The sequence below is a fragment of the Streptomyces sp. NPDC002680 genome (assembly GCF_042889145.1).
Taxonomy (GTDB): domain Bacteria; phylum Actinomycetota; class Actinomycetes; order Streptomycetales; family Streptomycetaceae; genus Streptomyces; species Streptomyces adonidis.
Window position 1 is genome coordinate 57,672 of record NZ_JBIAQP010000021.1, and the last position, 55,795, is coordinate 113,466.

Annotated in this window: 51 protein-coding genes, 1 tRNA gene and 1 pseudogene (2 of these 53 only partly in view); 29 read left to right on the forward strand and 24 right to left on the reverse strand. The window is 70.8% G+C overall.

Annotation, left to right across the window (positions count from 1 at the left end; translation table 11 throughout):
• A protein-coding gene (locus ACFYXF_RS41400) for a S8 family serine peptidase (protein WP_389357541.1) crosses the window boundary here: on the forward strand, positions 1 to 440 show its end. The gene continues 1,213 nt to the left of window position 1, outside the view; the window shows 440 of its 1,653 coding nt (coding positions 1,214–1,653); its start codon lies off the left edge, out of view; the stop codon is at positions 438 to 440.
• A gap of 55 nt (positions 441 to 495) precedes the next feature.
• Here ACFYXF_RS41400 and mshC read toward each other — a convergent pair whose 3' ends face one another.
• The 4 genes from mshC to ACFYXF_RS41420 all read right to left on the reverse strand — a co-directional run bounded on the left by mshC (position 496) and on the right by ACFYXF_RS41420 (position 4,305).
• Positions 496 to 1,725 carry a cysteine--1-D-myo-inosityl 2-amino-2-deoxy-alpha-D-glucopyranoside ligase gene (mshC, locus tag ACFYXF_RS41405; protein WP_389357544.1) on the reverse strand — a complete coding sequence of 410 codons (1,230 nt, stop codon included), beginning with the start codon at positions 1,723 to 1,725 and terminating at the stop codon, positions 496 to 498.
• 393 nt (positions 1,726 to 2,118) lie between these two features.
• Positions 2,119 to 2,955, reverse strand: a complete 837-nt coding sequence (locus ACFYXF_RS41410; protein WP_389357546.1) for an SCO1664 family protein — start codon at positions 2,953 to 2,955, stop codon at positions 2,119 to 2,121.
• On the reverse strand, positions 2,919 to 3,509 hold the full coding sequence (locus ACFYXF_RS41415) for a DUF3090 domain-containing protein (RefSeq protein ID WP_389357548.1): 591 nt from the start codon (positions 3,507 to 3,509) through the stop codon (positions 2,919 to 2,921). The genes ACFYXF_RS41410 and ACFYXF_RS41415 overlap by 37 nt, the downstream gene beginning before the upstream one ends.
• Before the next feature lie 109 nt (positions 3,510 to 3,618).
• The gene (locus tag ACFYXF_RS41420) at positions 3,619 to 4,305 is read right to left on the reverse strand and encodes a histidine phosphatase family protein (protein WP_389357550.1); all 687 of its coding nucleotides are present in this window, start codon (positions 4,303 to 4,305) and stop codon (positions 3,619 to 3,621) included.
• 77 nt (positions 4,306 to 4,382) lie between these two features.
• Here ACFYXF_RS41420 and corA point away from each other — a divergent pair, with 77 nt between their 5' ends.
• The gene (gene corA / locus ACFYXF_RS41425) at positions 4,383 to 5,387 is read left to right on the forward strand and encodes a magnesium/cobalt transporter CorA (RefSeq protein WP_389357552.1); all 1,005 of its coding nucleotides are present in this window, start codon (positions 4,383 to 4,385) and stop codon (positions 5,385 to 5,387) included.
• A 17-nt stretch (positions 5,388 to 5,404) separates the two neighbouring features.
• Here the strand turns inward: corA and ACFYXF_RS41430 are convergent, their stop codons facing one another.
• Positions 5,405 to 6,193 (reverse strand): ferritin-like domain-containing protein, encoded by a 789-nt coding sequence (locus ACFYXF_RS41430; protein WP_389357554.1) that lies wholly within the window; start codon positions 6,191 to 6,193, stop codon positions 5,405 to 5,407.
• A gap of 295 nt (positions 6,194 to 6,488) precedes the next feature.
• Positions 6,489 to 7,544 (reverse strand): LLM class F420-dependent oxidoreductase, encoded by a 1,056-nt coding sequence (locus ACFYXF_RS41435; RefSeq protein WP_389357556.1) that lies wholly within the window; start codon positions 7,542 to 7,544, stop codon positions 6,489 to 6,491.
• Between the two features lie 478 nt (positions 7,545 to 8,022).
• Here ACFYXF_RS41435 and ACFYXF_RS41440 point away from each other — a divergent pair, with 478 nt between their 5' ends.
• Entirely contained in the window at positions 8,023 to 9,006 is a 984-nt protein-coding gene (locus tag ACFYXF_RS41440) for an aldo/keto reductase (protein ID WP_389357558.1), read from the forward strand.
• The gene (locus tag ACFYXF_RS41445) at positions 9,003 to 11,198 is read left to right on the forward strand and encodes a helix-hairpin-helix domain-containing protein (RefSeq protein WP_389357560.1); all 2,196 of its coding nucleotides are present in this window, start codon (positions 9,003 to 9,005) and stop codon (positions 11,196 to 11,198) included. The genes ACFYXF_RS41440 and ACFYXF_RS41445 overlap by 4 nt, the downstream gene beginning before the upstream one ends.
• A gap of 78 nt (positions 11,199 to 11,276) precedes the next feature.
• Here the strand turns inward: ACFYXF_RS41445 and ACFYXF_RS41450 are convergent, their stop codons facing one another.
• Complete coding sequence (locus ACFYXF_RS41450) at positions 11,277 to 11,993, reverse strand: hypothetical protein (protein WP_389357562.1); 717 nt, start codon at positions 11,991 to 11,993, stop codon at positions 11,277 to 11,279.
• Between the two features lie 47 nt (positions 11,994 to 12,040).
• Between ACFYXF_RS41450 and ACFYXF_RS41455 the strand changes: the two genes are divergently transcribed.
• A complete protein-coding gene (locus ACFYXF_RS41455; protein WP_018549191.1) occupies positions 12,041 to 12,229 on the forward strand; it encodes a DUF5703 family protein in 189 nt (62 codons plus the stop codon).
• A gap of 115 nt (positions 12,230 to 12,344) precedes the next feature.
• Here the strand turns inward: ACFYXF_RS41455 and ACFYXF_RS41460 are convergent, their stop codons facing one another.
• From ACFYXF_RS41460 to ACFYXF_RS41470, 3 genes are all read right to left on the reverse strand, one after another.
• The gene (locus ACFYXF_RS41460) at positions 12,345 to 13,625 is read right to left on the reverse strand and encodes a chaplin family protein (protein ID WP_389357564.1); all 1,281 of its coding nucleotides are present in this window, start codon (positions 13,623 to 13,625) and stop codon (positions 12,345 to 12,347) included.
• 136 nt (positions 13,626 to 13,761) lie between these two features.
• Positions 13,762 to 13,995 (reverse strand): chaplin ChpH, encoded by a 234-nt coding sequence (chpH, locus tag ACFYXF_RS41465; RefSeq protein WP_053742306.1) that lies wholly within the window; start codon positions 13,993 to 13,995, stop codon positions 13,762 to 13,764.
• A 139-nt stretch (positions 13,996 to 14,134) separates the two neighbouring features.
• On the reverse strand, positions 14,135 to 15,460 hold the full coding sequence (locus ACFYXF_RS41470; RefSeq protein ID WP_389357567.1) for a M20/M25/M40 family metallo-hydrolase: 1,326 nt from the start codon (positions 15,458 to 15,460) through the stop codon (positions 14,135 to 14,137).
• 187 nt (positions 15,461 to 15,647) lie between these two features.
• On the opposite strand from ACFYXF_RS41470, the gene ACFYXF_RS41475 reads away from it, so the two are divergent.
• From ACFYXF_RS41475 to ACFYXF_RS41495, 5 genes are all read left to right on the forward strand, one after another.
• A tRNA-Leu gene (locus tag ACFYXF_RS41475) sits at positions 15,648 to 15,732 on the forward strand.
• A gap of 232 nt (positions 15,733 to 15,964) precedes the next feature.
• Positions 15,965 to 17,152, forward strand: a complete 1,188-nt coding sequence (locus ACFYXF_RS41480; RefSeq protein WP_389357569.1) for a ricin-type beta-trefoil lectin domain protein — start codon at positions 15,965 to 15,967, stop codon at positions 17,150 to 17,152.
• Positions 17,153 to 17,426: 274 nt separating this feature from the next.
• Positions 17,427 to 21,302, forward strand: coding sequence for a Pls/PosA family non-ribosomal peptide synthetase (locus ACFYXF_RS41485; protein ID WP_389357571.1), 3,876 nt, complete (start codon positions 17,427 to 17,429; stop codon positions 21,300 to 21,302).
• Between the two features lie 92 nt (positions 21,303 to 21,394).
• Entirely contained in the window at positions 21,395 to 22,795 is a 1,401-nt protein-coding gene (locus ACFYXF_RS41490; protein ID WP_389357573.1) for a M1 family metallopeptidase, read from the forward strand.
• Between the two features lie 101 nt (positions 22,796 to 22,896).
• Positions 22,897 to 23,325, forward strand: coding sequence for a YchJ family protein (locus ACFYXF_RS41495; protein WP_389357575.1), 429 nt, complete (start codon positions 22,897 to 22,899; stop codon positions 23,323 to 23,325).
• Positions 23,326 to 23,331: 6 nt separating this feature from the next.
• On the opposite strand, the gene ACFYXF_RS41500 is transcribed toward ACFYXF_RS41495, so the two are convergent.
• Positions 23,332 to 24,033: a FadR/GntR family transcriptional regulator gene (locus ACFYXF_RS41500; protein WP_389357577.1), complete on the reverse strand. Its 702-nt coding sequence runs from the start codon at positions 24,031 to 24,033 to the stop codon at positions 23,332 to 23,334.
• A 96-nt stretch (positions 24,034 to 24,129) separates the two neighbouring features.
• Here ACFYXF_RS41500 and ACFYXF_RS41505 point away from each other — a divergent pair, with 96 nt between their 5' ends.
• The 5 genes from ACFYXF_RS41505 to ACFYXF_RS41525 all read left to right on the forward strand — a co-directional run bounded on the left by ACFYXF_RS41505 (position 24,130) and on the right by ACFYXF_RS41525 (position 29,697).
• Entirely contained in the window at positions 24,130 to 24,651 is a 522-nt protein-coding gene (locus ACFYXF_RS41505; RefSeq protein WP_389357579.1) for a gluconokinase, read from the forward strand.
• A gap of 78 nt (positions 24,652 to 24,729) precedes the next feature.
• Complete coding sequence (locus tag ACFYXF_RS41510; RefSeq protein WP_389357581.1) at positions 24,730 to 26,127, forward strand: gluconate:H+ symporter; 1,398 nt, start codon at positions 24,730 to 24,732, stop codon at positions 26,125 to 26,127.
• Between the two features lie 28 nt (positions 26,128 to 26,155).
• Positions 26,156 to 26,914 carry an SDR family oxidoreductase gene (locus tag ACFYXF_RS41515; RefSeq protein WP_389357583.1) on the forward strand — a complete coding sequence of 253 codons (759 nt, stop codon included), beginning with the start codon at positions 26,156 to 26,158 and terminating at the stop codon, positions 26,912 to 26,914.
• Between the two features lie 27 nt (positions 26,915 to 26,941).
• Positions 26,942 to 27,970, forward strand: a complete 1,029-nt coding sequence (locus tag ACFYXF_RS41520) for an L-idonate 5-dehydrogenase (RefSeq protein ID WP_389357585.1) — start codon at positions 26,942 to 26,944, stop codon at positions 27,968 to 27,970.
• 575 nt (positions 27,971 to 28,545) lie between these two features.
• Complete coding sequence (locus tag ACFYXF_RS41525; protein WP_389357587.1) at positions 28,546 to 29,697, forward strand: hypothetical protein; 1,152 nt, start codon at positions 28,546 to 28,548, stop codon at positions 29,695 to 29,697.
• Position 29,698: 1 nt separating this feature from the next.
• Here the strand turns inward: ACFYXF_RS41525 and ACFYXF_RS41530 are convergent, their stop codons facing one another.
• The 4 genes from ACFYXF_RS41530 to ACFYXF_RS41545 form a co-directional block, all read right to left on the reverse strand.
• A complete protein-coding gene (locus ACFYXF_RS41530) occupies positions 29,699 to 30,343 on the reverse strand; it encodes a cytochrome b/b6 domain-containing protein (protein ID WP_389357589.1) in 645 nt (214 codons plus the stop codon).
• Positions 30,327 to 31,085, reverse strand: coding sequence for a molybdopterin-dependent oxidoreductase (locus ACFYXF_RS41535; RefSeq protein WP_389357591.1), 759 nt, complete (start codon positions 31,083 to 31,085; stop codon positions 30,327 to 30,329). Before ACFYXF_RS41535 ends, ACFYXF_RS41530 begins: the two co-directional genes overlap by 17 nt.
• A gap of 113 nt (positions 31,086 to 31,198) precedes the next feature.
• Positions 31,199 to 32,758, reverse strand: coding sequence for an APC family permease (locus ACFYXF_RS41540; RefSeq protein WP_389357593.1), 1,560 nt, complete (start codon positions 32,756 to 32,758; stop codon positions 31,199 to 31,201).
• 61 nt (positions 32,759 to 32,819) lie between these two features.
• Positions 32,820 to 33,770, reverse strand: coding sequence for a hypothetical protein (locus ACFYXF_RS41545; RefSeq protein WP_389357595.1), 951 nt, complete (start codon positions 33,768 to 33,770; stop codon positions 32,820 to 32,822).
• Positions 33,771 to 34,131: 361 nt separating this feature from the next.
• Between ACFYXF_RS41545 and ACFYXF_RS41550 the strand changes: the two genes are divergently transcribed.
• From ACFYXF_RS41550 to ACFYXF_RS41565, 4 genes are read left to right on the forward strand one after another with little or no spacing between them, the layout of a single operon-like run.
• Entirely contained in the window at positions 34,132 to 35,070 is a 939-nt protein-coding gene (locus ACFYXF_RS41550) for a DMT family transporter (protein ID WP_389357597.1), read from the forward strand.
• Positions 35,009 to 35,620: an NUDIX hydrolase gene (locus ACFYXF_RS41555; RefSeq protein ID WP_389357599.1), complete on the forward strand. Its 612-nt coding sequence runs from the start codon at positions 35,009 to 35,011 to the stop codon at positions 35,618 to 35,620. The genes ACFYXF_RS41550 and ACFYXF_RS41555 overlap by 62 nt, the downstream gene beginning before the upstream one ends.
• A 10-nt stretch (positions 35,621 to 35,630) precedes the next feature.
• Entirely contained in the window at positions 35,631 to 36,023 is a 393-nt protein-coding gene (locus tag ACFYXF_RS41560; RefSeq protein ID WP_389357601.1) for a YidH family protein, read from the forward strand.
• Positions 36,020 to 36,352 (forward strand): DUF202 domain-containing protein, encoded by a 333-nt coding sequence (locus ACFYXF_RS41565; RefSeq protein WP_389357603.1) that lies wholly within the window; start codon positions 36,020 to 36,022, stop codon positions 36,350 to 36,352. Before ACFYXF_RS41560 ends, ACFYXF_RS41565 begins: the two co-directional genes overlap by 4 nt.
• Positions 36,353 to 36,430: 78 nt before the next feature.
• Here ACFYXF_RS41565 and ACFYXF_RS41570 read toward each other — a convergent pair whose 3' ends face one another.
• Positions 36,431 to 37,372, reverse strand: coding sequence for an NADP-dependent oxidoreductase (locus tag ACFYXF_RS41570; protein ID WP_389357605.1), 942 nt, complete (start codon positions 37,370 to 37,372; stop codon positions 36,431 to 36,433).
• A gap of 87 nt (positions 37,373 to 37,459) precedes the next feature.
• Here ACFYXF_RS41570 and ACFYXF_RS41575 point away from each other — a divergent pair, with 87 nt between their 5' ends.
• The 3 genes from ACFYXF_RS41575 to ACFYXF_RS41585 all read left to right on the forward strand — a co-directional run bounded on the left by ACFYXF_RS41575 (position 37,460) and on the right by ACFYXF_RS41585 (position 40,177).
• Complete coding sequence (locus ACFYXF_RS41575; RefSeq protein WP_389357607.1) at positions 37,460 to 37,762, forward strand: hypothetical protein; 303 nt, start codon at positions 37,460 to 37,462, stop codon at positions 37,760 to 37,762.
• Between the two features lie 162 nt (positions 37,763 to 37,924).
• A complete protein-coding gene (locus tag ACFYXF_RS41580; RefSeq protein ID WP_389357609.1) occupies positions 37,925 to 38,956 on the forward strand; it encodes a phosphotransferase family protein in 1,032 nt (343 codons plus the stop codon).
• A 6-nt stretch (positions 38,957 to 38,962) separates the two neighbouring features.
• Positions 38,963 to 40,177, forward strand: a complete 1,215-nt coding sequence (locus ACFYXF_RS41585; protein WP_389357611.1) for an acyl-CoA dehydrogenase family protein — start codon at positions 38,963 to 38,965, stop codon at positions 40,175 to 40,177.
• A gap of 320 nt (positions 40,178 to 40,497) precedes the next feature.
• On the opposite strand, the gene ACFYXF_RS41590 is transcribed toward ACFYXF_RS41585, so the two are convergent.
• Genes ACFYXF_RS41590 through ACFYXF_RS41600 form a run of 3 tightly spaced genes read right to left on the reverse strand, consistent with a single transcriptional unit; the run spans position 40,498 to position 43,588 of the window.
• Positions 40,498 to 41,091, reverse strand: a complete 594-nt coding sequence (locus tag ACFYXF_RS41590; RefSeq protein WP_389357613.1) for a TetR/AcrR family transcriptional regulator — start codon at positions 41,089 to 41,091, stop codon at positions 40,498 to 40,500.
• Positions 41,092 to 41,147: 56 nt separating this feature from the next.
• Positions 41,148 to 42,827: a class I adenylate-forming enzyme family protein gene (locus ACFYXF_RS41595; protein ID WP_389357615.1), complete on the reverse strand. Its 1,680-nt coding sequence runs from the start codon at positions 42,825 to 42,827 to the stop codon at positions 41,148 to 41,150.
• Positions 42,824 to 43,588 (reverse strand): SDR family oxidoreductase, encoded by a 765-nt coding sequence (locus ACFYXF_RS41600; protein ID WP_389357834.1) that lies wholly within the window; start codon positions 43,586 to 43,588, stop codon positions 42,824 to 42,826. The genes ACFYXF_RS41595 and ACFYXF_RS41600 overlap by 4 nt, the downstream gene beginning before the upstream one ends.
• Before the next feature lie 197 nt (positions 43,589 to 43,785).
• On the opposite strand from ACFYXF_RS41600, the gene ACFYXF_RS41605 reads away from it, so the two are divergent.
• Entirely contained in the window at positions 43,786 to 45,021 is a 1,236-nt protein-coding gene (locus ACFYXF_RS41605; RefSeq protein WP_389357617.1) for an exo-beta-N-acetylmuramidase NamZ domain-containing protein, read from the forward strand.
• A gap of 81 nt (positions 45,022 to 45,102) precedes the next feature.
• The gene (locus ACFYXF_RS41610) at positions 45,103 to 46,476 is read left to right on the forward strand and encodes a serine-threonine protein kinase (RefSeq protein WP_389357619.1); all 1,374 of its coding nucleotides are present in this window, start codon (positions 45,103 to 45,105) and stop codon (positions 46,474 to 46,476) included.
• Between the two features lie 31 nt (positions 46,477 to 46,507).
• Here ACFYXF_RS41610 and ACFYXF_RS41615 read toward each other — a convergent pair whose 3' ends face one another.
• On the reverse strand, positions 46,508 to 49,348 hold the full coding sequence (locus tag ACFYXF_RS41615; RefSeq protein ID WP_389357621.1) for a penicillin acylase family protein: 2,841 nt from the start codon (positions 49,346 to 49,348) through the stop codon (positions 46,508 to 46,510).
• A 416-nt stretch (positions 49,349 to 49,764) separates the two neighbouring features.
• Between ACFYXF_RS41615 and ACFYXF_RS41620 the strand changes: the two genes are divergently transcribed.
• Complete coding sequence (locus ACFYXF_RS41620; RefSeq protein WP_369034754.1) at positions 49,765 to 50,370, forward strand: hypothetical protein; 606 nt, start codon at positions 49,765 to 49,767, stop codon at positions 50,368 to 50,370.
• Positions 50,371 to 50,500: 130 nt separating this feature from the next.
• Here the strand turns inward: ACFYXF_RS41620 and soxR are convergent, their stop codons facing one another.
• Positions 50,501 to 50,980 carry a redox-sensitive transcriptional activator SoxR gene (gene soxR, locus ACFYXF_RS41625; protein WP_389357623.1) on the reverse strand — a complete coding sequence of 160 codons (480 nt, stop codon included), beginning with the start codon at positions 50,978 to 50,980 and terminating at the stop codon, positions 50,501 to 50,503.
• Positions 50,981 to 51,083: 103 nt separating this feature from the next.
• On the opposite strand from soxR, the gene ACFYXF_RS41630 reads away from it, so the two are divergent.
• Positions 51,084 to 51,545, forward strand: a complete 462-nt coding sequence (locus ACFYXF_RS41630; protein WP_389357625.1) for a MaoC family dehydratase — start codon at positions 51,084 to 51,086, stop codon at positions 51,543 to 51,545.
• Here ACFYXF_RS41630 and ACFYXF_RS41635 read toward each other — a convergent pair.
• The 3 genes and pseudogenes from ACFYXF_RS41635 to ACFYXF_RS41645 form a co-directional block, all read right to left on the reverse strand.
• Complete coding sequence (locus ACFYXF_RS41635) at positions 51,542 to 52,192, reverse strand: TetR/AcrR family transcriptional regulator (protein WP_389357627.1); 651 nt, start codon at positions 52,190 to 52,192, stop codon at positions 51,542 to 51,544. The two genes, ACFYXF_RS41630 and ACFYXF_RS41635, sit on opposite strands and share 4 nt — an antisense overlap.
• 78 nt (positions 52,193 to 52,270) lie before the next feature.
• Positions 52,271 to 52,486, reverse strand: a pseudogene (locus ACFYXF_RS41640) (YiaA/YiaB family inner membrane protein); the annotation flags it as partial.
• A gap of 66 nt (positions 52,487 to 52,552) precedes the next feature.
• Entirely contained in the window at positions 52,553 to 53,704 is a 1,152-nt protein-coding gene (locus tag ACFYXF_RS41645; protein ID WP_389357836.1) for an acyl-CoA dehydrogenase family protein, read from the reverse strand.
• A gap of 77 nt (positions 53,705 to 53,781) precedes the next feature.
• Here ACFYXF_RS41645 and ACFYXF_RS41650 point away from each other — a divergent pair, with 77 nt between their 5' ends.
• The 3 genes from ACFYXF_RS41650 to ACFYXF_RS41660 all read left to right on the forward strand — a co-directional run.
• Positions 53,782 to 54,423 carry a TetR/AcrR family transcriptional regulator gene (locus ACFYXF_RS41650; RefSeq protein WP_389357629.1) on the forward strand — a complete coding sequence of 214 codons (642 nt, stop codon included), beginning with the start codon at positions 53,782 to 53,784 and terminating at the stop codon, positions 54,421 to 54,423.
• Between the two features lie 276 nt (positions 54,424 to 54,699).
• Positions 54,700 to 55,422, forward strand: coding sequence for an ArsR/SmtB family transcription factor (locus ACFYXF_RS41655; RefSeq protein ID WP_389357631.1), 723 nt, complete (start codon positions 54,700 to 54,702; stop codon positions 55,420 to 55,422).
• Between the two features lie 88 nt (positions 55,423 to 55,510).
• Positions 55,511 to 55,795: the 5' end (the start) of a DMT family transporter gene (locus ACFYXF_RS41660; protein ID WP_389357838.1), read on the forward strand. The gene runs 663 nt beyond the window's last position; the window shows 285 of its 948 coding nt (coding positions 1–285); it begins with the start codon at positions 55,511 to 55,513; its stop codon lies off the right edge, out of view.

Below are 55,795 nucleotides of genomic sequence, written 5' to 3' on the forward strand. Positions count from 1 at the left end.
GGACCTCCGCCGCCGCCGCGACGGTGGCCGGCGCCCTGGCCGCGCTCCAGGGCATGCTCAAAGCTGCGGCCCGGCCCCCGATGACCCCCGAGGCCGCGCGTACGGTGCTGCGGGCCACGGGTTCCCCGCAGCAGGACGCTCCGGGCCGGCCTGTGTCGGAGCGGATCGGCAGCCGGCCGGACATCAGGGCGGCGGTCACGCGTCTGCTGCCGGAGGCGGTCGGCTCGGGCCGCGCCGAGCGCTACTGGGACGAGCTGCTCCCCTACCCGCGCGAACTCCCGCCCAGACTGCGGCTGTTCGTGGCGGGTGCGTGGCGCAGCCTCGACCGTCCGTCCCCCGAGATCCGCCAGGCGGTGCACAGCGCGTTCGCGGGCGGGCGTCCGGACGTACGGGTGTGGTTCTCGGACGAGGAGATCGTCGGCCTGGTGATCACGGGCTGAACCACTGGAGTGAAGGTGGGGCGCCAGGCGCGCCCCACCTTGTACTCGAACTCGGCTACAGCGCGACGCCCAGCAGGGCGTCCACGGCGCGGGAGACGACGCCGGGGGCGCCCTCGTCCGTACCGCCGCGCTCCGCCTGGAGGGCCGCCCAGCGGTCCACGGCGGCCAGGGCGGCCGGGGCGTCCAGGTCGTTCGCGAGAGCCTCGCGCAGCTCCTCGACGAGCGCGTCGCCGGACGGCCCGTCGGGCCGGGACACGGCGGCCCGCCAGCGGCCGAGCCGCGCGACGGCGTCCGCCAGCACCTGGTCGGTCCACTCCCAGTTGTCCCGGTAGTGGTGGGCGAGCAGGGCGAGCCGTATCGCGGCCGGGTCGACGCCGTCGCGGCGCAGCGCGGACACGAAGACGAGGTTGCCCCTGGACTTGGACATCTTCTCGCCGTCGAGCGCGACCATGCCGGCGTGGACGTACGCCTTGGCCATCGGGAACTCGCCGGTCAGCACCTGGGCGTGGGATGCGCCCATCTCGTGGTGCGGGAAGGCGAGATCGGATCCCCCGCCTTGCACATCGAAGCCCATCCCGAGGTGGTCGAGGGCGATGGCGACGCACTCGATGTGCCATCCGGGGCGACCGCGGCCGAGCGAACCGCCGTCCCAGCTCGGCTCGCCCTCGCGGGCGGCGAGCCACAGCATCGGGTCGAGCGGGTTCTTCTTGCCGGGGCGGTCGGGGTCGCCGCCGCGCTCGGCGGACAGCAGCCGCATCGCGGCGGAGTCCAGGTTGGACACCTTGCCGAAGTCGGGGTCGGACTCGACGGAGAAGTAGACGTCCCCTTCGAGTTCGTAGGCGGCGCCCGCGTCCCGGAGCCGCTCGACGAGCGGGACGATGCCGGGTATCGCCTCGACGGCGCCGATGTAGTGCTTCGGGGGCAGCATCCGCAGGGCGGTCATGTCCTCCCGGAAGAGCGCGGTCTCCTTCTCGGCGAGCCCCACCCAGTCGATCCCGTCGCGCACGGCCCGCTCAAGGAGGGGGTCGTCGACGTCGGTGACGTTCTGGACGTAGTGAACCTGCCGCTTGGTGTCGAGCCACACGCGTTGGACGAGGTCGAACGCGTTGTAGGTCGCCGCGTGACCCATGTGGGTCGCGTCGTACGGGGTGATGCCGCAGACGTAGATACGGGCGACGGGACCGGGGGCGAGGGTGACGAGACCGCCGGTCGCGGTGTCGTGGATCCTCAGGTCGCGGCCCTGACCAGTCAGGGCGGGGACCTCGGAAGCGGGCCAGGCATGCATGTCATGAGCCTAACCGGACGGATGTTCCGTATACGAGCCGGACGGGGTCCAGATGGCCGGGAAGGGGGTCTTGCGAGATTCGTCTCATTGCCGTAGGTGCGGGCTGGTGGGGGTTGAGCGCGCAGTTCCCCGCGCCCCTGAAAGACCCGCCCGTCCCGATCCGTTCGGCCGCGGGCCGGTGGGGGTTGAGCGCGCAGTTCCCCGCGCCCCTGAAAGACCCGCCCGTCCCGATCCGTTCGGCCGCGGGCCGGTGGGGGCTGGTCGCGCAGTTCCCCGCGCCCCTAAAGGCGCCCCGCCCAGCCTGCGGGCATGCGTGCCGCTAGGGGCGGCACGGGTGGGCGCAGGCGGCACCCCGTTGACGCCGGGCTGCGTGACCCACCCCAACCCGCACCCTCACACCGGCGGCCATGGGATTGACGGCCAGTCGCCGCTCGGTTCCGGGTGCTTGCCGGACGTCAGCAAGGCCTCCACCCGTCCACGCGTCGCGGTCAGCTCGTCGGCCGTGATCAGTTCCTCCAGGCGGGTGCTCAGTGGGGCGCCCGGTGTCAGGGCGTCCCGTAGGGATGTGAGTACCGACACCGCCTCCGGCGGCAACGGCTCCCCCGCCCAGCCCCACAGCAGCGTCCGCAGCTTGTTCTCGGCGTTGAAGGTGACCCCGTGGTCGATCCCGTACAGCCGCCCTTCCTCGCCCGGCAGCAGATGCCCACCCTTGCGGTCCGCGTTGTTGATCACCGCGTCCAACACCGCCAGCCGCCGCAGACGTTCGTCGTCGGCGTGTACCAGTAGTGCCGTCCTGCCCTCGCCCACCTCGGCGAAGGCGATCGCCTTCCACCCAGGACCGGGCTCCTCGGCGTCGACCAGGGCGAGCAACCCCGCCCCCGCGTCCGCCTCCGCGTCGATCCACAGCTGGCACATGCCCTCGCCGTACGGCCCCTCGCGCAGCACCGTCGGGGGGACCAGACCCCAGCCGGTCGCCTCGGACACCTCGTACGCCGCCAGCTCCCGCTCGGCGAGGGTGCCGTCCGGGAAGTCCCACAGGGGGCGTTCACCGGCCACCGGCTTGTAGATGCAGGCGGCTTCCTGGCCGTCGTACGAGACCGTGCAGTACAGCGCCGCGTTCGACGCCTCGCTGATGCGCCCGCGTACGGTCAGCTCACCCTTGGCGAGCAGTTCCGTGGGCGTACGGGTGGCCGTCACGCTCCGCGGCGGTATCCGTTCTGGCGCGGACATACATGTCCTTCCGGGTCGAGCGGGAGGCTGCACAGGGGGCACGGCGGCCGACCGGCGTTGACGACGTCGAGGGCGCGCTTGGCAAAGGCGCGGGCCTGCGCGCCGGTGAGGCGGACGCGCAGCATCGGGGGGCCGTTCTCCTCGTCCTGGAGGAGTCGCTCCTCGGCCTCGGCGAGGTCCTCCTCGGAGTCGGCGTCCAGCTCCACCAGGGCCTGCGCCTCGACGATCATGCGCTGCTCGTCGCCGTCCCAGGCGAGCGCCATGGTGCCGACCCGGAACTCCTCCTCGACGGGAGTGTCGAGGGGCCGGGTGTCGGACACCTCGGTGGGGGCCACGGCCGGGACGGCGGCGTTGCCCCCGCTACGGCGTACGACCTCGTCGAGCAGTTCGTCCATGCGTTCGGCGAGCGCGGCGACCTGGGTCTTCTCCAGGGCCACGCTGGTCACCCGGGGGCCTGCGGTGGCCTGGAGGAAGAACGTACGGCGCCCGGGCAGTCCGACCGTACCGGCCACGAAGCGGTCCGGGGGGTCGTAGAGGAACACCTGACGGGACACGTCCTGTCTCCATTGAATCGAATGAGTCTGGATCTGATGAATCTGGGTCTGAGTGATTTTCGGCAGCCGCGGCGCTGCCGCGACCGCTTCACCCTACTGCTGCCGACGATCACGGTGCGCCCGCACCACCCCCCACCGCCGCCTCGTCGCCAGGAGGGTCCTCGCGCGGCACCAGGGAGGCGAAATCGCCGGTGTCGCCGAGGCGAACGAGAAATGGCCTGAGACGGGTGTAACGGATCGCGGTGATGGAACACGGGTCTACGGACACCCGCTGGAAGAGGTCGAGATGGAGCCCGAGAGCGTCGGCGACGAGGGACTTGATGATGTCGCCGTGGGAGCACATGAGGTACACGGCGTCGGAGCCGTGATCGGCCTCCACGCGCGCGTTCCACTCGCGTACCGCTTCGGCGGCACGGGTCTGCATGGCCCGCATGGACTCGCCGCCGGGGAACGCGGCGGCGGTCGGGTGGGCCTGGACGACCTGCATCAGGGGCTCGTCCATCAGTTCGGCGAGCTTGCGCCCGGACCAGTCCCCGTAGTCGCACTCGGAGATCCGCTCCTCGGTGTGCGCGCGCAGCTCCGGCCGGGCGTCGAGCAGGGGCCGGACCGTCTCCTGGCAGCGCTGCAGCGGGCTGGTGACGACCTCCGCGATGGGCAGTTCGGCGAGCCTCCCGGGCAGCGCGGCGGCCTGCGCGGCACCCCGTTCGTCGAGGGCGACGCCGGGCGTACGGCCGGCGAGCACCCCGGAGGTGTTGGCGGTGGAACGTCCGTGCCGGACGAGGATCAGCGTGGGCATGCGGACCAGCGTAGGCGTACGACTTCCAGTGGTACGCGGGAGTGCGTTTCCGGCCGGACGGCGGGAGAATTCGCACCGTGATCGTGGACTGCGCCATCTACCGCGACGGGCGCCGGACCGAGGGTCCCGAGGACCTCTCCGACGCCCTCGACACATGCCGCACGCACCGGTCCGGGGACGCGTTCGTGTGGATCGGGCTGTACGAGCCCACGGAGAAGGAGTTCGACCGGGTCACGCAGGAGTTCGGACTGCACCCCCTGGCCGTCGAGGACGCCCTCAACGCGCATCAGCGGCCGAAGCTGGAGGTGTACGACGACTCGCTGTTCGTGGTGCTCAAGCCGGTCGGGTACGAGCCGAAGGCCGACATCGTCTCCTCCGGCGAGATCATGGTCTTCATCGGCGATTCCTTCGTGGTGACCGTGCGGCACGGCCTGGAGGCGCCCCTGGCCGCCGTACGGCACCGGTTGGAGGCGGAGCCCGAGATGCTGCGGCACGGCCCCACGGCGGTGCTGTACTCGATCGCCGACGCCGTCGTCGACCACTACGTGGAGGTCGCGGACGAGCTGGGCACCGACCTGGAGGAGCTGGAGGCGGAGGTGTTCTCGCCGTCCGGCGGGGGCTCACGTCACACGGCGTCCAGGATCTACACCTTCAAGCGGCAGATCCTGGAGTTCCGCCGCGCCACCGGCCCCCTGGCGGCGCCGCTCGGCAGGCTCTCGGGCACGGGCCTGTTCGGCGCACGCGTGCCCTTCGTCCACGAGAAGGCCGAGCCCTTCTTCCGGGACGTGAGCGACCACCTCACGCGCGTGAACGAGTCCGTGGAGGGCCTGGACCGCCTGGTCTCCGACGTGCTGTCGGCCCATCTCGCGCAGATGAGCGTCCGGCAGAACGACGACATGCGGAAGATCTCCGCGTTCGCCGCCATGGCCGCGATCCCCACGATGGTCGCGGGAATCTACGGCATGAACTTCGACCACATGCCGGAGCTGCGCTGGGCGTGGTCGTATCCGGCGCTGATCGTGGCGATGGCGGTGGTGGAGGTCCTGCTGTACCGGATGTTCAAGCGGAGGGGCTGGCTGTAGGTCCGTAACCCTGTTGCTCAGGCGAACTCGGGGGCCGTGGTCGCCGGGCCGCCCAGCGCGTTCCGGCGTTCGGGCATCCGCAGGGAGACCATGCGGCGCCAGCCGACGGCGCGCTCGTAGGCGTACACCGCGCGGATGCCCGCCGCGAGGACGGCCGCCTTGGGACGCGGCCAGCCGAGGACGCGCCCCATGTGGGACATCACCGCGAGACTGACGTCCCGGTAGACGCGGATCTCGGCGAGCGCGCACGCGCGCAGCGTCCGCTGGATGGCGCGGCCGTGCCCGGCGGCGGTGAAGCGCAGGAGTTCCTCGTGGCAGTAGGCGAGGTGGTTGTCCTCGTCGTTCGAGATCATCCGTACCGCGCGGCCGAGGTCGGGGTGGTCTCCGAAGTACTTGCGCAGCAGCTCCATCTCCTCGGAGGCACGCTGCTCGGTGACACGGCTGTGGGCGAGGTAGGTGACGATGTCCTGCACGGTCAGCGGCTCGTCGCCCTTGAGCTTCTCGTGCGCGAGACCGATGCCCCGCCGTTCCAGCAGCATCGTGTAGTCGGTGTCGGCCGGGACGTCGACGGGCTGGAGGCCGCGCTTCTTCATGAGGGCGTTGAAGATCCGCCCGTGCTTGTCCTCGTCCGCGCCATGGCGGGTGATCTTGGGAGCGAGGGCGCGTTCGTCCGCCGGGACGAGCGCGGCGATACGGGCGTTCTCCCAGCCGCCCTGTGACTCACCGCTGGCCGCGATGGAGCAGAAGAGACGGAAGGAATCGTCGTTGTCGAGGATCTCCTGGAACAGACTCCTGGCCGAAAGCATCAGAGGCACCTCTCGCAGTTCCGCGTTCTGCAGGGTTCCGCAAAGAACCAGTCAAAGAAACCAGTCGAAGTACGAGTCAAATGCGGTGCCAGGGACGCTGCAACAGCTGTGTCGGACAACTCCGCCAAAAGGAGGACCAGGAGGGGCGCGTCGGGACGTAAGTACGAGGGCGTGGAGGGCGTGCGGGGCGTAACCGCGGGGGCGCCGACGCGTTGTGCTGCGTGACGGCCGTGGCGGGGAAGACCCCCGAGCCCCCACCACGGCCGCGGAACTTCATTGCTCCTGTTGGTCCTGCCTACGCCAGTCCGGCACGCTCCAGGGCGTCGGTGCCCGCCCGGAGCGAGGCGATCCGCTCGTCGAGCGTGAAGCCGGCCGGGGCGAGGGTGAGCGTGGTGACACCGGCCGCCGCGTAGGCGCGCATCCGGTCGGCGATGCGGTCCACCGAGCCGAGCAGTGTCGTCTGGTCGATCAGGTCGTGCGGAATGGCGGCCGCGGCGCCCGTCTTGTCGCCGGACAGGTACTTGTCCTGGATCTCGGCGGCTTCCTTCTCGTACCCCATGCGCTGGGCGAGCTGGTTGTAGAAGTTCTGCTTACGGCTGCCCATGCCGCCCACGTACAGGGCGGTGTAGGGCCGGAAGGTGTCGGCGAGCGTGGCCACGTCCTTGTCGTCGCCGACGGCGAGCGGGAGGGTGGGACAGATGTCGAACCCCTCCAGAGTCTTCCCGGCCTTCTCGCGCCCCGCGCGCAGGTACTGGATGGCGGTGTCCTCGATGTGCGCGGCGGACGGGAAGATCAGCAGCGCGCCGTCGGCGATCTCGCCGGTCTGTTCGAGGTTCTTGGGGCCGATCGCGGCGATGTAGAGCGGGATGTGCTCGCGCTCGGGGTGCACGGTGAGCTTGATGGGCTTGCCCGGGCCGCCGGGCAGCGGCAGCGTCCAGTGCTCGCCGTCGTGGGAGAGCCGCTCACGGCTCATGGCCTTGCGTACGATCTCCACGTACTCGCGGGTGCGGGAGAGCGGCTTGTCGAACTTGACGCCGTACCAGCCCTCGGAGACCTGCGGGCCGGAGACGCCGAGGCCGAGGCGGAAGCGGCCGCCGGAGAGCGAGTCCAGGGTCGCGGCGGTCATCGCGGTCATCGCGGGCTGGCGGGCCGGGATCTGGAAGATGGCCGAGCCGACGTCGATGCGTTCGGTCTGGGCGGCGACCCAGGTGAGTACGGTGGCGGCGTCCGAGCCGTAGGCCTCGGCGGCCCAGCAGACGGCGTATCCGAGCCGGTCGGCCTCCTGGGCGACGGCCAGATTGTCCGCGTCCATTCCGGCGCCCCAGTAGCCGAGGTTGATCCCGAGCTGCATGGCCGATTCCCCTTACCGATCAGTAACGTCCCTTGTGCGACCGACACTAGCGTGTGGACGCGGGGATGTCGGTGGGGCATGCATCTCGCTGACTGGGAGTTCGGGGGGCCGTGGAGTTTCTTCGCCCCCGCCGCCCCTACCCATACCCATCCCTGGGGGCTGCGCCCCCAGACCCCCCTGTCGCGCTGAACGCGCTCGTCCTCAAACGCCGGACGGGCTGGAGGGTGACGGCCGGTACTGAAGTGCGGCGGGGGCGGGTGGGCGGGAAAAAGCTGGGCGGAGCGCGCTTGTCCTCGAACGCAGACCTCAGGCACCCCCAGCCCGTCCGGCGTTTGAGGACAAGGCCCCTTCAGGGCCGGAGCGGGGGTCTGGGGGCGCAGCCCTCAGGGACGGGAACGGGTAGGGGCGGCGGGGGCGAGGAAAACCGTTGTCCACAGGCAACCCACTCGGCCAGTTCTGGCCAGTAATCTCGGCGTTCATGGAGCAGAGGCATCTCGGCCGTACCGGCCTGCGTGTGTCCCGGATCGGACTCGGCACCCTGACCTGGGGTCGGGACACGGACGAGCACGACGCCGCGGACCTGTTGAAAGCGTTCTGGGAAGCGGGCGGAACCCTCGTCGACACCGCGGACGTGTACGGCGACGGAGAGGCCGAGTACCTGCTCGGACAGCTCATGGAAGGGCTCGTACCGCGTCGCGACCTGGTCATCTCGACCAAGGCCGGCAGCGTGCCCGACCCCGAGCGCCGCGTGGACGGCTCCCGCGGCCACCTCCTCGCCGCCCTGGACGCCTCCCTCACCCGCCTCGGCACGGACTACGTCGACGTCTGGCACATCCACGCCTACGACCCCGACACCCCCCTGGAGGAGACCCTCCAGGCCCTCGACCTCGCCGTCAGCAGCGGCCGCGCCCGATACGCCGGCGTCTCCAACTTCTGCGGCTGGCAGCTCGCCAAGGCAGCCACCTGGCAGCTCGCGGCACCAGGCATACGTACCCGGCTGTCCAGCACGCAACTGGAGTACTCCCTGCTCCAGCGCGGCGTCGAGCGCGAGGTGCTCCCCGCCGCGATCGACCTGGGCATCGGGCTGCTGCCCTCCTCGCCGCTCGGGCGCGGCGTCCTCACCGCCAAGTACCGCAACGCCACCCCCATGGACTCCCGGGGCGCCTCGGAACACCTGGCGCCCTTTGTCGCGCCGTACCTCGACGACACGGCCAGCCGCATCGTGGACGCGGTGCAGACCGCGGCGGACGGGCTCGCGGTGACGCCGTTGCAGGTGGCGCTCGCCTGGATCCGCGACCGGCCCGGCGTGGCCGCCCCCATCGTCGGCGCGCGCAACGCGCAGCAGCTCACGGCGGCATTGTCAGTGGAGACCCTTAGTCTTCCTGACGAGATCTGCCGGGCGCTCGACGATGTGTCAGCGCCCGTGCACCGCTATCCCGATCACGACTGGAGCACGCTGTGACCACGGAGCCCGACACCACGGAGGAAGCCGAGCCGGGGGCCCCGGACGCCGCCGCGGAGGCCGCCCAGGACGCGGCAGCGGACGACTCGTCGGCCGAGCAGGCAGACCAGGCCGACCAGGCCGGGGACACCTCAAAGGGTGCCGACGGCGACTCCGCGCAACCCTCCGAGGCCGAGGCCGAACTGGCCGCGCAGCGGGAGCTTCGGGAGCGGATCGAGCGGCGCAAGGCCGAGAAGCAGGGGCCGATCGCCAGCGGCACCAAGCTGAGCGGTACGGCCGCCGAGCTGATGGCCGCCGTACGGGCAGTGGAGAGCGGGGAGAAGCCCGCGGCCGCCATCGCCTTCCGCGCCCCGGAAGCCATCAGGCCCACCCCTGCTCCTGCCACTCGGCCTCCGGCTTCGCCCACCCCCGTACCGCGCCCCACCAGCCCCGTCGCCGGCGACCCCGCGCCCGCGCCCGAAGCCGTCGAGGCCGTGCTGGGCGTCCTGGCCGAAGGAGGCGCGCCGGACACGCTCGCGCCGCAGGTCGTCTCGGCGCTGGGCGAGGGAGCCGATGGACAACTGCGCGCCGATCCCTGGCAGTTGCTCCGGGTCACCGGGGTGCGGCCCGAGCAGGCCGACGGGTTCGCGCGGGCGCTGCTCGGCGCCGAGTGCGGTCCGGACGACGAGCGGCGGGGCCGGGCGGTCACCGTGTGGCTGCTGGAGCAGGCCGCCCTCGCCGGACACACCGTCCTGGACGCCGCCGCGCTCACCGCCGCCCTCGCCCAGCGCAGCGTGCCCGACCCTGAGACCGCCGTACAGGGCACGGTCGCCGAGGGCGAGGCCCTGGAGTTCCAGGACGCGGTCGAGGAAGTCGCCCAGCGCGCCACGGACGAGGAGAGCGATGAGGACGAGGAGCGGCCCGTCCGCGTCCTCATCGGGCTGGAGCGGTACGCGCTCGCCGAGGAGAGCCTCGCCGACGGGCTGGCCCGGATCGTCAACTCGCTGCCAAAGGAAGCTTCCGAGGACTGGGAGTCGGCGGCCGGGGCTTCGGGGGCCGGTTCGGCGGCCGAGTTGGTCCGGGCCGTCGCCGGGCACGGGCTCGTGCTGCACACCGGCGGTGACGCGGCACGCGCCGAACCGGCCGCCCTCGTCGCCGCGGCCCGTTCCCTGGGCCTGCGGGTCTGCGCGGCAACGCACACGACCGACGGTCGCCGCCGTTTCGCGGCACTGGTCTCGTCCGATGACGACGACTCGGGCTCTGTCGTCACCGTCGCCGGGCTGCTCGGCGGTGGCGAAGGGCCCGGGCGGGACGCCGACGGGGCGTTCCAGCTCGATCTGCTGGTCGTGCTGGACGCGCCGCAGCTCGACGTGGAGAGCGCGGCGATGGTCGTGGAGTCGCTGCCCGACGGGGCCAGGCTGGTGCTGAGCGGTGATCCGACGGTGCTGTGGTCGGCCGGTCCCGGACGGGTCTTCGCCGATCTGCTCGCCGCACGCTCGTGCCCGCACATCGTCTCGCGCACGCCCGATCCCGGCCCGATCGGCGAACTCGTCTCGGGTGTCTCCGTCGGAGAACTCACCCAGGTCGAGGCGCCCGGCAAGGAGGTCGTGATCGTCCCCGTGCGGGACGCGGGCGAGGCGGTGCACCGGACCGTGCAGCTCGTCGCGGACTCGGTGCCCAGGGCGCTGGGCGTACCGGCCGAGCAGACCCAGGTGATCACGCCGGGGCACGGCGGCGCGGCCGGCACGCGCGCGCTGAACGCCGCGCTCAAGGAGCGGCTGAACCCGGGTCCGGGCCGCTTCGGCGGCTTCGACCCCGGTGACCGGATCGCGTACTCGCCCGCGCCGGGGCGGTCGGTGCCCGGGCAGGTCGTCAAGGCCGACGCGGAGGGGCTGCACCTGGAGTGCGGCGGCGCCCCCGTCGTCGTACCGAAGGAGCGGGTCGAGCAGAGTGTGCGGCACGGGTGGGCGCTCACCGCGCATCAGGCGGTCGGGCTGCACTGGCCGGCCGCTGTCGTGGTGCTGCCCGGGGACGCGGCCGCGGCGCTGACCCGGCCCTGGGTCTACACGGCCTTCGGCCGCGCGGAACGGCACCTCTCCGTGGTGCACGGCGTGGACCAGGCACTCCCCCGCGCGGTCGCGGAGGTCCCGGCGAAGGCCCGTACGACACGGCTGCCCGGCCTGCTCAGAGCGCAGGTCCCGCCGGCCGGCTGAGCGGACGAACGACGACGGCGGTCGCCGGAGGCAGTACCTCCCGCGACCGCCGCGCCCTCGGGACGACCGGACCGCCGACTAGCGATCGGCGTCCAGTGGTTCCAGATCCTCGTCCTCGTCGAGGCTCACCGCCACCAGCTCCGGATCGAGTTCGTCCTCCAGGAGGTCGTCCTCGTCGATGATGTCGTCGCCCTCGTCGTCGAAGACCGCGCTGACGTCGAAGCGGCAGACCACCCGCTCCGCGTCGACCTGGTCGAAGGGGGCCTCCAGCCACTCGCCGGGGTCGGTCGCCTCGTCCGCGGCCGTCACCCACAGCGTGGAGTCCGCCTCCTCCAGGCCGAACTCCTTGTGCCGGGAGGCGATCTCGTCCGGCTCGAACTCGCCGAACAGAATGCCCAGCGCCCCGTGCACCGTGCCGGCGGCCTCGGCGCCCGTGCCGTCGTCGTCCACGGCCTCCACCCGCTGTGCCTGCGCCAGCAGCCGCTGCGGCTCCACCACCGCGTAGTCGCGGCGGATGAGCACACTCAGCGCGTTCGGCTCCTCGGGCCCCGCGTACGGCGGCAGCGCGTCGTCCGATCCGGGGATCTCGAAAGGCGTGACCTCGTCATAACGGTCGTAGAGCAGCTCGTCGTACACCTCGGCGGCCGCGGCCAGCTGGTTGAACGCCTCATAGACATCGGGGTCGTCCTCCCCCGACCGGCGTTCGACCGCCGCCAGGTGGCGGTCGAGCGCGGTCTTGACCGCCTCGGCGGCGGCGCGTACCTCGGCAGCGGTGGGCTGCGCAGCATCAGACATAGTGCAGACGCTATCCGTACCGGGCCTCTGCCCGCACAATAGATGCGATGCCGGAATACGAATTTGTCGACGTGTACGTACCGCGCGGGGTCACCCGCAAGGAAGCCACACGCCTGCTGACGGACCATGCCGAGTACGGACACTGGGAGTTGGACCGACTGAGCCTGCTGCGCGACGGCAGCCGCAGGGTGCGGTTGCGTCGTCGGATCATTCGCCAGGTGCGCGCCACATGGTGAGCTGACACAGCCGAAACGGAGCGGGCCCCGCGTCTGCGGGGCCCGCTCCGTTCAGTGCGCCGCCGGGTGCCCGTGCGACGGTTTCCTCCCGTTCGTACGGAGTTTCCGTACGGGTCTACGCCTGGGGGCGTGCCTTGCGGTAGAGGACGGTGCCCGCGAGCAGCATGCCCGCGCCCACCGGCAGGGCGACACCCAGCGGCAGGTCACCGCCGGTGTGCGCGAGCTGCGCGGCCCGGGGCTGCGGAACGGTCCGCGCACCGCTCTGGTCGACGTAGGAGGAGCCGGTCGGAGGTGTCACAGCGCGCGGGGAACCGGGCGGCGTGAGCGGCGACCCGGGCCTGGAGGGTCCGTTCGGCTGCGCCGGGGTTCCCGGGTGCTGCGGAGTGGCCGGGTAGTGCGGGGTGACCGGCTGCTCCGGGGTGGTGGGCTGCTGGGGGTTTCCGGGGGTCTGCGGACCGCCCGGCTGCTCGGGCCCACCCGGCTGCTGAGGGGTTTCCGGCTGGTGCGGCTGCTCGGGGCCGGCCGGGGGCGGGGTCTCCTCGCCGTAGCCCGGGGGCGGGGCCTCCTCACCGTAACCGGGGGGTGTGCCCGGGTGGCCGGTCTCAGGAGGGGGCGACGGGTGGCCGCCGCCCGAGTCGTCCCCGGTGTTCGAGCAGTCGTTGCCCAGCGCCGGGTTCAGCAGACCGACGACGTCGATGGTGTTGCCGCAGAGGTTGACCGGTGCGCTGACCGGCGCCTCCACGTGGTTGCCGGATCCGACGCCCGGCGAGTCGGTGGCGTATCCGCCGGCGTACGAGCCCTCCCAGTTGCTCCACTCCGCCCAGTCGCCGGAGCCACCCGGGTAGCCAGGACCGCCCGGGTACCCGAAGCCACCCGGGGCGCCCGAGTCGCCGTACCCGGCCTGGCCGCCGTAGCCTCCGTGCCCGCCATGGCCGTCGTACCCGCCATGGCCGTCGTACCCGCCGTAGCCGCCGTAGCCGCCCGGCGAGCCGTGGCCGCCGTACCCTCCGCCCTCGCCGTACCCGCCGGACGAGTCGTGGCCTCCCTGGCCGCCATGACCACCGTGGTGGCCCTGGTCACCGTGACCGCCCTGGTTGCCGTGGTTGCCGTGTCCGCCCGGTGAGCCGTTCCCGCCGCCCTTGCCGCCACCGCCGCCGTTGGCACACTTGTTGCCCATCGCCGGGTTGAGCAGACCGACGACGCTCACGGTGTTGCCGCAGGCGTTGACCGGCACGCTCACCGGTGCGCTCACCGTGTTGCCGGACAGCACACCGGGTGAGTTGGAGGTGGCGCCGTGCGCACCCGAGTCGGCATGCGCCTGGGCGCCGCCGGCGGCGGCCATCACGCCTGTCGCGGCCGCCACGGTCATCAGGCCCTTGCGCGTGACCTCTCGCATTCCTGCATCCCTGCCTTCAAATGATGTGTCGTGAACCTTCCGAAACGACCTGTCGGCCCCGGAACGCATGAGGCGTTCCGGGGCCGACAGGCTCAGACTCACTGGGAGTCAGAACCTCACAGTGCGAGGCGCAGCATCAGTTGTTGACGCAGGTGTTGCCGAAGGCGGGGTTCAGCAGCCCGATCACGGAGATCGTGTTGCCGCAGACGTTCACCGGGACGTGAACGGGAACCTGAACAACGTTGCCGGACAGGACACCCGGGGAGTGCACGGCAGCACCCTGGGCACCCGCGTCGGCGACGGCCAGGCCCGCACCCGCGAGAACCAGACCACCAGTGGCAGCCGCAGCGGCGACGACCTTCTTGATCATTATTCCTCCTTGTTGGCAATGCGATCCCGAGTAGCGGACCGCATCACCAGTAACGAGGAGGAGGCATTAGGGCTACGACCGTATGAGCGCCTTCACTCTTCTCAGTCAGTTACGTACATGCGGACGATTATTGGAGCGTTCAGGATGCCTCGATGAAGCGGTCGAGGACCCGCACCCCGAACTTGAGCGCGTCGACCGGCACGCGTTCGTCGACACCGTGGAACATGCCCGCGAAGTCCAGCTCCGGCGGCAGCTTCAGCGGTGCGAAACCGAAGCAGCGGATGCCGAGGTCCGCGAAGGACTTGGCGTCGGTGCCGGCCGAGAGCATGTAGGGCACAGCGCGGGCGATCGGGTCCTCGGCGACCAGCGCGGTCTGCATGGCGTCCACGAGCGCCCCGTCGAAGGAGGTCTCCAGGGCCTTGTCGGCGTGCACGTCCTCGCGCTTCACGTTCGGGCCGAGGATGCGGTCCAGGTCGGCGAGGAACTCCTCCTCGTAGCCCGGCAGATAGCGGGCGTCGACGTGCGCGGTGGCCTGGCCCGGAATGACGTTGACCTTGTAACCGGCGCCCAGCTGGGTCGGGTTGGCGGTGTTCTGCAGCGAGGCGCCGATCAGCTTGGCGATACCGCCGAGCTTGGCGAGCGTCGCGTCCATGTTCTCGGGGTCCAGCTCGGTGCCCAGCGCGTCGCCGAGTTCGTCGAGGAAGTGGCGGAGCGTCTTGGTGACCCGGACCGGGAACTTGTGCCGGCCGAGGCGTCCGACGGCCTCCGACAGTTCGGTGATCGCGTTGTCCTTGTGGATCATCGAGCCGTGTCCGGCGGTGCCGTCGACGGTCAGCTTCATCCAGTGCATGCCCTTCTGGGCCGTCTCGACGAGATACAGCCGCAGCTTCTCGTTGACGGTGAAGGAGAACCCGCCGACCTCGCCGATCGCCTCGGTCACGCCCTCGAAGAGATCCGGGTGCTTGTCGACGAGGTGCCGCGCGCCCCAGGTACCGCCCGCCTCCTCGTCCGCGAGGAAGGCGAGGACGATGTCCCGCGGGGGCTTGCGGCCGGTGCGCAGCCGGTCACGGACGACCGCGAGGGTCATCGCGTCCATGTCCTTCATGTCGACGGCCCCACGGCCCCACACACAGCCGTCCGCGATCTCCCCGGAGAACGGGTGGTGGGTCCAGTCCGCCGCGTTGGCCGGTACGACATCGGTGTGGCCGTGGATGAGCAGCGCCGGCCGGGACCGGTCCTCCCCCTCGATGCGCGCCACGGTGGAGGCACGCCCCTTGTGCGACTCGAAGATCTGCGGCTCCAGCCCGACCTCCGCGAGCTTCTCGGCGACGTACTCGGCGGCCTTGCGTTCGCCGGGTCCCGAGTGGTCGCCGAAGTTGCTGGTGTCGATCTGGATGAGTTCGCGGCAGAGGTCCACGACCTCGTCCTCGCCGGTGACGCCCCTGGTCGTGTCCGTCCCGCTCACGGTGCTACCTCCCACTGTTCCTGCTGGTGGTCCTCCCCCATCCTCTCCTCCCACCCGGCGCGCCCCAAGACCGGCCGAGGTCCGTCACACACCGTTCACGCGGCGACAGGGGGTGATCGGCCACCCCCGAAAGCCTGGTAATGTTTCCCTCGTCGCCACGGGGGGAACCCCGCGCGACAGACACCTTGTCCGGGTGGCGGAATGGCAGACGCGCTAGCTTGAGGTGCTAGTGCCCTTTATCGGGCGTGGGGGTTCAAGTCCCCCCTCGGACACTCATACGGTAAGCCGCTGAAACCCCACTTCACGTGGGGTTTTCTGCTTTTCCCGGACTCGCCGACGGCGCGCGCCGGCGGCCGGGATATCGTGATCGCCGATCCGGCCCAGACCGAACACCGATACGGTTCCGTACCCGTTGATCCACTGCCCCAGTGCTCGGCGCTCCAGTACCCGGTGGGCCCCACACCCCACCTCCACCCCCCACCGCCGCTCCGCCAGGAGGACGTCATGACCGCCGCACAGAACGCCCCCCACGGGCAGTCCGCAGCCGGCGAGCCGGTCTCCGGTGCCGCCGCTCCGGCGCCGGACCCGACCGCAACCGCGCCCGCCCCCACGGCCGTTGCCCCGCTCGCGGCCGAACCGGCCGCGGGACCGGTGTCCGCGCCGGAGCCGGAATCCGAGGCACAGCCGGATCCGGAGTCGCAGCCGGAGTCGCGGCCCGAATCCGCCCCCGAGGCGCAGTCGGAGGGCGAGAGCCCGGACGGCATCGCTGCGGCAAGTGCCGTCGCCGTGCCGCAGATCGCCACCGCCGGTGACGGCTCCGACGGCGGCGCCGCCACCGCGCAGAACAGCCACCCCGGCCGCCCGCCCCGGGCCATGCTGGCCGCCGCGGCCATCGCGGGCGCGCTCCTGCTGTCGGTGCCGTTCCTGGTCAGCAACCGCAGCGACGACGACACCAGGGTCCGTACCGCATCCGGAGGCAGTACGACGGACACCCTGCTGGGCGACACACTGGACGGGGCGACTCCGAGCGCCTTCGGGACGGCCGAGCCGACGCCGGTCACGAAGAAGGCGACACCCTCGAAGAAGGCTGCGCCGAGCCCGACACCCACCGGCGGCAAGGGCACGGCAGGCGGCACGGCCGAGAAGAACAGCAGCACCAGCAAGAGGCAGAGCACTGGCTCCAACTCGTCGAAGAACTCCTCGGGTTCGAAGAGCAGCACGGGATCCGGCTCCAAGAGCAAGACCAGCGGCAGCAGTTCGAGCAACAGCGGCACTACCAGCACCAAGACGACGGCCCCGGCAGTCGTCCCCGGCGCCATCATCTTCAGCCACGCGTCCGGCAAGTGCATCGATGTCGTCGGCGACAAGGGCAAGGACGGTGCCCCGCTGGAGATCTGGTCGTGCAACGGCAAGGCCCAGCAGAAGTGGATATTCCACTCCGACGGCACCGTGCGCGCCTTCGGCCTGTGCATGGACGTCGCCTGGGGCTCCACGGCAGACGGCGCGGTCATCCAACTGGCGAGGTGCAGCGGCAATCCGGCCCAGCAGTTCATCCTCGCCGCGCCCAACGACCTGGTGAATCCACAGGCCAACAAGTGCGTCGACGTCAAGGACCAGAAGACCGGCAACGGCACCAGGCTCCAACTGTGGACGTGCAACGGCCAGGACAACCAGAAATGGACCGCCCGCTGACCGATTTGCCGTGTTTCACTGGGTGTGTGGGCGATATCTCGTCCGTCCGGGTGACCGTTGAAGATCACCAGGTCAGGGCATCGGCCACGGCTCCGGCGCACCCGGCGCGCCCCCCTTGCGGCGCTCCCACGTGGCATGCGGACTGGCGCGAGCCTAGGCTCGTACTAAAATTTCCGGCTTGTTACGGAACGGAGCTGGAGCAGGACAACCCCAGGCAGACCTGCGGGCCCCCGCCAGCGACCCGGATGTCTCCGGGAACGAGACGCGAGGACTGATGGCAGCCATCCACGAGAGCAGTGCTCTCGGTCTGCTCGACGAAGAGATCCGCGAACGGTTCGGCGACACCGCACGTTTCTCCGCGGGACCCGCTGCCTCGCCGCGCACGCTCGTCGACGTTTTCGACGCCACCGTACGTTCGTACCCGAACGAGCCGGCGCTGGACGACGGCACCACCTCGCTCACCTACCGGGCGCTCGCCGCCGAGGTGGAGAGCGTACGACGTCGGCTGAGCGCCGCGGGTGTCGGGCTCGGGGACCGCGTCGGGGTCCGGGTGCCGTCCGGGACCAATGAGCTGTACGTCGCCATCCTGGCCGTCCTGGCCGCCGGTGCCGCCTACGTTCCCGTGGACGCCGAGGACCCGGACGAGCGCGCCGAGCTGGTGTTCGGCGAAGCCGAGGTCCGGGCCGTCGTCGGGGCGGGGTACGAGATCACCGTCCCCGGTGCCCGCAGCGAGCTGCCCGCGCGCCGTCCCGGGGTCGAGCACGACGCCTGGATCATCTTCACCTCCGGCTCCACCGGCAAGCCCAAGGGCGTCGCCGTCAGCCATCGCAGCGCCGCCGCCTTCGTGGACGCCGAGGCCGCCCTGTTCCTCACCGACGATCCCGTGGGGCCCGGCGACCGGGTCATGGCGGGGCTCTCCGTGGCCTTCGACGCCTCCTGCGAGGAGATGTGGCTGGCCTGGCGCTACGGGGCCTGCCTGGTGCCCGTACCGCGCTCCCAGGTCCGCAGCGGGGCCGACCTGGGCCCCTGGCTGGTCGAGCAGGAGATCTCCGTCGTCTCCACGGTGCCCACGCTGGCCGCGCTGTGGGAGCCCGAGACCCTCAACGACGTACGCCTGCTGATCTTCGGCGGGGAGGCCTGCCCGCCCGAGCTGGTGCAGCGGCTGGTCACGGAGGGGCGCGAGGTGTGGAACACCTACGGGCCCACCGAGGCCACCGTCGTCGCCTGTGCCTCCCTGATGACCGGCGAGGAGCCCATTCGGATCGGGCTGCCGCTCAACGGGTGGGAGCTGGCCGTCGTCGACGAGGCCGGGGAGCCCGTCGCCATGGGCGCCAGTGGGCAGCTCGTGATCGGTGGGGTCGGGCTCGCCCGGTACCTCGATGCCGAGAAGGACGCCGAGAAGTACGCGCCGCTCGAATCCCTCGGCTGGGAGCGGGCCTATCGCAGCGGTGACCTCGTCAAGGCCGAGCCCGAGGGGCTGATCTTCCTCGGCCGTGCCGACGAGCAGATCAAGCTCGGCGGACGCCGGATCGAGCTGGGCGAGGTCGACTCGGCGCTCCAGGCGCTGCCCGGTGTCGCCGGTGCCGCAGCCGCCGTACGGACCGCCCGCAGCGGCAACCAGCTGCTGGTCGGCTATGTCGTCACACAGGACGGCTGGGACCAGGCCGCCGCCGTCGAGCGGCTGCGGGCCGAGCTGCCCGCCGCCCTGGTGCCGCTGCTCGCGCCGGTCGACGACCTGCCGACGCGTACGTCCGGCAAGGTCGACCGCAACGCCCTGCCGTGGCCGCTGGAGGGGTTCGAGACCGGGCCCGCCGCCGAGCTGTACGGCACCGAGGCGTGGCTCGCCGAGCAGTGGGGCGAGGTTCTCGGCATCCCGGTCGGCGGCGCGGACGACGACTTCTTCGCGATCGGCGGCAGCAGTCTCGCCGCCGCCCTGCTGACCACGAAACTGCGCACGCGCTACCCGAGCGCGGCCGTCCTCGACATCTACCAGCAGCCCGTGCTGCGCGCGCTCGCCCGGCACCTGGAGGAGTCCGCGCAGGACGACACCAGCGGGCGGATCATCGCACCGGTGCCGCTGCGCGCCAAGGCCCTCCAGCTTCTCCTGCTGGTTCCGCTCTTCTCGCTGCTCGGACTCCGGTGGGCGGTCGCGCTGGCCGCCGCCGCGAACGTACTGCACTGGTTCGGTGCCTATCCGTGGGCGCCGAGCACGTCGTGGTGGGCGGTGGCCGCCGGGGCCGCCGTGTTCTTCTCCCCGCCCGGGCGGCTCGCGCTCGCGGCCGGTGGGGCGCGACTGCTGCTGCGGGGCGTCAAGCCGGGACGCTATCCGCGCGGTGGCAGCGTGCACCTTCGGCTCTGGACGGCCGAGCGGCTCGCCGAGTTCAGCGGGGCGACCTCGCTGACCGGGGCCTGGCTGGAGCGGTACGCCCGTGCGCTGGGCGGCAAGGTCGGGGCGGACGTCGATCTGCACTCGCTGCCGCCGGTCACCGGCATGCTCAAGCTGGGGCGTGGGGCGGCCGTCGAGTCCGAGGTGGACCTCTCCGGTCACTGGCTGGACGGGGACCGCCTGGAGATCGGGCAGGTCAAGGTGGGTGCCGGCGCTGTCGTCGGGACCCGCAGTCTGCTCTTCCCTGGGGCGCGGGTCGGCAAGCGGGCCGAGGTGGCGCCGGGTTCGGCGGTCGCCGGGACCGTGCCGACCGGGCAGCGCTGGGCCGGGGCACCGGCCGTCAAGCTGGGCAAGGCCAAGCGGAACTGGCCGAAGGAGCGTCCGCAGCGCGGGCGCGCCTGGCGGGCCATGTACGGCATCACCGGGTTCACGCTGAGTGCCCTGCCCGTGCTGGCGGGCGCGGTCGCGCTGCTGGTCACGAGCCTGTTCGTCGACCCGAGCGCCGGGCTCGGTGCCGCCCTGCGGGGCGTCGCGCTCGCGCTGGTACCGGCCACACTGGCCTTCGGTCTGGCGTACGCGCTGGTGCTGCTGATCGCCGTACGACTGCTGAGTCTGGGCCTGCGCGAGGGTACGCATCCCACGCACAGCCGGATCGGCTGGCAGGCCTGGACGGTCACGCAGCTGATGGACCGCTCCCGCGAGACGCTCTTCCCGCTGTACGCCGGGCTGATCACTCCGGTGTGGCTGCGGCTGCTCGGGATGCGGATCGGGCGCGGCGCCGAGGTGTCGACCGTGCTGGCGCTGCCGAGCCTGACGACGGTCGGCGAGGGCGCCTTCCTGGCCGACGACACGCTGACCGCGCCGTACGAGCTGGGTGGCGGCTGGCTGCGGATCGGGCGGGCCGAGATCGGGCGGCGGGCCTTCCTGGGCAACTCCGGGATGACCGCGCCGGGTCGGTCGGTACCGGACGGCGGGCTGGTCGGGGTCCTGTCGGCCACGCCGAAGAAGGCGAAGAAGGGCAGCTCGTACCTGGGTCTGCCCCCGATGAAGCTGCCCCGGGCGGCGAGCGGCGGCGATCAGAGCCGTACGTACGACCCGCCCGCGCATCTGCTGTGGGCGCGGGCCCTGGTCGAGCTGTTCCGGATCGTGCCGGTGTTCTGCTCGGCCGGGCTGGCCGTGCTGACGGTCGCCGCGTTCAGTGTGCTGGGCGCGTGGTTCTGGCTGCTGGGCGGCCTGGTGCTGCTCGGGGTCGGCGCGCTCGCCTGTGTCATGTCCATCGTCGCCAAGTGGACGCTCGTGGGGCGCCACCGTGCCGGTGAGCACCCGCTGTGGAGCGGTTTCGTGTGGCGGAACGAGCTGGCGGACACCTTCGTCGAGGTCGTCGCCGTGCCGTGGCTCGCGGGTTCCGTGCCGGGTACGCCGGTGATGTCGGCGTGGCTGCGCGGGCTCGGCGCGCACATCGGCAAGGGGGTCTGGGTGGAGAGCTACTGGCTGCCCGAGACCGACCTGGTGACCATCGAGGACGCGGCCACCGTGAACCGGGGATGCGTGCTCCAGACGCACCTCTTCCACGACCGGATCTTGCGGACGGATACTGTGGTCCTCCGTGAGGGCGCAACGCTGGGTCCTGGCGGGATCGTCCTGCCCGGTTCCACGGTCGGCGCCCGGTCCACTCTGGGTCCCGCGTCGCTGGTCATGGCGGCGGAGTCCGTTCCCGACGACACCCGCTGGCTGGGCAACCCGATCGAGTCATGGCGTTCCTGAAGGCGGTGGGCGCGGCTCGTCCGGGTACCGGGGCAGAGGACGGTGTATCTCCGGCACCACGTACGAGCACAGCGCAGGGAGCAGACTCAGCAGTGAGCGTTCAGCAGACAGTGGGTTCGGACCCGTACTTCCCGGCAAACGGTGACGCCCGTTACCGGGTGCACCGGTACGAGCTCGCGCTGGACTACCGCCCCGGCCCGAACCGGCTGGCGGGCACGGCCCGTATCAACGCCATAGCGGGCCGGTCCCCGCTCGCCGAATTCCAGCTGAACCTGGGCGACTTCAAGATCGGCCGGGTACGGGTGGACGGCAAGGCCGCGCACTACACGCACCGCGGCGGCCGGCTGCGCATCCGTCCCGCGAAGCCTCTGCGCGTCGGTGCTGCGTTCACCGTCGAGGTGCACTGGGCGGGCAATCCCAAGCCGGTGAGCAGCCCGTGGGGCGGGCTCGGCTGGGAGGAGCTGGAGGACGGGGCGCTGGTGGCGAGCCAGCCGATCGGGGCGCCGTCCTGGTACCCGTGCAACGACCGGCCCGCCGACAAGGCGTCCTACCAGATCTCGATCACTACGCCGTCGGCGTACTCGGTCGTCGCCGGTGGGCGGTTGTTGACTCGAACGACCAAGGCTTCCACGACCACGTGGGTGTACGAGCAGTCCGCGCCGACGTCGAGTTACTTGGTGGGTCTGTCGATCGGGAAGTACCAGACCGTGCTGCTCGGTGACCCGGGGCTCGGTGGCGTGCCCCAACACGGGCATATTCCGGCCGAGTTGCTGCCCGAGTTCTCCCGGGACTTCGCTCGCCAGCCCGCCATGATGGAGCTGTTCCAGGAGCTGTTCGGGCCGTATCCGTTCGGTGAGTACGCGGTCGTGGTGACCGAGGAGGAACTCGATGTGCCCGTCGAGGCACAGGGGTTGTCGCTGTTCGGCGCCAACCATGTGGACGGGGCGCGGAGTTCGGAACGGCTCGTCGCGCACGAGCTGGCCCACCAGTGGTTCGGGAACAGTGTGTCCATCGCGGACTGGCGGCACATCTGGCTGAACGAGGGGTTCGCGAAGTACGCGGAGTGGCTGTGGTCGGAGCGGTCGGGTGGGCGTAGTGCGCAGCAACATGCCGCGGTCGCGCATCGGTTGCTGGCCGGGCGGCCGCAGGATCTTCGACTCGCGGATCCTGGGCGGAAGTTGATGTTCGACGACCGGTTGTACCAGCGGGGTGGGCTTACCGTGCACGCGGTGCGGTGTGCTCTGGGGGACGAGGCGTTCTTCCGGATGCTGCGGGGGTGGGCTGGGTTGCATCGGGGTGGGTCGGTGAGTACGGGGACCTTCACTGCTTATGTGGCTCGGTTCGCCTCGGAGCCGTTGGACGAGTTGTTCACCGCGTGGCTGTTCCAGGGGGCGTTGCCGGCGTTGCCGACTCCGCCGGCGCCGGCATCTTCGCCGGTGGTGGAAGGGCCGCGGGTGCCTGCGCGGCCCTCTTATCCGCCGTCTACCGCTTAGTGGTTGCCTGCGGGTGCGTGGGGGCTGGTCGCGCAGTTCCCCGCACCCCTGTGGGGCGCTTCTCCCCGCCGGACAGATCGTGATGCAGGAGAATGGGGGCCATGTCCCGACGCACCTCGCATCCCCGGCGGCAACGCCCTTCCGCCCCTGCCCAGAGCTCCACATGCCCGTGCGGTCCTGCGGAGACGTACGAGCAGTGCTGTGGCCGATTCCACCGGGGTGAGGCGGCGGCACCCACCGCCGAGGCGCTCATGCGTTCGCGTTACAGCGCTTTCGTGAAGCGGGACGAGCCGTACCTGCTGCGCACCTGGCACCCGCGTACCCGCCCCGCCCGCGTCGAGTTCGACGCGGGGATGCGGTGGACGGGCCTGGAGATCCTCGGAACGGGCGACGGTACGGCGTTCCACACCACCGGGACCGTGACGTTCCGGGCCTCCTACCAGGGCGGTTCGCTGCACGAGCGAAGCAGGTTCGAGCGAGTGGACGGAGCCTGGGTGTACGTCGACGGAGACATCGACCAGGACGTCTAGCCGGTACTAGGGCGCGAGAATGTCCAGTTCCTGGAGGGCCCCGACCGCGATCTCCCGGGTGAGCCGCTCCGCGCGTTCACCGTCGCCTTCGCGAACCGCCTCAGCAACCTGGACGTGCAGGGTGACGGCGGCCGGGTCGGGGTCCTCGAACATGACCTCGTGATGCGTACGGCCGGCCAGGACCTCCGCGACGACATCCCCGAGCCGGGCGAACATCTCGTTGCCGGAGGCCTCCAGGATCACCCGGTGGAAGGCCACGTCATGGACGAGGTAGCCCTCCAGCTGGTGGCCGCGCGAGTTGGCCACCATGCCCAGCGCGCACTCGGTGAGCTGCGCGCACTGCTCGGCGGTGGCGAACTTGGCGGCGAGGCCCGCCGCGACCGGCTCGATCGCGGAGCGCAGCACGGTCAGGGAGCGCAGTTGCCCGGGGCGGTCGGCGCCCGCGAGACGCCAGCGGATGACCTGAGGGTCGTACACATTCCACTCGGCCTTGGGGCGGACCGTGACGCCGACCCGGCGGCGGGACTCGACCAGGTGCATCGATTCGAGGACCCGGACCGCCTCCCGCATCACCGAACGTGACACGTCGAAGCGCTGGGCCAGCTCGTCCGTGCGCAGAACGCTGCCCGGCGGGTACTCGCCCGCGGTGATCGCGGGTCCGAGGGTTTCCAGTACATGGCCGTGCAGCCCTCGACCCGGTGTGCTCATGCACTCAGAGTACGGGGCGCGTCACACTCTTAAAAAGTCAGACTTATTCATTGCAGGGTCTTGAATTTGTCGTACCTAATGCGTTTCATTGCGTCCATGCAGCAGACGCTTACCCCCCACGTCGTCGTGGTCATGGGCGTCGCGGGCACCGGGAAGACCACGATCGGTCCCCTGCTCGCGGCGCGGCTGGGCGTTCCGTACGCCGAGGGCGACGACTTCCACCCCGCGGCCAACATCCACAAGATGACCGCCGGGACCCCGCTCACCGACGAGGACCGCTGGCCGTGGCTGGACGCCATCGGCAAGTGGGCGCACGGGCGGGCCGGGCTCGGCGGGGTGGTGAGCAGCTCGGCGCTGAAGCGGTCGTACCGCGACCGGCTGCGGGCCGCCGCGCCCGGCGTGGTCTTCGTGCACCTCACCGGCGACCGGGCGCTGATCGAGGACCGGATGGCGCACCGCCAGGGTCACTTCATGCCGACGGCGCTGCTCGACTCCCAGTTCGCCACCCTCCAGCCGCTCGAAGCGGACGAGGTGGGTGTCGCCGTGAACGTCTCCGGCACCCCCGAGGAGATCACCGCCCGGGCGGTGGCCGCGCTCTCCTCGCTCCAGAGCGCCTGACTTCCTGAACTCCTGACTTCCCGAACTCCCGAAACACTCCAAAACGCCCCGAAACACTTCAATTACAAGGGAACCCCCGTGACCAGACTCAGCGTCGAGATGCTGGCAGCGGACACCGTCGAGCCGATCACCTCGGCCGGCCATGCCCAGCTGGGTGTCGCCGTGCTGGCGGGCATCGCGCTCATCGTCCTGCTGATCACCAAGTTCAAGCTGCACGCCTTCCTGGCCCTGACCATCGGCTCGCTCGCGCTGGGCGCCTTCGCGGGCGCGCCGCTCGACAAGGCCATAGCCAGCTTCACCACCGGGCTCGGCGCGACGGTGGCCGGTGTGGGCGTCCTGATCGCCCTGGGCGCGATCCTCGGCAAGCTGCTCGCCGACTCCGGCGGCGCCGACCAGATCGTCGACACGATCCTGGCGAAGGCGTCGGGCCGGACGATGCCGTGGGCGATGGTGCTGATCGCCTCGGTGATCGGCCTGCCCCTGTTCTTCGAGGTCGGCGTCGTCCTGCTGATCCCGGTCGTCCTGATGGTCGCCAAGCGCGGCAACTACTCCCTGATGCGCATCGGCATCCCGGCCCTCGCGGGCCTGTCCGTGATGCACGGCCTGGTCCCGCCGCACCCCGGCCCGCTGGTCGCGATCGACGCGGTCGGCGCCAACCTCGGCGTGACGCTGGCGCTCGGCGTCCTGATCGCCATACCCACGGTGATCATCGCGGGCCCGCTGTTCTCGCGGTACGCGGCCCGCTGGGTGGACGTCCCGGCCCCCGACCGCATGATCCCGCAGCGCCCCTCCGAGGACCTGGCGAAGCGCCCCGGCTTCGGCGCGACCCTGGCCACCATCCTCCTCCCCGTCGTCCTGATGCTGTCCAAGGCGCTGGTCGACATCATCGTCGACGACCCGACGCACATGGTGCAGCGCGTCTTCGACGTGGCCGGCTCCCCGCTGATCGCCCTGCTCGCCGCCGTCCTCGTGGGCATCTTCACGCTGGGCCGCCCGGCGGAGTTCAGCAAGGAGCGGATCTCCCGGATCGTCGAGACGGGTCTCGCGCCCATCGCGGGCATCCTGCTGATCGTCGGCGCGGGCGGCGGCTTCAAGCAGACGCTGATCGACTCCGGCGTGGGCAAGATGATCCTGGAGATCTCCGAGGACTGGTCGATCCCGGCCCTGCTGCTGGCCTGGCTGATCGCGGTGGCGATCCGGCTGGCGACGGGTTCGGCGACGGTCGCCACAGTCTCGGCGGCGGGCCTCGTGGCCCCGCTGGCCGCCAACATGTCGACGACCCACGCGGCCCTGCTCGTCCTGGCCATCGGCGCCGGCTCGCTCTTCTTCAGCCATGTCAACGACGCCGGATTCTGGCTGGTCAAGGAGTACTTCGGCCTGACCGTCCCGCAGACCCTCAAGACCTGGTCGGTCATGGAGACGATCATCTCCGTGGTCGCGGGCGCGCTGGTCCTGCTGCTGTCACTGGTGATCTAGGGCTACGAGACAACTCAGGGGTACGAGAATGAGTCATCCTCTTTTCGACATCAGCGGCCGTACGGCCCTGGTCACCGGGTCCAGCCGGGGCATCGGGTTCACCCTGGCCCGGGGGCTGGCCGAGGCAGGCTGCACGGTCGTCCTGAACGGGCGGGACGTCGACCGCCTCACCAAGGCCGCGGCCGAGCTGCCCGGTGACATCCACACCGCCTCCTTCGACGTCACCGACGGCCCCTCGGTCGCCGCCGGTATCGCGGATATCGAGGAGCGGGTCGGCCCGCTCGACATCCTGGTGAACAACGCGGGCATGCAACTGCGGGCCCCGCTGCTGGAGTTCACGGACAGCGACTGGCATCGCATCCTGAACACCAACCTCACCAGCGCGTTCCTGGTGGGCCGTGAGGCCGCCCGCCGGATGACGGAACGCGGCCACGGCAAGATCATCAACATCTGTTCGGTACAGAGCGAGGTGGCCCGTCCGGGCATCGCGCCCTACACCGCCACCAAGGGCGCGCTGAAGATGCTCACCAAGGGCATGTGCGCGGACTGGGGCCCGCACGGCGTCCAGGTCAACGGCCTCGGCCCCGGCTACATCGAGACGGAACTGACCCAACCCCTGGTCGACGACCCGGAGTTCAGCGCGTGGGTGCGCCGGCGGACCCCGGCGGGCCGCTGGGGCCGTACGGAGGATCTGATCGGCGGGGTGCTGTTCCTGGCCTCGCCTGCGGCGGACTTCGTCGGCGGACAGGTGCTGTACGTCGACGGTGGCATGACCAGCGTTCTCTGACCCTCTGGCATGGAAGGGATGCTCCCGATGCTCGGTTGTGTGATCCACGGTGAGGGCGACCTGCGGGTCGACGAACTGCCGGTGCCGTCCCCCGGCCCCGGCGAGGCGCTGGTGGCCGTCCGGTACGGCGGGGTCTGCGGGTCCGACCTGCACTACTGGCGGCACGGCGGGGTCGGTGACTTCCGCCTCAAGGAGCCGATGGTGCTGGGCCACGAGGTCGTGGGGACGGTCGTCTCGTACGGTGACGGTACGTCAGGGCCGGTGGTCGGTACGGAGGTTGCCGTGCACCCGGCCACCCCGTGCGGGGCGTGTCCGGAGTGCGTGTCCGGGCGGCGGAACATCTGCCGGGACACGCGCTATCTCGGCAGCGCGGCCCGTACGCCGCATGTCCAGGGCGGGTTCGCGGCGCAAGTGGTCGTGCCGGTTGATCAGTTGAGGTCGGTGCCGGCGGGTCTGCCGTTGCGCCGGGCGGCGCTCGCCGAGCCGTTCTCGGTCGCCCTGCACGCGGTCCGGCGGGCCGGGGACGTGTCGGGGCGGCATGTCCTTGTCACTGGCGCCGGGCCCATCGGGTGTCTGGTCGTCGCGGCGGCGAAGGCGGCGGGGGCGGCGCGTGTGACGGTCACGGATCTGCTTCCGCAGGCGCTGCGGTACGCGACTGTCGCGGGGGCCGACGCGGTCGTACGGGCGGATGATGCCGGGGATCCCGGGTGGCCGGGGGAGGTTGATGTGGCCGTCGAGGCGTCGGGGGTGGCTGCGGGGTTGGAGACCTGTCTGGGGCTGGTGCGGCGGGGTGGGGTCGTTGTGCAGCTGGGGCTGCTGCCGCCCGGGCCCAGCCCGTTCGCGGGGAACCTGGTGGTCACGCGCGAGATTGAGCTGCGCGGGGCGTTTCGGTTCGACGCGGAGTTCGATGAGGCGTTGGCTCTGTTGGCGGTGGAGTCGGGGCTGGACGGGCTGGTAAGTGCGGTGGTTCCCGTGGGGGAGGCGGAGTCGGCGTTCACGCTGGCGGCGGATCGGGGGAGGTCGTGCAAGGTGTTGCTCGATTTCGGGGGTGAGTAGGTGGTTCGTCGTCTGCGGGCGCGTTGGGGCTAGTCGCGCAGTTCCCCGCGCCCCTAGGTGGGGGGTGAGCAGGTCGCTCGTCGACTGCCGGCACGCTGTGGCTGGTCGCGCAGTTCCCCGCGCCCCTAGGTGGGACCTCGCGCCCCTCGTTCTGAGGCGGACCCGTGGCTCTTGGCAGGGGGTCCGGGGCCCTACCTAGGGGCGCGGGGAACTGCGCGACCAGCCACGACGGCGCCGCAGACAAACGGAAGGGGGCCCGGAGTCCCACCCAGGGGCGCGGGGAACTGCGCGACCAGCCACCACGGCGCCGCAGACAACGCACCACCCCCTCCCTGGCCCCTGGAAGGGGGCGCGGGGAACTGCGCGACCAGTCGCCACGGCGGTGCAGACAACGCACCCCCTTGTCCTGAGGCGGGGTGCCTCCGGTGTCTCTTCTCTCCCCTCCGTATCTGGGTCATCGCCGCAGGTGAACGATCCGATGACGTGCCTTCCCCCAAGCCCCGTGCGGACCGATGATGTGAGGAACCCCGGCCGTTGTCGCAGCGGTCGGGGCGACCACGTCGGGGGGCGGCGGTATGGCGGTTTCGCTTGGGGTGCGGGTCTCGGGGCTGTTTGTGATCGGGGCGGTGGCCGTCGCCGCGGCCGCCTTCGGCACGCACGGGGACGACACGGCGCGCGGCAACGGCAGCGGAGCCAGAAGCGTCTCGCCCGCGTCGCCGTCCAGCAGCCCCGGTGACGGCGGGGAGATCGGCACAGCCACCTCCGCCGCTCCCCCACGCATCCCCGCCTCCGGAAACGTCGCCTCACCCAAGGGCGCCGGCGAGAGCGAGGTCCCCGGCGGTACCGGGACCCCTGTCCCCTCCCGCACGCCCGTCTCCTCGCCCACCCCCAGCCGTACGACTCCGGGCGGCCCCACCATGCTCACCGCGCCCAACTGGCTGCCGCCCGGCCCGGTCTCGCCCGATTCCGACGGCGCCCCCGACCCCGCCGCCGTCTACGACGACCTCCGCTCCCCCGACCGCTGCGCGGACGCCCGGAACCTGATCCCGGCGGCCCCGGGAAACTCCGCGTCGGCCGACGAGTGGGGGGTACTGCGCGGGCTCGCCGCCGCCTGTCTCGCCGTGCAGGGAAAAGGCGGCGACTGGGGCGTGGCCGTCGCGGGCTGGTCCGGAGCCGCCGACGACGCGCTCAGCTGCAAGGGGCGCGCCGCCCGGCAGATCCTGGGCGGGCTCCTGGACTTCCACCGGCGGCATCCGACCGCCACCGTCCGGCTGGAGGCGTCCTCGGGAGGCAAGCCCGCCTGTGCGTACGGGATCGGCGCCGTGGATGTCGGCGGCGACGGCGAGGCCGCACCCGGCGACACGATCTCGGTCGAGCTGCGCGACGCCTACTTCGACCCCGCCGAACTGCTGGGGGGCGGGGAGGTGTTCGTCGGCGGGCAGGAGGTTGTCCAACCGCCGGTGCTCGTCTCGGCGTCGGGTGATCGGCTCGTTCTCTCCGTTGTCGTGCCGGGCATGGCAACGGGGGCGGGAGCGGGCTCAAGTCCCTCTCTCAGCGCCCACCCTGTCGACCTCCTCGTCCGCTACGGCACCGCCGAAGCCGTCAAGAAGGACGCTTTTCTCCTCGTACCCCCGGAGCAGCAGGAACCGGTCGGGCCCTCGCCCGGCGACGGGACCGGCAGCCCGACACCGCAGCGGCAGCCGGGCCCGGGGCGGCCTCATCGCTGACTCAGGGGCGCCACAGCGGGTGCTCGCGGTCCGCCCACTCCTTGCTCACCGAGCCGGTCCGCAGGCCTCTGCGGGCCTCGGGGTCGCCCAGGGCCATGCCGATGTGGCCGGCCAGGACGATACCGATGGTGAGCGCCAGCCAGTCGTGGACGAAGGTCGCGCTGGTGCGCCACATCAGCGGGGTGAGGTGGGTGAACCACATGAGCAGGCCCGTGCCGAGCATGACCAGGGTCGCGCCCGCGATCCAGGCCGCGTAGACCTTCTGGCCCGCGTTGAACTTGGCCGCCGGGCGCACGGCACGGCGCTTGTCGCGTCGTAGGGCCGCGCGCAGCCAGATCCTGTCGTGGGGGCCGAAGCGGTTCAGGAAGCCCAGGTCGGCGCGGAAACCTCGGGAGAACAGTCCGAACAGGACGGGTACCGGCAGCGCCAGGCCCGCCCACTCGTGGGCGCGGACCACCAGTTCGCGGCGCCCCACCAGTTCGGCGAACTGGGGGATGTAGAGGCACGCCGCCGTCACCACGCACACGCCCATCAGCGCGGCCGTCGCGCGGTGCACCCACTTCTGGGAGCGGCCGAAGCGGCGTACGTCCGAGGAGGACGTGGAGGTGGCGGCGGAGAGTGCCGGGGTGTCAGCTCGTTGGCTCATCGTCGCGTCCGTTCGATTTGCCGACCCAGGCGTCGATGTCGTAGCCGCGGTTCTCCCAGTAGCCGGGCTGCACGTCCTCGGTGACCGTGATGCCGGAGAGCCACTTGGCGGACTTGTAGAAGTACATGGGGGCCACGTAGAGGCGGACCGGGCCGCCGTGGCTGTGGCCCAGGTTCTTGTCCTGCATGCGCAGCGCGACCAGAACGTCGGCGCGGCGGGCCTGGTCGAGGGTGAGGCTCTCGGTGTAGGCGCCGTCGAAGCAGGTGAAGCGCACGGCGCCGGCGGAGGAGCGTACGCCCGCCGCGTCCAGGAGCTTGGACAGCCGTACGCCCTCGAAGGGTGTGCCGGGCACCCGCCAGCCGGTGACGCACTGCACGTCCTTGACCATTCTGGTCTGGGGCATCGCGCGCAGGTCGGCGAGGGTGTAGGTGGCCGGTCTGTCGACGAGGCCGTCGATCTTCAGCCGGTAGTTCTCCGCGTTCTTGCGGGGTGTGGAGGACGTCACCGAGTAGTAGCGGAAACCGCCGCCGTTCGGGAGGAGGCCGGTCAGGCCTGTCGGGTCGTTCTCCGCCGCGCCGGCGAGGAAGGACTCCATGCCGCGCTGGAGGGTCGGGGCGGCGACCACGCCGAGGGCGCCCAGCCCGAGGGTGCCGAGCAGGACCCGGCGGCCGATGGGCGTACCCCGCTCCTGCCCCTCGGACGCGGCGGGCTCGGCGGGTTGTTCCGGTCGTTCGGAGTTCACCTGTCCATTCGAACACCCGCGACCCCTGTCGAGCCAGGAATCGCGGGTGCTCGTCGGACTTCCGTACCGCTTCTCACCCTCTTCTCAGGCGGCGGCCCCGGAAAAAGTGCTCGTCAGGAGGCCGATTCCGCCGACTCCGCCGCCTTGTCCAGCTGGAACGCCTCGTTGCCGAGCCCGATCCGTGCGTGCGCCTCGGGATTGCGGGCCTTCAGGACCAGGCCCTGGACCAGGCCGAGGACGACGGCGGCGCCGATGATGCCGGGCAGCACCCAGTTGAGGGAGGAGTCCGGGCCGGTGCCGACCAGGACGTCGAAGTCCTTGATCGTGTAGAAGGCGATGACGAGCAGGGCGATGCCGGCCAGCGCCGAGGTCACCAGCCGCCAGGCCTGGGAGCCCGCGGCGCCGCGCCGGACGAAGAAGACGATGACGGAGAGGGAGGCCGTCGCCATCAGCAGGATCACGCCGAGGGCGCCGATGTTGCCGAGCCAGGTGAACAGCTTCAGCACGGGAGTGGTCGGGTCGCCGACCGGCCCGTCGTCGGCGACGGCGAAGGCGCCGACGACGACCACGGACACGACGGTCTGCAGGAGCGAGCCGGTGCCGGGGGCACCGCTCGCGCCGGTGGTGCGGCCGAAGGCGGCGGGCAGCAGACCCTCGCGGCCCATGGCGAAGGCGTACCGGGCGACGACGTTGTGGAAGCTGAGGAGCGCCGCGAACATACCGGTCACGAACAGGACGTGCAGAACGTCCGTGAAGGTGCCGCCGAGCCGGGACTCGGTCAGGGAGAACAGCAGTCCTGCGCTCTCCTTCTGCGCGGTGCCGATGATCGCGGAGGGGCCGGTGGCGACGGTGAACGCCCAGGAGCTGATCGCGAAGAACACGGCGACGAAGCTGACAGCGAGGAACATCACGCGCGGGACCAGGACGTGCGGACGGCTGGTCTCCTCGGCGTACACGGGGGCCTGCTCGAAGCCGGTGAAGGCGGCGATGCAGAAGCAGAGGGCGGTGCCGACGCCCGCGCCGGTCAGGGTGTCCGGGTTGAAGGCGTGCAGCGACAGGCCCTCCTTCGCCGGGTCGGCGACGGCGGCGATGTCGAAGATGACGACGAGGACGACCTCGACGACGAGCAGGACGCCGAGCACCTTCGCGTTGACGTCGATCTTCAGCCAGCCGAGCGCGCCGACGGCCAGCGCGGCCAGCAACGCCGGTATCCACCAGGCTATTTCGGTGTCCAGGTAGGTGGCGAACAGCCCGGACACCTCGAACCCGAAGATGCCGTAGATGCCGATCTGGAGGGCGCTGTAGGCGACCAGCGCGAGCAGCGCGGCGCCCGCTCCGGTGGTGCCGCCGAGGCCGCGCGAGATGTACGCGTAGAAGGCGCCGGCGTTGTGGACGTGGCGGCTCATCTCGGCGTACCCGACGCTGAAGAGGACGAGGACGACGCCGAGAATGACGAAGAGGAGGGGCTGGCCGACGATGCCCATCACCGCGAATGTGGTGGGCATGACACCCGCGATCACCATGAGGGGGGCGGTCGCGGCGAGCACCGAGAGCAGCAGCCCTCCGGTGCCGAGGCGGTCGGCGCGCAGTGCGCGGTCCTGCCCCTTGAACGTACTGATGCCGCTGCTGCTGTCGGCGGTGGGTCTGCTCGTGCTCGAACTGCCCGTCGTCATCGCGGGGTTGTCCTTTCGGGCGTACGGAAATTTCTGTGGTGCTGCGTTGCGTGGTGCTGCGTTACGCCGTGCCGAGCGCACTGTCGCGGGCGGCACGGAAGGCGGTGTACGGGTCGCGGTCCGGGTAGGACCAGGGGATCGGGGTCTGGTGCGCGCCGATCCGGTGGAACAGGGCGGCGGCCTCGGCGGCCCGGCCCTCGCAGAACTTGGCGTGGGCAAGGAAGTTGAGGTCGATCAGACGGCGTGGATGGTCGTCGCGCTCCCACTCCAGCCACCAGTCGAAGGCGGCCTTCATGACCTGGCGGGCCCGGCGGCCGACCCAGTGCCCGGAGGACGCCGGGTCGGCGGACTCCAGCCCGGCGGCGGCGAGAACGCGGTAGCGCTCGGCGTGCGCGATGACCGGGAGTATCGCCAACGGCGAGTCGGCGGGCGCCTGTTCGACGGCCCAGCTGGCGAAGTCGTACACCTCGTGCAGGGGGTCCTGCCCGGCGGCCGTACGGCGTTCGGCGAGGCGCGCGACCATCAGATGGTGGGCGTGGTGGTGGTCGGGGTAGCGGTGCCGGACCTCGTCGAAGAGCTGGACGACGGTCTCCTCGGCGCCCACGTTCCGCTCCAGCTGCAGCAGCCCGAGCCAGGGCGTGGGGTCGGCGGGGGCGAGCGCGGCCGCGGTGTGGCAGGCGTCGCGGGCCTTGACGGGCTTGTCCTTGCCCGCGAGGGCGCGCTGGACGGTGGCCGCGGCGAGCAGGACGGCGGCGTCGGCGGAGTCCGGTTCGGCCAGGAGCCAGTCGCGGGCCCAGGCGGCGGTGCCGGACTCCAGGGCGAGGACGGTGACCCGGTGCCCCCGGCGGTCCCAGTCGTCGCCGGTGGTGGTGAGCAGCGTACGGACGGCCTGCCAGCGCCCCTGGGCCAACGCCGAGCGCGCGACGACGAGCTCGGCGTCGTCCAGCGCGGCGTCGAAGGCCTGGGCAGCACGCCTACGGCCCCGGCCCAGGGGTGGTGGAGGTGGAGACACCGCGGGGAACTTCCTCACACGACGCGGTCCGCTGACGGCGATCGATCGACTGCCATCGGTTGATCACGGACAGCAAACCCTCCACGAACGCTTCACGTCAAGGCCGGATATGTGCGCGACACGTGTCAATTACCCATGTGTATAGGACAGTTGACCTGACGGTCGACAGAACCGGGCACACTCCACCGCGTCACAGCACCGCAAAGATGACGTTAAGTCGCGACAAGACCACCGTCCGGCACCCGACGTGACCCTCGCTACCGCACGATTCCGTCACATCCCCGGGGCAGGACCGCGCGCGGGCGGCTACAGTCGGCCTTTACCACACCCCGCCGTCCGCCCCGTCATCGAGGTACCCCGCGTGTCCGTCCTGGTTCTGATTCTCGCCGTGAGCGCCGCGTGCTGCCTGGGCCTCGGATTCGTGCTCCAGCAGAACGTGGCCCGGCAGGCGCCGCTGAGCGACTTCCTCTCCCCTCGGCTGCTCCTGGACCTGATGCGGGTGCCGCGCTGGCTCGGCGGCATCGGTCTGATGGTGGCGGGCATGGTGTTGGGCGCGATCGCGCTGAGCCAGGGCGAGGTGTCCCTGGTGGAGCCGCTGCTCGCGACGAACCTGCTCTTCGCGCTCGCCCTCTCCCGCAAGCAGACGAAGCAGCCACTGGGCCGTCAGGGCTGGGCGGGCCTGCTGCTCCTCGCGGGCGGTGTGACGGCGTTCATCGTGGCGGGCGAGCCGCGCGGCGGCACCGCGATCACGGACCCGTTCCGGCACTGGCTGATCATCGGCGCGATGCTGGGCGCCGCCCTGCTCCTCACGACGTACGCGAAACGCTCCCGCCTCAGCGCGGGCCCGGTCCTGCTGGCCCTGGCCGCGGGCCTGCTGTACGGCGTCCAGGACGCCCTGACGCGGGTCAGTGGCCAGCGCTTCTCGGAGGGCGGCCTGACCCACCTCCTGGCCGGCTGGCAGCCGTACGGCGTGCTGCTCCTCGGCCTCACCGGCCTGATCCTGGTCCAGAGCGCCTTCGAGACCGCCCCCCTGCGCATGTCGCTGCCCGCCCTCACGGCGGCCCAGCCGCTGGCCGGCATCATCTGCGGCGTCGGCTTCCTCGGCGACCAGCTGCGCACCGACCCCGGGGCACTGGCGTGGGAGGCGGCGGGCCTCGCGGCGGTGGTCGTGGGCATCGTGCTGCTCGGCCTGCACCCGGCGATGCCGAGCGGCTGCGCGCAGGAGGCGATGGGCTTGGATGGCAGACATGAGCACTCCCCCCGAGAAGAGCAGTCACTCAGCCGAGAGCACTCCCGCTGACGGGACCACCCCGGCTGACGGGAACACTCCCGCCGACGAGATCCTCGACATCGTCGACGAGAACGACGAGGTCGTCGGCCAGTACCCCCGAGGCGAGGCGTACGCGCGCGGCCTGCGTCACCGCTGCGTGTTCATCCAGGCCAGGGACGCCACGGGCCGGATCTTCGTCCACCGCCGCACCCCCACCAAGCTGGTCTTTCCCTCCCTGTACGACATGTTCGTCGGCGGGGTCGTGGGCGCGGGCGAGTCGTACGACGGCGCGGCCCTGAGGGAGGCCGAGGAGGAGCTCGGCGTCACGGGCCTGCCCCGCCCCGAGCCCCTCTTCAAGTTCCTGTACGACAACGGCGCCGGCCAGAGCTGGTGGTCGGCGGTCTACGAGGTGCGCTGCGACCTGCCCGTCCACCCGCAGGTGGAGGAGGTCGCCTGGCACGCCTTCCTGCCGGAGGACGAGGTGGAACGGCGGCTGGGCGAGGGCCGGTGGGAGTGGGTGCCGGACGGTCTGGCGGCGTACGAACGCCTCAAGGCGTTCCGGTCACCGGACAGCCCGTAGAGTCGTGCACGTGATCGATTTCGCACGGAACGTCCGCCTGTGGTTCGCCCCCCAGGAGATCGCCGAGGAGGGCCGCACCCCCGACTACCGCTTCTCCCTGGCCAACGAGCGCACCTTCCTCGCCTGGCTGCGCACCGCGCTCGCCCTGATCGGCGGCGGCTTCGCCGTGGACCAGTTCCTGCCCGACCTGCGCTGGGCCTGGCGCGTGGGGCTGGCGCTCGCCCTGCTGGCGGCGGGTGTGGTGTGCTCGCTGCGGGCCGTCAACCACTGGGTGCGCTGCGAGCGGGCCATGCGGCGCGGGGACGACCTCCCGGTGTCCCGCTTCCCGGCACTCCTGAGCCTCGCGGTCGCCGTGGTCGCGCTCGCCATGGTCGTCGTGGTGCTGGTCAGGGGCGACGGGTGAGCGAGGCAGCGGCAAGCGGGGTACGGGATCCCGGGCTGCAACCGGAGCGGACCCGGCTGGCCTGGCGGCGTACGACCCTGTCGAGCACCGTCGCGGCCGTACTGGCCGGAAAGACGGCACTGCACGGCGGCCCGTCGGCGGCCGGGATCGCCGTGTGCACGGTGTGCGGGGTGCTGTGGCTGGGCTTCCTGGCGGTGGCCCACCGCCGCATCCAGTCGCTCTCGACGACGGACCCCGCCGGTCCACCCCTGCTCGCCGCCCGCCACGCGACAGCCGCGACGCTGTGCGCGATCGCCTTGGCGGTATGCGGAGCAGCCCTGCTCCTATAACTGAGGGTCACTACCGCGCGCCCCCTAGGGGCGCGGGGAACTGCGCGACCAGCCCTCACCGGGCCCGCACCCAAAGAACTACCCCCAGTCCACAGTCACCACAATCTTGCCCCGAGTCCTCCCCTCCGCGTTCAACCGATGCGCCTCCGCAGCCCGCTCCAACGGAAACGTCTCGGACACATGCAGCGAAAACACATGGTTTTCAGCCAGTTCGGACAGATGCCGAAGGTCCACCGCATCCGGGCGTACGAAGTAATACGTACCGCCGAGCCCGACGACCTCCGGGTCCGCGATCGACACCAGCCGCCCCCCGGGCACCAGCAGCTCCACCGAGTCCCGCAACGTGTCCCCGCCGACGGTGTCGAACACCGCGTCGACACCCCCAGGAGCCAGTTTCCGCACCCGGTCGGCCATACCGGCCCCGTAGGTCACCGGATCGCCGCCCAGCTCCCGTACGAAGTCGTGGTTGTGCACGCTCGCCGTGCCGATGACATGCGCCGCGCCCAGATGGCGCCGGGCCAGCTGGACGGCGACGGAGCCGACCCCGCCCGCCGCCGCGTGCACGAGGACGGTCTCGCCGGTGCGGACGTGGAGCGCCTTGGAGAGCACCTGATAGGCGGTGAGCCCGACCAGCGGCAGCCCGGCCGCCTCCTCGAAGGAGAGGTTGCGGGGCTTGCGGGCGAGGGTGCGCACCGGCGCGGCGACGTACTCGGCGAAGGTGCCGCGCGAGAGGAAGTCCTCGCGCACGTAGCCGATGACCTCGTCACCGACGGCGAACTCGGAGACGGAGACACCCGGACGGACCACTACGCCGGAGACGTCCCAGCCCGGAACCACGGGGAAGACCGCGTCCAGGAGGCCGTCGAGGTAGCCCTCGCGGCACTTCCAGTCCACGGGGTTGACCGACGCCGCCCGCACCTTGATCAGCACGGAGTCCGGCCCGACCTTGGGGTCCGGGGCGTCCTCCGTGTACTCCAGGACGTCGGGACCGCCGTACCGGCTGTAGGTAATGGCTCTCATATGTCTGACCCTCCGGTTTCCTAATCTTCGACACTCCGGCGTGCGCGGACGCGCCGCAAGTCGAATGGCCGGATATATATGGATTCCATGAGCACTCCCACGCTGCACCAGGAACACCAGGCCCACGAGCACCTCCACGGCCCCGACTGCGGCCACACCGAGGTGCCGCACGGCGACCACGTCGACTACGCGCACGACGGTCATCTGCACCGCGCGCACAGCGGCCACTGGGACGAGTGCGAGCCCGGCGGACACGTGGCGCACGACGCCCACCACCATGTGCACGGAGACGGCTGCGGGCACCCGACCGTCCAGCACGGCGACCACATCGACTACCTGCACGACGGCCACCGGCACGCGGCGCACCAGGACCACTGGGACGATCACTGACGGTTTCCGGCCACGCGCGCCCGACCCCCGCCCTACCCGGCCGGCGTCTCCTTCCCCACACTGGAAGCGAGACGCCGGTCACTTTTCGTCCACCCACTGGACGACATACCGACCGGTCGGCATCATGATTCAGGTCCCGTTCCCGTACGCGTAGGAGCAATGATGCCCTCGGACGACCTGCCAGGTCTCGATCTCGGCCGGCTGCGCGGCCTGCTCGACAGCGAGCGCCCCGGACTCGTGCACGGCCCCCTGACCGGCCGGCTGATCGAGGGCGGCCGTTCGAACCTCACCTACGCGGTCACCGACGGCACCTCCCGATGGGTCGTACGACGGCCCCCGCTGGGCCATGTGCTGGCCACCGCGCACGACATGCGGCGCGAGCACCGGGTGATCAGCGCCCTGTATCCGACCGCCGTGCCGGTGCCACGTCCGGTGCTGCTGTGCGAGGACCCCGAGAACGGGGCGGCGCCCGGAGCGCCGTTCTACGTCATGGAGTTCGTGCCGGGCACGCCGTACCGTACGGCCGAGCAGCTCGTCCCGATCGGCCCCGAGCGGACCCGGGACGTGGTGCTGTCGCTGGTGGACACGCTCGTCGAGCTGCACGCGGTGGACCCCGCCGAGGTGGGCCTCGCCGACTTCGGCCGCCCCGAGGGCTTCCTCGACCGCCAACTGCGGCGCTGGGGCAAGCAGTTGGACGCGTCCCGCAACCGTGAGCTGGCCGGCATCGACGAGTTGCAGGCGGCGCTGGGCCGGGCCCTGCCCCGCTCCCCCGCCCCGACGATCGTGCACGGCGACTACCGCCTGGACAACGTCCTCATCGACGGGGACGACACCATCACGGCGATCCTCGACTGGGAGATGTCGACGCTCGGCGACCCGCTCACCGACCTGGGCCTGCTGGTGATGTACAGCATCCCGCTGGGCACGCCCGACTCCCCCGTCTCCACGACCGCCGAGGCCGCCGGGCACCCGTCCCCGGCCGAGCTGGTCGAACGGTACGCGGCACGCTCGGGCCGGGACGTCTCGCAGGTGGCCTGGTACACGGCGTTCGCCTGGTTCAAGCTCGCCGTGATCCTGGAGGGCATCCACTACCGCTACAAGATGGGCCAGACGGTCGGCGCGGGCTTCGACCGCATCGGCGATCTGGTCCCCGTATTCATCTCGCACGGCCTGACCACCCTTCAGGAAGGCTGATCCGCCATGGACTTCGCGTTCGACGCACGCACCGAGGAACTGCGTGCCAAGCTGCTCGCCTTCATGGACGAGTACGTGTATCCGGCGGAGGCGGAGGCCGAGGAGCAGCGGGCCGCGCTGGCCTCGCCGTGGGACACCCCGGCCGTGGTCGAGGAGTTGAAGGCGGAGGCGCGCCGTCAGGGCCTGTGGAACCTCTTCCTGCCCGACTCCGCGTACGGTGCCGGGCTGACCAACCTCCAGTACGCCCCGCTCGCCGAGATCACCGGCCGCTCCCCGCACCTGGCGCCGACCGCGCTGAACTGCGCGGCGCCGGACACCGGCAACATGGAGGTGCTGGCGCAGTTCGCCGACGAGCAGCAGAAGAAGCAGTGGCTGGAGCCGCTCCTCGCGGGCGAGATCCGCTCGGCGTTCGCGATGACCGAGCCCGAGGTGGCTTCGTCCGACGCGACGAACATCGAGACGCGGATCCGCCGGGACGGCGACGAGTACGTCGTCACGGGCCGCAAGTGGTACATCTCCGGGGCGATGAACCCGGACTGCAGGATCTTCATCGTGATGGGCAAGACGGACCCGGACGGCGCCGACATCCGCCGCCAGCAGTCGATGATCCTGGTGCCCCGGGACACTCCCGGTGTCACGGTCAAGCGGGCGATGCAGGTCTTCGGTTACGAGGACCACTCCCACGGCGGCCATGCCGAGGTGCTCTTCGACGAGGCGCGGGTGCCGGCGTCGAACCTGATCGGCGAGGAGGGCAGCGGCTTCGCCATCGCCCAGGCCCGGCTCGGGCCCGGGCGGATCCACCACTGCATGCGGCTGATCGGCATGGCGGAACGGGCGATCGAACTGATGTGCCGTCGGGCGGTCTCGCGTACGGCGTTCGGCAAGTCCCTTGCCCAGCAGGGGGTGGTCCACAACTGGATCGCGGATGCGCGGGTGACGGTGGAGCAGTTGCGGCTGCTGGTGCTGAAGACGGCGTGGATGATGGACACGGTGGGCAACAAGGGGGCCCACACGGAGATCCAGGCGATCAAGATCGCGACGCCGCGGGCGGTGGTGGACATCATCGACAAGGCGATCCAGCTGCACGGAGCAGGCGGAGTAAGCCAGGACTTCCCCCTGGCGGAACTCTGGGCAAGCGCCCGAACCCTGAAACTGGCGGACGGCCCGGACGAGGTGCACCAGCGCTCATTGGCGCGCCGGGAGCTGAAGAAGTACACGTAGTTTCCTCGCCCCCGCCGCCCCTACCCGTCCCATCCCTGGGGGCTGCGCCCCCAGACCCCCCTTTGTCGGCCTGAACGGCCTCGTCCTCAAACGCCGGACGGGCTGAAAGATCAAGCCCCGGCCGGGGCTGAACAGGCACCGCCTGTGCTGCGGAAGCGGCGGAGAAAGGGGTGGGCTGAGTCCGGTTGTCCTCGAACGCAGGGCCCCACCCAGCCCGTCCGGCGTTTGAGGACGAGCGCGTTCAGCGCGAAAGGGGGGTCTGGGGGCGCAGCCCCCAGAAGGATGGGAACGGGTAGGGGCGGCGGGGGCGAAGAAAACCCCTACGGGCGCAGCGCGCGCAGCAGCAGGTCCGCCAGCTGCTCCGCTACCTCCGTCGGCGTCATGGGGCCCTCCGGGCGGTACCACGTCGACAAGTGGTGGACCGAGCCGAAGTGGTAGTCGACCACCAGGTCCGCCGAGGTCGCCTTCGAGAAGACGCCCGCCTCCTGACCCTCCTCGATCAGCGCACGGAAGCGTTCGTGGTAGCGACGCCGCTCCGCCCGCACCTGCTTGTTCTTCTCCGGGCTCAAGTGGTGCATCGACCGGAAGAAGATCATCGCGTCGTCGAGGTTCTCGATCGTCGTGACCACGACATCCGCCGCCGCCCGCCGCAACCGCTCCTCCACCGGCGCATCCGCATCCGCGAACGCGTCCAACCGCTCCTGCTGAACCCGCAGCACCCGCGCGTACACCTCGTGCAGCAGATCGTCCTTGGACCCGAAGTAGTGGTACAGCGCCCCCTTGGTGACCCCGGCCGCCTCGACGATCTCCTGCACGGACGTACGGTCGTACCCCTGTTCCGCGAAGAGCCGGGTGGCGGCGGCCAGCAGCCGCTGCGGGACGGGCGTACCGTCGCCGTCCGTCGTCCTGGGCACTACCGCCACCTGCCTTCCAAACCGTTCCACCGAATACCGACCAGCGAATGAGTTGCCTACTGAGAGTCCCCGGACCGGGTACGCAGTTCCCGACGGAGAATCTTTCCAGTCGCCGTCTTCGGCAGGTCGGGCAGGATCTCCACCTGCCGCGGGTACTTGTAGGCGGCCAGTCTCTCCTTGCAGTACGCGGCCAGCGCGTCCGGGTCCCCCTCGGTGCCCGGACGAAGGCTGATGTATGCCTTCACGGTCTCCCCGCGGTACCCGTCGGGCACCCCGACGACAGCCGCTTCGCGTACCGCCGGATGGGTGTACAGCACGTCCTCGACCTCCCGCGGCCACACCTTGAAGCCGGACGCGTTGATCATGTCCTTCTTCCGGTCGACGACGTACAGCCACCCGTCGGCGTCCATGAAGCCGATGTCGCCGGTCCGCAGCTCCCCGTCCGGGAAGGTCTCCGCGGTGGCCTCCGGGAGCCGCCAGTAGCCGGGGACGACCTGCGGCCCGCTTACGAGGATCTCGCCCTGTTCGCCGAAGGGAACCTCCGCGCCCCGGTCGTCGACGATGCGTACGACGGTGTCGGGGCCCGGCACGCCCACGGCGAGCGTGCCGGAGACCGGGTCGACGGGGGCCTCGTGGGCGGGCGGTACGGAGGCGCAGGGCGCGGTGCACTCGGTGAGGCCGTAGCCGTTGCGGATGTACGGGCCGAAGCCGGCCCGGAACTTCTCCACGAGGGCGGGCGGCAGCGGGGCGCCGCCGGAGGAGATGTTCCGGAAGGAGGAGAAGTGGTCGGGGGTGACGTCCGGGTGCGCGGCCAGCGCCATGAAGGCCGTCGAGGGGCCGACCGTGTAGTGGGGACGGTGTTCGGCGAACGCGTCCAGCACCACGCCCGGTTCGAAGCGGTAGGCGAGCACGAGCGTGCCCGCGCTGTTCAGACTCGCGCCGAGCTGGCAGACCATGCCGGTGATGTGGAACAGGGGCGCCATCGCGAAGTAGACGGGCGCCTCGGGCAGCGCGAGGCCCGTCCGCTGCCGTTCCGCGTTGTACATGATGTTCGCGTGCGTGTTGGTGGCCCCCTTGGGGGTGCCGCTTGTGCCGGAGGTGTAGCTGATCAGCGCGATGTCGGCGGGGCGCGGATCACGGTCGGCGGGGGCCTGGTGGCCGTACCGGGCTACGGCCGTCAGGTCCTCCGCGTCCGGGGCCTGCGGCAGCCGCTCGAACTCGAGCACGCGCGCGTCACCGCGGCTCTGGAAGTCCAGTTCGCACCCCGTGAGCACGATCCGCACCGGAGAGTCCGCGGCCGTCTCCCGCAGATACGACTCCCAGGCCCGGTCGGAGCAGATCAGCGCGGCCACGTCACCGTCCCGCAGGACATGCGTCACCTCCCCCGACTTGTACATCGGGTTGACGGGCACGACGGTCGCGCCCGCCTTCCAGGCCCCCAGCACGGCGAGCACGAACAACGGCGAGTTCTGCAGCAGAACGGCGACCCGGTCACCGCGCTCCAGCCCCCGGGTGACGAGATACCCGGCGACGGAGTCGCTCAGCTCGTCGACCTCACGGTGGCTGAGCCGCCCGTCGAAGTAGGCGAGGAGGGTGCGGTCCGGGACCTCGGCGGCGGTCCGGCGCAGGGCGTGGACGAGGGAGTCGTCGGGGGCAATGGGCCCGCGCTGGACGTCGTCGAGGAGGCCCAGCCAGGGCTGAGCGCCGTAACGGGAGCCGGAGTCGGAGTCGGTCACCGGGTGGCCTCCCACTTCTGCTGGATGTGGTTCATGTTCGTCAGCCAGCGGTCGGGATCGGCGGCCCGTGCCTGGTAGTACTCGGCGACCTCGGGGTGCGGCAGGATCAGGAACCGGTCCTCGTCGATCCCCTTGAACAGCGCGTCCGCGACCGCCTCGGGCTCGATCGCGGTCGGCGCGAGCACCAGATCGCCCGCGCTGCCGGTCCCGGCCAGCATGTCCGTACGGACGCCCTGGGGGCAGATGGCGTGCACCTTGAGCCCACGGTGGCGGTACGTCAGGGACAGCCACTCGGCGAAGGCGTACGCACCGTGCTTGGTCACGCTGTAGGGCGCCGCGCCGATCATGGTGAGCAGCCCGGCGGCGGACACGGTGGACACGAACCGCCCGCTCCCTCGCTCCAGCCACTCCGGCAGCAGTTCGTGGGCGGCCCTTACATGCGCCATCACGTTCACGTCCCAGGCGAGCGCCCAGACCTTCTCGTCGGCCGCCTCGGACCCACCCGAGGCAAGCCCGGCGTTGGCACAGTAGACGTCCACGGTTCCGCCGAGAGCGGCTCGCGCCTCGGCGACGATCCCGGAGGCGTCCCCGGGAACCGCGATCCCACCTATCTCGTCGGCGACGGCTCCCGCCTTGTCGGCGTCCAGGTCATTGACGACAACCCGGGCCCCTTCGGCGGCGAACCGCCGGGCAAGGGCGGCCCCGATCCCGCCTCCGGCCCCGGTGACAACCACTCCGGCACCCTGAACGACACCCACAATCGGTCTCCTTCGACACGACACGGCTCCAAGCACGCCCAGACTAACCGGTCGGTATGTAGCAAGGAAGGGCAAGAGAAGCCGACCTAGGGGCGCGGGGAACTGCGCGACAAGCCACAACGGACCGGCACCCTACGAACGACAGGCGGAAGCACTTACGGTGCCACTACCACCCGTACCGCCTCACGAAGGGAACCCCCATGCCCCTGTCAAGACGCGGCCTCCTGACTACAGCCACCGCCACATCCCTGGCAGCATGCGCCGCCGCACCCCCCAAACACCGCCCCCAAAAACTCCACACCGGCTTCGAGAACCTCGCCGCGAACGACTACGCCCCCCTCAAAGGCAAAAAGGTCGGCCTAGTCACCAACCCCACCGGCGTAACCAGAGACGTCCGCCACATCGTCGACGTGATGCACACGGACGACCGCGTCAACCTGACCGCCGTCTTCGGCCCCGAACACGGCTTCCGAGGCACCGCCCAGGCCGGCGGCTCCGAGGGCCGCTACGACGACCCGGCAACCGGCCTCCCCGTCTACGACACCTACCTGAAGAGCGGCCGCCCCCTCGCCGACATCTTCACCGCCTCCGGCGTGGACACCGTCGTCTTCGACATCCAGGACGTGGGCGCCCGCTTCTACACGTACATCTGGACGCTGTACGACTGCATGGAGGCGGCCCAACTCGCGGGCAAGCCCTTCCTCGTGCTGGACCGGCCGAACCCGGTGACCGGGCGGTCCGCCCAAGGGCCCGTGCTGCACAAGGAGTTCGCGACGTTCGTCGGGCGGCAGCCGATCGCGCAGGCGCACGGGATGACGGTGGCGGAGCTGGCGCGGCTGTTCAACAAGGAGTTCCTGACGGCGCCGGTGGAGCTGGACACCGTACTGATGTCGGGGTGGAAGCGGTCGGAGTTCTACGACGCGTCCGGGCTGCCCTGGGTGCCGCCGAGCCCGAACATGCCGACGCCCGACACCGCCCTCGTCTACTCCGGGACGTGTCTCTTCGAGGGGACGAACCTGTCGGAGGGGCGGGGCACGACCCGGCCGTTCGAGCTGCTCGGCGCCGAGGGCATCGACCGGCGGTGGGCCCTCGCGGCGGAGCAACTCGGGCTGCCCGGTGTGCACTTCAGGGAGGCGTACTTCGCGCCGACCTTCTCCAAGTTCCAGGGGAAGACCGTCGGGGGCGTACAGATCCATGTGCACGACCGGGCGGCGTACGACCCGGTGCGTACCGGAATCGCGTTGCTGGTGACCGCCAAGAAGGTCTGGAGCGGGTTCACCTGGCGCTCCGACAACTGGATCGACAAGCTCACCGGATCCACTCTCGTGCGCACGATGATCGACGCGGGCGCCGATACCGACGAGGTAGTGGCGGGCTGGCAGGAGGAGTTGGCGGCATTCCGGAACGTGCGTAGGAAATACCTTGCCTATAAGTGAGCCGTGACGTATGGCCAACACTCCCTGTTAGCGGGACGATACGCCCCACATCACGACACACCACGGGGGACGGGGACTGTCATGGCGGATCCGGAAATGAGCGTTTCTCCCTACTGGGAGCTGACCTTCGACGCGGACGGCGACACCGACGGGCGCAAACGGGACCGGCTGCTCGCGGAGGTGAACCCGCTTGAGGTGCGTGACCTCGTCGTCTTCGCGCACGGCTGGAACAACGACCGGTCCATGGCGACCGAGCTCTACAGCAGGTTCTTCGCGCCGATCCCCGCGCTCGCGCCCGCGACGGCCAGGATCGGCTACGTGGGCGTGGTGTGGCCGTCGATGCGCTTCACGGACGAGCCGATCCCCGACTTCCCGCGCTCCATGACCGCCACCGCGACCGCTGCCGCGCCGGCGGAGACCGGCCGGCCCGGTCTCGACAAGGACACCCGGCACGCCCTGATCGAGACCTTCCCGGGGCGGGCCACGGTCGTCGAGCAGATCGCCCGCCTGCTGGACCAACAGCCGGACGACGAGCGGGCCTTCGAGGAGTACGGCGGGCTGGTGCGGCTGCTCGTCGAGGTGCCGCCGGACGCGCCGCAGGCGGGGTTCGCGGCGGATCTCCTCGGGGACGACGAGCCCGAGGGACTCCCCGAGATGTTCGCGGGGAGCACGGCGGCCGTCTGCGAGGAGTTCGCCGGGGCCCTCGTCGGCCATGGATCCCCGGAATCCCCGGGCGCCGTCGCCGAGTTCGCGCTGCCCAACCCGTGGAAGGGCGCGCAGGAGCTGCTGCGGCAGGCCACGTACTACGCGATGAAACGGCGGGCCGGAACCGTCGGTGAGCGGGGCCTCGGGCCGGTGCTCGGGCGGCTCGCCGAGGCGGCGCCCGGGGTGCGGGTGCATCTCGTCGGGCACAGCTTCGGCGCCCGGCTGGTGTCGTTCGCGCTGCGCGGGCTGCCCAAGGAGGTCGGCACGGTGAAGTCGGTGACGCTGCTCCAAGGGGCCTTCTCGCACTACGCGTTCGCGGAGAAGCTGCCGCACGACACGGGCGCCGGGGGCGCGTTGCGGGGCAGGCAGAGCCGTATCGACGGTCCTCTGGTGTGCTGCTACTCCCAGCACGACGGGGCGCTGAGCACGTTCTATCCGCTGGCCTCGCGCATGGCGGGCGAGAGCCAGGGGCTGCTCGACGCCGACCGGTCGTTCGCGGGCCTCAGCGTCGCGAAGGCGCTGGGTCCCAAGTGGGGCGCGATGGGGCACGACGGTGTCCAGGCGGTGCCGGGCACGGTCAGGCTGACGCTCGCCGAGGCGCTCCAGCCCGCGAAGCTGCCGACGAGCGGGTGCGTGAGCGTCGACGCGGCGGCGGTGGTCAAGAACGGTGGGGGTCCGGTGGGAGCCCACAGCGACATCTGCCACGCGGAGTTGGCGCGGGTGGTGCTGGCGGCGGGCCGGATCAAGTGACCACGACCCGCCACCAACACCCGCACAACTGCTAGCGGTGTGAAGTGAACTCGACGACCTGCTGATAGGTCGGCCGGTTCTGCCAGCTGATGTTGTAGTGCTTGATGCCTCCCAGGGTGCGCTGGACGATCGAGTCGGCGCACCACTGGTTGCCCGCCGCGCAGAGATCGTCGCCGGGGTAGACCTGGGCTGCCGTCTTGCCCGCCGCGGTCTTCAGGGTGCTGATCAGGATGTCCCGGCAGCCGGTGAGCGTGCCGCCGCCGCAGTACTTCTGCGCGAGGCCGCCCTGTACCGAGTCACCGAGAACCGCCCGGATGTCCTTGTCGACGTAGCTCCACCAGCCGTACTGGAAGGAGCTTCCGGCGTGTGCGCCGGTCGGGCCGTGTGCGGCCGAAGGGGCCTCGTCGACGGGGAGGTTGGTGGTGATGGCGGTGTAGAGGTCGGTGCCGAGGCCCGGTTCGAACTCGGCCTGCACCAGCAGCGGCCACCAGGCGTCCAGGATGCGGATCGCGTCCGCGTTGGCGTACGCCTTCGAACCGGCGGACGTCTCCGTGCGCTTGGCGCCCGCCGTCACCCATGCCGACAGCTTGCTGACGGCCGCCGCCGCCGTGGAGTCAGTGACCGTCGAGCTGTTGATGACCCGCAGCAGCTTCGGCAGCACGTCCTCGGCCCGCAGATCGGCGAGGGCGGCGTCGGCCATCGCCTTCACCAACTGGGCCCGGGTCACGCCGCCCGCCGTGACGAGTTTCTTGACCCGGTCCTCCAGGAGGTTGCCGCGGTGGACCGAGCCGTTGCCCCAGGGGGCGGTCGTGTAGTCCTTGGCCTGTTTGTTGTTCCAGGAGATGTAGTAGTCCTGGTCGATCGAGTTGGGGTGCGCGGACGCCGGTGTGTAGGTGGCGGTGTTCGTGGTCGGGTTCCAGCCCTGCCACTCGTACGCCGACTGCGCCCAGACCGGGAACTCTGCGTCGACGCCGCTCGCGCGCACCGGGTTGTCGCCGCTGTTGTAGTACGCGGTGTGCGTGGAGTCGGCGTAGAACCAGTTGAAGGTGAAGTTGATGTGCTGCACCGCCGACTGGAAGGTCGCCGGGCCCTTCACGTAGTCGGGGTCGTTGAGCATCTGGAAGCCGATGATCGAGTCGGCCTCGTGCATGTAGGAGGAGCGCAGGGTGGTGTAGGCGACCTTCTTCCCGCCGACCGTCGCCCGATGGCTCACCGGGCCGTACTTCGTCCGGTAGACCTGCATACGGTAGGAGCCGGCGGCCGTGTCGTCGGCCGTGGTCGGCTTCCAGGCGTTGGTCTGCTCGAGCTTCTCCATCGCCGTGCAGGTGCCGTGGTAGAGGTAGTGGACGTCGTCCTGGCACAGCTCGACCGCGTACGAGTCGATGATGTCCTGCCCGGAGGTCGTCGCGCTCCACGCGTAGTCCTGGCCGCGGCCGAGTTCGACGTACATGCTCAGCCCCGCGAAGGAGGCGCCGCGCGCGCTGAGGCCCGGGCCCTGGATCTCCTGGAGCATGAGCAACTGGGGTGCGAAGTAGCCGGTCTGCGGGCCGAAGACGGCGATGGGGTGGCCGCTGGCGGTCTTGGCCCCGCTCACCACCAGGGCGTTGGACATCCCGCGCTTCGCGGAGGTGAGGGCGGTGGCCGTCGCCGTGGTGGAGGCGGTCGTCGCGGTCGTGGTGGCGGCGCTGCCCGTCTGGTCGTACACCAGCGGTTCCGTGACGACCGTGCCGGCGTCGGGCAGGGCCTCGCCCTGCGGGTCGGCGGGCGCGGTCGCGTACGGGAAGCTCTCGCCGTTGTGGACGGTGAGGACGGCCTCGGGGTCGTTGCGCTCGCGGAACGACTCCCAGACCTTGGTGCCCTCGACGACGCCGTACTTGTTCTGGGCCGCCATGAGCGAGATCGCGTTGTTGACCTCACCGCCGCCGCCGGAGCCGAAGAGGGCGCCGATCACGGAGGCCAGTGCGACCAGGTCGGTGGTCTTGAAGTGCTGGATGGTGCCCGCGTTGGTGACGGAGTCCTTCCAGCCGGTCAGGACGTACTCGCCGGGGAAGTACCGGCCGCTGTCGGAGGCGTCGATGTACGCGTTGATGCCTGCGACATAGGCGTTGACGTCGGCGAGGGCCTGCTGGCCGCGGGCGCCGTTGGTGGCGACCGCGTTGTCTATCTGGGCCTGGAGGTCGGCCTCGGTGTACGGGGCGTGGCGCCAGAACTCCTGTTCAAGGCCCTGGTTGGAGGGGTCGCCGCCCGCGAAGGGCGTGAGCTGGCCGCGTCCGACGTGCCGGAAGACGTCCATCAGCCAGAGGCGGTCCTGGGCCGCGGCGTAACCGGCGCCGAACTCGGTGCCGTAACGGGTGGTGCCTGTGATGTGTGGCACACCCGTCTTCTTGTCGCGGACGATCGTCACGTCGGTGCGGCCGGCCGGTGCCAGGGTCGAGGCGACCTGGTCGGCGGCGACCCCGAACGAGGCGTCGTTGAAGAAGTTGTTGATGGTGGCGTTGGTGAGTCCCGAGTAGCCCGTGGCCAGGTTGGCGTAGGGCCCGAGCTGGTCTTCCGCGTGTTCGGGCTGGGTGCCGAAGGCCTGGTTGAGGATGATCTGGGCGAGGGTCGCGTTGCCGTTCTGGCCGGGCGGCAGGATGTCGGAGCACTGGGCTCCGCAGTAGTCGTTCGCGGCGGCCGCGTGGGCCTCTGTCGCCGGGGAGACCGGGGAAAGCGGCGACAAAAGACCGGCAATGAGCGTGCATACAGCTGCGGTCTTCAGGAACCCGAAGACTCCGCGGGGAGTTCTCAGTCTGTCGAGGGACCTCGGTGACCTGAGGGATCTGAGGGTCCCGGTGGTCCTGTCGACGGTGGTGCCTGGGGTGCGCCGTGACATGGCAGCTCCTCCGGACGGGGGGTGGCCGACTCCGGACGGGGTGGGCCGGACGTTACCGCCGGTATCCCCGGGTTCGAAGATGAACATGCGTCACTTTTGAACAACGTGGTACGGCAAATGCGTTGGGAGGAGTGCGGGGGCACTTCGGGGGCGCTGGGCGCGACTTGGGTCCGGCGCGATGTTCAACAGGTGTTCTACAGGCGGCCGACAGCTGCGGGAGGTAACCGTGAGGGGTGGTCCGGCGGACGGCTTAGGGCCGTTGACGTCGGTCCCATGGGGGCCGACGAACGGCTTATGGCCGTCATCGGAAAACGGATGGAGCCGAATCGCTTGTCGATACGTCTATTCGGCGACGTCCGTTCGACGACGCCGAAGTGACCGAAGTACAGGTGCAGGTGTGACGGAGGTGCAAGGCGATGGCCGGTTTCCGGAGTCTGGCGAGACAGGTGCGGGATCCGCGGAGCGATCTGGCACTGCGGCGTTACTCGCTCCGCAAGTGCCTTGAGAGGTTCGCCCCTTACGGGCACAGGGCGACCTGGGACCATCTGTGCTCCCGGGCCGGGTTCGGTCCTGAGGACCGGTCCCCCGATCCAGCGCGGCTCGTGGCCGCACTGGACGAGCTGGAGGAAGCGCGCTCGGTCTGGCTGGCCTACGAGGTGGAGTTCGCGAAGCGCCGCAAGAAGGAGAAGTTCGACGGGCTGCGCCGGCCCGGGAGCGTGGACGACTGGCATCGGCTGACCTGGGGTGGGTTCGGGGTGGCCTGGTGCGACGACCCGGGGGTACATCCCCATGAACCGCTGGCCGAGGTGCTGCGACGGCTGATCGCCGCCCTGGAGCGCGAACCGGGCTCGGTGTGCCCGGTGTGCGTCGGGGAGCGCCTCACCTGGAAGTACGACCTGGCCCATGAGCCGTCGTCGGGTCCCGTCTGCACGGAGTGCGGCATCGTGGTGCCGCGACCCGTACTGACCCCCGAGGCCCTGGCGGAGTCCAGGCGCGGACGGCTGCTGCTCGCGTCGGCCTGAGCACGAGCACGACGGGGGTGCGCCGGGGATGCCGCACCCCCCAATTGGCAAACGGGCGTGGCGTGGACGCGCCCTTTAGGGGCGCGGGGAACTGCGCGACCAGCCCCCACCGGCCCGCAGTCAACAACGGTCAAGTCCGACCCGTCCGACGTACCCCCCTCTCCACCATCAACCGCGACCCCGCCCTGGTCTCACCGAACACATCATCTGGGTTGGACAGCACACACCCCTCCAGCGACAGACACCCACAGCCGATGCAGTCGGTGAGGTGATCCCGCAGCCGGTTCAACTGCTTGATGCGCTCGTCCAGTTCGGAACGCCAGTTCTCGGACAGACGGGCCCAGTCGTCCCGCGTGGGCGTACGCCCCTCGGGGAGTTCGGCGAGCGCCTCGCGGATCGTGGCGAGCGGGATACCGACCCGCTGCGCGGCCCTGACGAAGGCGACCCGGCGCAGCGCGTCACGGCTGTAGCGGCGCTGGTTGCCCGAGGTGCGCCGACTGCTGATGAGGCCCTTGGACTCGTAGAAGTGCAGGGCGGAGACGGCGGCGCCACTGCGGGCGGCGAGCTGACCGACCGTGAGTTCATGGATCTTCTCGGGAATCTGGGGCACTCCCCGAACCCTACCCAAGACGGCTTGCCGCGGTCCGTTGACAGGGAAACCGCGGCCGACCATGCTAAGCAGTTGCTTAGACAAATGGCGAGGAGGCCGGGACATGGCAGAGCCGAGGATCTTCACGGGCGCGGACGACCTGAAGGCGGCGGTCGGTGAGCAGTTGGGGTACACCGACTGGCTGGAGATCGACCAGAAGCGCGTCGACCTGTTCGCGGACGCCACCGGCGACCACCAGTGGATCCACGTCGACCCGGAGAAGGCGGCCACCGGCCCCTTCGGGACGACCATCGCGCACGGCTATCTGACCCTCTCGCTGCTGCCGCTCTTCGGGCCGCAGCTGATCAAGGTCGAGAACGTGAAGATGGGCGTCAACTACGGGACGAACAAGGTGCGTTTCCCCGCGCCCGTCCCGGTCGGCTCCCGGCTGCGCGCCACCGCCACGATCAACGGCGTCGAGGACGTCGCCGGAGGCGTCCAGGTCACCGTCGGCTTCAGCGTGGAGCGCGAGGGCGGCGACAAGCCGGTGTGCGTGGCGGAGTCCGTGTCGCGCTACTACCTCTAGGACCCGCCAGAACCTGCCAGGACCTGCTCGGCCCCCACCATCCGCAGCACGAGGTCGGCGTAGAGCGCGCCGACCTCGTCGGGCGTACGCGAACCGTTGACGTTGAACCAGCGGGCCACGTCGACGCAGAGCGACAGGACGGCGAGCGTCGTGCCCGGTACGTCGGGGACGTCGAACTCGCCCGTCTCCACACCGTCCTCGATGATCCCGCGCACCTCGGCGTCGCACTGGCGGCGCAGCGCGAGGATCTCGGCGCGGGCCTCGGGGCCGAGGGAGTCCAGTTCGTACTGCACGACCCGTGCGGTGGTGCGGCCTCCGGCGTGCCAGCGGACGAAGGAGCTGACGGCCTCGGCCAGCCGGTCGGTCGAGGTGCCCTCGGTCCTGGCCGCCGTACGCAGGATGTCGACGGCCTTCTCGTGGCCGATCCTGCTGATCCGGTGGAGCAGCTCTTCCTTGGTCTTGTAGTGGATGTAGAGCGCGGCCGGGCTCATGCCCGCGCGGCCCGCGATGTCGCGGGTCGTCGTCGCGTGGTAGCCGCGCTCGGCGAAGGCCTCCACCGCGGCGATGAGCAGCCGCCGGGCCGCGTCGGGGGTCACCTCGCCCCACGGCGCCGCCTCGCCGCCGGCAATCTCCTCCGCCGTACTCATCGCCCGTTCGCCCCTTCCACCGACAGTGACCCCCTACTGTACCGCCGTGGGTGAGCGGGCGCTTAGCCTGCCCGCTCAGCGACCTGACTCCTGGCGGTCGCGGATGACCTTGGCCAGGGTGAAGGAGGAGGTCACCAGATACAGAACGGCGATGGCGAGGAAGCCGCGCACCCAGGCGTCGGCGTTCAACCGGAAGATGCCGATGGCCGTCGCGCCCATGGCGACAGCGAAGGACGCGACGGCCTGGCCGTAGAAGGCGGCCGTGTTCTGCTGCTTGACGGGTCTCTCGTTCATGTCCATGGGGACAAGGGTCGGCGGACGTGGCCCACGCCACATCCGCCGAGATACTCAGGAACGTACTCAGAAGGCCGATACGCCCGTCAGCGCCCGCCCGATCAGCAGTTTCTGGATCTGGCTCGTGCCCTCGTAGAGGGTCATCACGCGGGCGTCGCGCAGGAGTTTGCCCGCCGGGTACTCGTCGATGTAGCCGTAGCCGCCGAAGACCTGGAGTGCGTTGTTGGCGGCGCGGACGGCGGCCTCGGAGGCGAAGAGCTTGGCCTTGGAGGACTCGGTGGCGAAGGGCAGACCGCGGTCGATCAGATCGGCGACGCGCCAGGTCAGCAGCCGTGCGGCGTCGACATCGACGGCGATGTCGCTGATCAGCTCCTGCACCAGCTGGTGCCGGGCGATCGGCCCGCCGAACTGCTCGCGCTCGCCCGCATATCGCACGGCCGCGTCCAGGGCGGCCTGCGCTATCCCGACGCACCCGGCGGCGACCGACATCCGCCCCTTCGCGAGCGCCGACATGGCCACGGAGAAGCCCTTGCCCTCGGGGCCCAGCATCGCCGAGGCGGGCACGCGCACGTCCTCGAAGACCAGTTCGGCGGTGGCCTGACCGCGCAGCCCGAGCTTGCCGTGGAGGGGACGGCGGGTCAGCCCGGGGGTGTCGGCCGGTACGAGGAAGGCGGAGACGCCCTTGTGCCCGGGGGCGTCGGTGGACCGGGCGAAGAGCAGCACGACATCGGCCCAAGTCCCGTTGGTGATGAACATCTTGGTGCCGTTGAGGACGTACTCGTAACCCTCCCGCACCGCCCGCGTGGTGAGGTTGCCCGCGTCGGACCCGGTGCCCGGCTCGGTCAGCCCGAAGCAGCCGACGTACGCGCCGGAGGTGAGTCCGGGCAGCCAGTGGCGCTTCTGCTCCTCGCTCCCCCAGTGCGCGATGCTCTTGGCGACCAGCCCCAGCGACACGGAGACGATCCCGCGTACGGACGAGTCGCCACGGCCGAGCTCCTCGGTAACCAGGCAGTACGTGAGGTGATCGCCGCCGGAGCCGCCGTACGCCTCGTCGACGGTCAGCCCCAGGAACCCGACCTCGCCCAGCTTCTTCACGATCGACCGGTCGACGGCCTCGGCGCGGTCCCACTCAACGACGTTGGGTGTGATCTCGCGCTCGACGAAGTCCCGGGCGAGCCGCTGGACGGCCTCCTGCTCGTCGCTGAGCCCCAGATTCACCAAGACCCCACCACCCTCCACCGGACCCATTAAATTAGCACTGCTAGTTTCCGTGACCCAGCCCTACTATGTGCGCCATGGCCCGACCACGCAAGCCCCTCCTCAGCACCGGCCTGATCGTCGAGACGGCACGGGCGCTCGTGGACGCGGAGGGGCTGGCGGCCGTCTCCACGCGTCGGCTCGCCGCCGAACTGGGGGTCAGCGGGCCGTCCCTCTACAACCACTTCCGGACGAAGGACCAGATCCTGGAGGCGGTCGCGGACTCGGTGAGCGTGCTGGTCGACCTGTCGATGTTCGAGGACGGCCGCGACTGGCGTACCGCACTGCACGACTGGGCCGTCTCCTACCGGGCCGCCCTCCGCGACCACCCGAACATCGTCCCGGTCATGGCCCGCGGCCCCGGCCGCCGCCCGGCGGGCCTGCGCCTCGCCGACGCGGTCTACGGCGGGATGGTCGACGCGGGCTGGCCACCCTCCCAGGCGACGTCGATCGGCGCGCTGATGCGGTACTTCATCATGGGCTCCGCGCTCGGCTCCTTCGCCGGGGGCTTCGTGAACGACGAAAGCGCGTACGACCCGGCCGACTATCCCCACCTCGGGCAGGCGCACCTCCTGGCCGAACAACAGGAGAAGATCGACGAGCGCGCCTTCGAGACGGGCCTAACGGCGCTGCTGGACGGGTTGGCACAACAGTACGGGCGGCTGAAGCGAACCTACTGACCAAGTCGGGGGCTCGACAGCGCCCTGAAGGGGCGCGGGGAACTGCGCGACCAGCCACGACGACGCCGCAGACAACCGACAACACCGCCCCACCCCGGCACGAGCGGCTGAAGCGAACCGCCTGAGCAGATCGGGCCTGAAGGGGCGCGAGGAACTGCGCGACCAGCCACGACGGCGCCGCGGACGACCGACGACACCGACCCATCCCGGCACCCCCAGCGGAGCGCTCCGCACTGTTCGGTGGGCGCCGAAGTGTCCATGGCCCATGCTGGGCCCATGACCAGGACGGGTACGAGGAAACCGGGCCGTGCGTCCGGGCTCGCCGCGCTGGCCGGGCTGCTGGCCGACGAGACGCGGGCCGGTTTTCTGCTGGCGCTGCTGGACGGGCGGGCGTGGACCGCCGGGGAGTTGGCGCGGTACGCCGGGGTCGCGCCGTCGACTGCCAGCGAGCACCTGGGGAAGCTGGTCGCCGGTGGGCTGCTGGCCGAGGAGCGCCACGGACGGCACCGTTACGTACGGCTGGCCGACACCCGCGTGGCCCAGCTGGTGGAGGACCTGGCCGCCCAGGTCGGCCCCTCCGAGGCCCAACGCCCGCGCACCCTGCGGGAGTCCGGCGCCGGGTCGGCGATGGCACGTGGCCGTACCTGCTACGACCACCTCGCCGGACGGCTCGGCATCGCCCTCACCGACGCGCTGACCGTACGGGGACTGCTGCGCCAGGACACCGGGTTCGCGCTCACGGACGCCGGGCTGCGCTGGTTCGCCGACGCGGGCATCGACCTCGACCGCACCGGCCGCCGCCCCCTCACCCGCGCCTGCCTCGACTGGACCGAACGCCGCGCCCATCTCGCGGGTACGGCGGGCGCGGCCCTGTGCCGGCACGCCCTCGACGCCCGCTGGTGCGTACGCATCGGCTCGGAACGGGCGGTGAGGGTGACCCCGGAGGGGGAACGCCGTTTCGCCGAGCTGCTCGGCATCGAGCCGACGGCTCTGCGCTGAGCGACCGACGACCGTACGTCTCTTGGGGAGCCGCACGTCCGAAAATCGCGAGCCCTCGCCGCCTGTCCTCCCTAGCCTCTGGAGCATGATGGCTTCCTCCCCGTCCTCCTCTCTGCCCTCCCGTACGGCCCCTCGTGCGGAGGTGCTCGCCGCTGTCGCGGCCTGTGTGACCGTGGTGCTGTGGGCCTCCGCGTTCGTGTCGATCCGCAGTGCGGGGGACTCGTACTCGCCGGGTGCGCTGGCCCTCGGGCGGATGCTCGCCGGGTTCCTGGCGCTGGGGGCGATCTGTCTCGTACGGCGGGAGGGGCTGCCGCCCCGGTCGGCCTGGCGGGGGATCGCGATCTCGGGGGTGCTGTGGTTCGGGGTGTACATG

What these genes read in the sequence shown, in the direction of transcription:
- ACFYXF_RS41495 (WP_389357575.1), top strand. Translation starts at nt 22,897, where the DNA reads ATGTCCCGACGCACCTCGCATCCCCGGCGGCAACGCCCTTCCGCCCCT.
- ACFYXF_RS41420 (WP_389357550.1), bottom strand. Translation starts at nt 4,305, where the DNA reads ATGCCCACGCTGATCCTCGTCCGGCACGGACGTTCCACCGCCAACACC.
- ACFYXF_RS41630 (WP_389357625.1), top strand. Translation starts at nt 51,084, where the DNA reads ATGGCAGAGCCGAGGATCTTCACGGGCGCGGACGACCTGAAGGCGGCG.
- ACFYXF_RS41540 (WP_389357593.1), bottom strand. Translation starts at nt 32,758, where the DNA reads ATGACGACGGGCAGTTCGAGCACGAGCAGACCCACCGCCGACAGCAGC.
- ACFYXF_RS41515 (WP_389357583.1), top strand. Translation starts at nt 26,156, where the DNA reads ATGAGTCATCCTCTTTTCGACATCAGCGGCCGTACGGCCCTGGTCACC.
- ACFYXF_RS41460 (WP_389357564.1), bottom strand. Translation starts at nt 13,625, where the DNA reads ATGCGAGAGGTCACGCGCAAGGGCCTGATGACCGTGGCGGCCGCGACA.
- chpH (WP_053742306.1), bottom strand. Translation starts at nt 13,995, where the DNA reads ATGATCAAGAAGGTCGTCGCCGCTGCGGCTGCCACTGGTGGTCTGGTT.
- ACFYXF_RS41655 (WP_389357631.1), top strand. Translation starts at nt 54,700, where the DNA reads ATGACCAGGACGGGTACGAGGAAACCGGGCCGTGCGTCCGGGCTCGCC.
- ACFYXF_RS41620 (WP_369034754.1), top strand. Translation starts at nt 49,765, where the DNA reads ATGGCCGGTTTCCGGAGTCTGGCGAGACAGGTGCGGGATCCGCGGAGC.
- ACFYXF_RS41525 (WP_389357587.1), top strand. Translation starts at nt 28,546, where the DNA reads ATGGCGGTTTCGCTTGGGGTGCGGGTCTCGGGGCTGTTTGTGATCGGG.
- ACFYXF_RS41485 (WP_389357571.1), top strand. Translation starts at nt 17,427, where the DNA reads ATGGCAGCCATCCACGAGAGCAGTGCTCTCGGTCTGCTCGACGAAGAG.
- ACFYXF_RS41585 (WP_389357611.1), top strand. Translation starts at nt 38,963, where the DNA reads ATGGACTTCGCGTTCGACGCACGCACCGAGGAACTGCGTGCCAAGCTG.
- ACFYXF_RS41435 (WP_389357556.1), bottom strand. Translation starts at nt 7,544, where the DNA reads ATGCAGCTCGGGATCAACCTCGGCTACTGGGGCGCCGGAATGGACGCG.
- ACFYXF_RS41570 (WP_389357605.1), bottom strand. Translation starts at nt 37,372, where the DNA reads ATGAGAGCCATTACCTACAGCCGGTACGGCGGTCCCGACGTCCTGGAG.
- ACFYXF_RS41530 (WP_389357589.1), bottom strand. Translation starts at nt 30,343, where the DNA reads ATGAGCCAACGAGCTGACACCCCGGCACTCTCCGCCGCCACCTCCACG.
- ACFYXF_RS41615 (WP_389357621.1), bottom strand. Translation starts at nt 49,348, where the DNA reads ATGTCACGGCGCACCCCAGGCACCACCGTCGACAGGACCACCGGGACC.
- ACFYXF_RS41430 (WP_389357554.1), bottom strand. Translation starts at nt 6,193, where the DNA reads ATGCTTTCGGCCAGGAGTCTGTTCCAGGAGATCCTCGACAACGACGAT.
- ACFYXF_RS41610 (WP_389357619.1), top strand. Translation starts at nt 45,103, where the DNA reads ATGGCGGATCCGGAAATGAGCGTTTCTCCCTACTGGGAGCTGACCTTC.
- ACFYXF_RS41450 (WP_389357562.1), bottom strand. Translation starts at nt 11,993, where the DNA reads ATGTCTGATGCTGCGCAGCCCACCGCTGCCGAGGTACGCGCCGCCGCC.
- ACFYXF_RS41575 (WP_389357607.1), top strand. Translation starts at nt 37,460, where the DNA reads ATGAGCACTCCCACGCTGCACCAGGAACACCAGGCCCACGAGCACCTC.
- ACFYXF_RS41555 (WP_389357599.1), top strand. Translation starts at nt 35,009, where the DNA reads ATGGCAGACATGAGCACTCCCCCCGAGAAGAGCAGTCACTCAGCCGAG.
- ACFYXF_RS41455 (WP_018549191.1), top strand. Translation starts at nt 12,041, where the DNA reads ATGCCGGAATACGAATTTGTCGACGTGTACGTACCGCGCGGGGTCACC.
- ACFYXF_RS41605 (WP_389357617.1), top strand. Translation starts at nt 43,786, where the DNA reads ATGCCCCTGTCAAGACGCGGCCTCCTGACTACAGCCACCGCCACATCC.
- ACFYXF_RS41440 (WP_389357558.1), top strand. Translation starts at nt 8,023, where the DNA reads ATGGAGCAGAGGCATCTCGGCCGTACCGGCCTGCGTGTGTCCCGGATC.
- ACFYXF_RS41635 (WP_389357627.1), bottom strand. Translation starts at nt 52,192, where the DNA reads ATGAGTACGGCGGAGGAGATTGCCGGCGGCGAGGCGGCGCCGTGGGGC.
- ACFYXF_RS41500 (WP_389357577.1), bottom strand. Translation starts at nt 24,033, where the DNA reads ATGAGCACACCGGGTCGAGGGCTGCACGGCCATGTACTGGAAACCCTC.
- ACFYXF_RS41580 (WP_389357609.1), top strand. Translation starts at nt 37,925, where the DNA reads ATGCCCTCGGACGACCTGCCAGGTCTCGATCTCGGCCGGCTGCGCGGC.
- ACFYXF_RS41505 (WP_389357579.1), top strand. Translation starts at nt 24,130, where the DNA reads ATGCAGCAGACGCTTACCCCCCACGTCGTCGTGGTCATGGGCGTCGCG.
- ACFYXF_RS41480 (WP_389357569.1), top strand. Translation starts at nt 15,965, where the DNA reads ATGACCGCCGCACAGAACGCCCCCCACGGGCAGTCCGCAGCCGGCGAG.
- ACFYXF_RS41520 (WP_389357585.1), top strand. Translation starts at nt 26,942, where the DNA reads ATGCTCGGTTGTGTGATCCACGGTGAGGGCGACCTGCGGGTCGACGAA.
- ACFYXF_RS41410 (WP_389357546.1), bottom strand. Translation starts at nt 2,955, where the DNA reads ATGTCCGCGCCAGAACGGATACCGCCGCGGAGCGTGACGGCCACCCGT.
- mshC (WP_389357544.1), bottom strand. Translation starts at nt 1,725, where the DNA reads ATGCATGCCTGGCCCGCTTCCGAGGTCCCCGCCCTGACTGGTCAGGGC.
- ACFYXF_RS41650 (WP_389357629.1), top strand. Translation starts at nt 53,782, where the DNA reads ATGGCCCGACCACGCAAGCCCCTCCTCAGCACCGGCCTGATCGTCGAG.